This is a genomic window from Nonomuraea sp. NPDC049684 (assembly GCF_044465345.1).
Classification (GTDB): domain Bacteria; phylum Actinomycetota; class Actinomycetes; order Streptosporangiales; family Streptosporangiaceae; genus Nonomuraea.
Genome location: NZ_JBITLO010000007.1, coordinates 55,096 through 112,766, shown reverse-complemented (window position 1 = coordinate 112,766; position 57,671 = coordinate 55,096). Strand labels below are relative to the sequence as shown.

Genomic DNA, 57,671 nt, shown 5'->3' with positions numbered 1-57,671 from the left:
CTGCGAGTCGTACTGCAGGCTCGTCACCATGCACCACACCGGCGAGGACAGCATGGTCTTCCCGAAGCTGCGCCGCGCCGAGCCGGGGCTCGCGCCCGTCCTGGACCGGCTGCAGGAGGAGCACGAGGCGATCCACAAGATCATCGAGCGGGTGGACCGGACGCTGGTCGCCTTCGTCGGCGAGCCCGGCGGCGGACTGGGCGACCTGCGCGCCGCCGTCGACCTGCTCAGCGACGCGCTGCTGTCCCACCTGTCGTACGAGGAGCGGGAGCTGGTGCCGCCGCTGTCGAGGCACGGCTTCTAGCGGCGCCCGCGCGGGCGGCCGGGCCTCCGGCACCCGCGCCGCCGTGCGCCGCGTCGCCGGGGGCCGGGCTTCCGGGGGCCGCGTCGCCGGGGGCGGGGAAGGCGTGGCGGCGGGCGGCGGCGACGACCGCTAGGGCGGCGAGCGCCACCGGGAGGGCGGTCCACGGCAGCGCGCCCGCCCCCGCGCCCTCCAGCACCAGCCCTCCGGCGAGCGACCCGGCCGCGATGCCCGCGTTGTAGACGGTCGTCTGCATCGACGTGGCCACGTCGGCGTTCTCCGGCCCCGAGGCGATGACCAGCGCGGTCTGCAGCAGCGTCGGCGCTCCCCCGAACGCCGCGCCCCACAACGCGACCGCGCCCAGCAGCACCCCGGCGGACCCGGCGTACAGGCCGAGGGCCGTCATGGACGCGGCCACCGCGGCCAGCACCGCGAGCAGGGTGGCCCGGGGGCGCCTGTCGATCACCGCGCCGACCACCCAGATGCCCGCCACCGTGGCCACGCCGAACACCAGCAGCACGGTCCCCGGCCGGCCGAACCCCGCCTGCTCGGCGAACAGCGCCAGGTACGTGTACATCGCCTGGTGCCCCAGCAGCACCAGCACCGTCACCGACAGCACGGTCCGGACGCCGGGCACGACCGCGACCCGCCGCAACGGCACCCGCCGCGCCGCCGGCTCGCCGGGGAAGGGCGGCACCTTCCACAGCACCCAGCCCACCAGGACCACCGCCACCGCCGACAGCGACCCGAACGCCGCCCGCCATCCGACCGCCGCCGCGAGCTGCGTCCCCGCCGGGATGCCCGCGCACAGCGCCACCGTGATCCCGGCCGAGACGATCGCGATGGCCCGCCCGCGGCGCTCGGCGGGGACCATGCGGGCGGCGTACCCGACGAGCATGGCCCACAGGATGCCGCCCATCGCCCCCGCGCCCACCCGCGCCGCGAACGTCACCGCGTACGACGACGAGACCGCCGTGACCGCGTTGAGCAGCGCGAACCCGAGCAGCGCGGCCACCAGCACCTGCCGCCTGGGCAGCCCGCGCAGCAACGCGGTGAGCGGGATCGCGGCCAGGAAGGAGGCGACCGCGTAGGCGGTCACGAGGAACCCGGCCGTCCCCTCCGGCACGCCGAGGGCGGCGGAGAGCTGCGGCAGCAGGCCCGCCGGGAGGAGTTCGGTCATGACGGCCGTGAACGCCGCCGTGAACAGCGCGAGCAGCCCCGCCCACGGGAGTTTCGCAGGAGACATGCCGCCTATGCTGGAACCTTCACATCAGTGTGAAGGCAAATCCTCCGAGGGAAGCATGAAGATCGGACAGTTGTCCCAGCGTACGGGCGTGCCGACGCGCATGCTGCGCTACTACGAGGAGCAGGATCTGCTGCATCCCGACCGCGCCGTCAACGGCTACCGGGACTATCCCGAGTCGGCGGTGTACCGGGTCCAGCAGATCCGCGGCCTGCTCGACTCCGGGCTCACCACGGAGATCATCCGCCGCATCCTGCCGTTCCTCAACAAACCGGACGAGATCCACCTGCATCCGGAGTGCCTGACGCCCGAACTGGCCGAGCTGCTGCGGGCCGAGGCGGGCCGCATCCAGCAGCGCATCGACTGCCTGTCCCGCAACCGGGACGCCATCCACGCCTACCTGGCCGCCGTACGGTCCGCCGCGGACGGAGGCGCGGCCTCGGCCTGATCGTTCCGCCGCGAATCCGGTCTGCTGGAATGAGGGCATGGAGACCTTGGCCGACCTTCTCTCGGACGCGGCGGCGGGCCGCCCGCCCGCCCCCGACGGCAGCGTGACCGTCCTCCCCCAGCCGTCGGAGCGCGACGCGGGGATCATCGCCTTCACCGCCCACACGGTGGTCTTCGCCGACGTCGATCCGGCTCGGGTGCACGCCCTGCTGCCCGCCGGCGACCTGTCGGCGCCGCTCATGCCGGCGTTCCTGACGGCGATGGAGGCCGCGACCGGCAGGCGTACCGGCAACCTCGACCTGCTCGCGCTGGCCGCCCCCGCCCCCGGGCCGCCCCCGCTCCCGCTGGAGGAGCTCACCGCGGGCGACCACCCGCGCGTCGTCCGGGCCCGCCGCTACCGGGACGCCGTGCGCGTGTGGATCACCGGCGACGGCGCCGGCCTGGTCACGCTGGGCCGCGGCGTGGCGGGCCGCTGGGAGGCGGCCGTCGAGGTGGAGCCCGAGCACCGCGGGCGCGGGCTCGGCAGGTCGCTGGCCGCGGCGGCCAGGCACCTGACGCCCGGCCCGCTGTGGGCGCAGATCGCGCCGGGCAACGCCGCGAGCGTACGGGCGTTCCTGGCCGCCGGTTACCTGCCTATGGGGGCCGAGGTGCTGCTCGTCCCGGAGGACGGAGGGCTCTGAGGCGGCCCGCGCCCGGGGTCCGCTCGGGCCGGAACGCCGTGCGGAAGGCCCGTGCGCCCTTGCCAGGCCGGGGTCGCCGGTGTCCGGGAGTTTGCTGGTAGGGGGCCCGCTGTTGGGGGAAACCGGGTGTGGCGCTGCGGAGGGCGTCCAAGATCGCTACGTATAGTGATGGCCGATGTCACTTCGTGATTACAGGGGGAGCTCATGAGAGGTAACCTCATCGCCGCCGGCGGTGCACTGCTCGTCGCGGCCGCGGTGTTCAGCATGGCCGGCGTGGCCGCCGCGGACGCCTGGTCCGACGAGAGGCACTGGCACCCGGACAACTGCAGCCTCGGAACGAACGACGACTCCACGTACCACCACGTCACGAAGTACGGCCGGTTCGCCGGCACCCGTGACGCCGACGCCTGCAAGGGCGGCGAGCACGGGCACGACTCCGACGACGGCTGGGGCTGGAAGAACGACCACGGCCGCCACAACTGGCCGGGCAGCGGCAACGGCAACTGGATCGGCCACGGCTACGGCCCCGGCGCGGGCGTGGGGGTCGGCGGCTAGGGCCGCGCCCTCACCCACCTCGATCCCGGCGCCCCAGCGAGGCGCCGGGATCGACGCATGCCCCGCCCCTCCCGGCTCTCGCCACCGCGGCGGGAGCCGCCGCCTCCGCTGATATCTTCTGCCGTAAAGAGATCCGGGGGCAGAGGAGAGTCGTACTGTGGTCGTCTTCGCCGGGCAGGGGGACGCGCGCCGTTCGATGGCGTTGCTGTGGCGGACCGAGGAGCCGGGCGAGTCGCGTCCCGGCCCCAAGCCGGGCCTGAGCGTGGACCTGATCGTCGACGCCGCCATCGCCGTCGCCGACGCCGAGGGCATGGCCGCGCTGTCCATGCGCAAGGTCGGCGAACGGCTCGGCCGCACCGGCATGGCCCTCTACACCTACGTCCCCAGCAAGGGCGAGCTGGTGGACCTCATGTACGACAAGGCCTTGGGCGAGCTGCCCACCGTCCACGACCTGGCCGGGGGCTGGCGGGCGGCGGTCACCGCGTGGGCCGGGCACCTGTGGCACTTCTACCAGCGCCACCCCTGGGTGCTCCAGGTGTCGCAGGCCCGTCCGGTGCTCGGCCCCAACGAGTTCGCGCTGCTGGAGAGCCTGGTCGCGATCCTGCGCGAGACCGGCCTGCGCCCGCCCGCGCTGCGCGGCGTGGTGTCGTTGCTGTTCGACTTCGTCCGCGGCGCGGCCCGGACGGTCGCCGAGTCGCGGCAGGCCCCGTCGGCCACCGGCGTGTCGGACGAGGAGTGGTGGCACACCCGTTCCCGCCTGCTGGAGGAGGTCGCGCCGGGCTTCGCGGCCCGCTTCCCCATGGTGGCCTGGATCGAGAGCGAGCCCAGCGTCCCCGGCGAGGACGAGCCGTACCTGGAGCATCAGGTGAACGAGGCGTTCACGGTCGGGCTCACCGTGCTGCTCGACGGCGTGCAGGCCGCCGTCGAGCGGACCGGTCCGCACGCCGGGCCGGTCAGCGCCCCTTGAGGAAGGCCGCCCAGGCTTCCAGGCCCGGTTCGGGGTCGGCGCGGCCCACGCCGAGGCGGAACCGGTCGTCCGGCGTGGACGTGAGCTCCGAGCGGTAGACGCCCGCGGGCAGCAGCAGCACGCCGGCCTGTTCGACCAGCTCGGCGCAGAACGCCTCGACGCCGTCCGGCCCCAGGTAGCGGGGGAAGGTGACGCAGCCGCCGTCGGGCGCCCGCCACTCGAACAGGTCGCCGAACTCGCCGAAGAACGCCTCGAAGCGCGGCAGGTTGGCGGCGATGATCCCGCGGTTGCGCGCCAGGATGCGGTCCCGCGCCCTGATCGCGATGCGGGCGAGCAGCTCGCTGGGCGCGGAGTTGCAGATGGTCGTGTAGTGCTTGGCGCGTTCGAGGCGGGCGCGCAGCTCGCGGTCGCGGCAGGCGATCCAGCCGATGCGCAGGCCGGGCAGGCCGAGGGACTTGGAGGTGACGTTCAGCGAGAGCGCCGCCGGCGACAGGTCGGCGGCCTGCGGCAGCGTGCGGGCGGGGTCGAGCTCCAGGCCGCGGTAGACCTCGTCGCTGAACAGGTGGATGCCGCGCTCCTCGCACAGCGCGGCCAGCCGGGCGAGGTCGGCCGCGCCGATGACCTTGCCCGTCGGGTTGTTGGGGAAGTTGACCGACACCACGCGGGTGTTCGGCCGGATCGCGGCCGCCACGGCGTCGAGGTCGAGCGCCCAGTCGCGGGCGGGGTCCAGCGCGACGCCGGTGACCTCGCACAACGCCATCGGCACCGTCTCGGCGGACTGGTAGCACGGCGTGACCACCACGGCGTGGTCGCCGGGGCCGAGCAGCACCCGCATGGCCAGGTACAGGGCTTCCTGGGCGCCCGCGAAGACGAGCACGTCGTCCGCGCCGACGTGCTCGTAGGTGTCCGCGACGGCCTGGCGCAGCCCCGGGTCGCCGAAGGTCTCGGTGTAGCCGAGCGACAGCGTCTCCCAGGCGTGCCTGTCGTCGTCGCCGGCCAGGGCGAGCAGCTCGGCCATGGTCATGGTCTGCGCGTCGGAGGCGGCCAGGTGGTGGCGGGCGGTGAACTCCCAGCGGGAGAAGTAGACCTCCAGCCGGAAGTCGGGAAGCGGGGTCACGGTCGGCTCCTCCTGAGCTCGGCGAGCAGGGCGTAGAGGGTGGAACGGGACGTCCGCAACGCCCCGGCGACGACGGACGGCGCCCGCCGGACGGTGAAGACCCCGGCCTGGTCCAGCTCGGCCAGCACGGCGAGGCGGTCCTCGCGGGTCAGCCGGTCCACCGGCCGGCCGTGCTCGCGGACGTAGGCGCCGACGATCTGCTGCACGCGCTCGGTCCAGTCCTGCTCGAACAGCGCCTCGGGCCGGGGCGCGGACGGCGCGGCGAACGCGGCCAGCAGCGCCGCGGCCTGCTCCAGCGGGGTGCGGTCGAGGTTCACGCAGAGCACGGCGGACGGCTCGCCGCCGGGGTCGCGCAGCACGGCGCTCACCGACGACAGCCGCCGCCCGTCGGCCAGCAGCTTCTCGTAGGGGCCGTAGACGCCGCCGGGCGAGGGGTCGAGCCGGTCGAGCTCGCCGAGCAGCGACGGCGCGCCGGGGCCGCGCCCGGACATCGGGTTCCACACTCCGAGGACCTGGTCGCCGCGGACGTCGTGCAGGACCACCTCGGCGTACGGGGCCAGCAGCGCGGCCACCGCCTCGCACACCGGCGACCACAGCCGCACGCGCTCATCCGTGTTCGTCACGCCCGGATGCTATGTCCAGTTCGGACGCTTTGTCCAGCCAGCTCCGCCGGTCCGGACGCTCAGGCGTGCGCGCCCACGGTGACCGGGCCGAGGGTCAGGCGCGGCCTGCCCTCCAGGATCTCCGCCACCCGTTCGACCTGCTCGTCCAGCTCGGCGCGCTGGGCGGCGGTCAGGCCGGACAGCAGTTCGACCGTGACGTCGATCCGGCCGCCGGAGCGCCGCTGGTGCCAGACCCCGCGCACCTCGCCGTCCACGAGCAGCACGGGGAAGTTGCCCGCCTGCCCGCCGGACAACGCCCGCTGCCAGGCCGGGCCCGGGTAGAGCAGCTCGCGCGGCCGGCCCGCGATCAGGTAGGCGTCGAAGTACGGCAGCAGGCGCACGCCGCGCGGCGGCCCGTCCGGCACCGCCGTGTCCCCCGGCAGCACCCGTGCCGGACGCCCGTCGAACGACACCTCCTCGGTCTCCACCGACGCGAACGCCTCCGCCGCCCACCGCACCGGCGCCCCGATCCACTGGGCGAACTGGGCCGGGGTGGCCGGTCCGTACGCGGCCAGGTAGGCCCTGACCAGGCCGGCCCGCCCGTCCGGCGGCACAGACCCGGCCGGCGCGGCGCGGTAGGTGACCTTGCGCCCCTCTGACCGGCCCGAACACGAACGCCCCGCGGTGCGCCGCGGTGGCCATCGCCTGCCGCCAGCGCGGCCACATGCCCTGGAACGCGGGCATGACCAGGTCGCCCGCCCACGGCCCGGTGGCCGCGACGACCGCGTCGCTCAGCTCGTCGATCGTCAGGTCGGCCCCGGCCAGCACGTCGCGGACGGCCTGGACGACCTGGTCGGTCTGCTCCGCCGTCAACCGGACGCCCTCCGCCCCGCCGGGCCCGGCGGGCAGCGACGACAGGGCGCCCAGCCACATGGGCAGGTCGGCCGCGGGCAGCAGGTGCACGGTTCCGCGCGGCCCGTACGTCTTGACCAGGGTCCCCTCGTCCCACAACGCCTCGCGCACGTGGGCGCGGGTGACACCGTCGAGCCGCAGGCCGATCGAGAGCTCGGCCGCCGACATGACCTGGGCGTGCGCCCCGCACATGGCGGCCACGACGGCGGCCTGGCCCTTGTCGGCGGCGGGTGCGGCCAGGTGCGCCCGCTCCAGACGCCGCGCGCTGACCTGCGGCCACGACAGTTCGATCACGAATTCCTCCTCGGTGCGTTCCCCTCACCGTAGAAGGACAGGCGGACAGGTTCGTTCCGCTCAGCCGAGGTCGCCGGCCCTGCCGAGCAGGTAACGCCGCTCGACCTGGTTCGCGGTCAGGCCGGCTGCCCGGCGGTAGAGCGCGGCGGCCCGCGTGGTGTCGCCGGTCATCTGGAGCAGGTGGGCGCGGACCGCGTGCTCCCGTTGCCTGGTGAGCGGGTGCCGGTCCAGGTGGTGGCGGCGGTTGAGGTCGTCCAGGAGCGCCAGGCCGCGGGCCGGTCCGTAGGCGTGGGCCACCGCCACCACCCGGCTGAGCTGGACCGGCGCCGTGGGGGTGAGCCGTTCGAGCCACACGTACAGCATGGCGATCTGGGGCCAGTCGGTCCGCTCGGGCGCGGCGGCCGCGGAGTGCACGGCGGCGATCGCGGCCTGGAGCTGGTAGGGGCCCGCCGGGCCGCGGTTCCAGACGCCGTCGATGAGGGCGGTGCCCTCGTCGATGAGGTCGCGGTCCCACCGGGTGCGGTCCTGCTCGTCCAGGGGGACCAGGTCGCCGCCGTCCGTACGGGCGGCGCGCCTGGACTCGGTGAGCAGCATCAGCGCCAGCAGGCCGGTCACCTCGGCGTCGTCGGCGAGCGTGGCGTGCAGCATGCGGGTCAGCCGGATGGCCTCGCGGGTCAGGTCGACCCGGGCGAGCCGGTCGCCCGCGGTGGCGGTGTAGCCCTCGTTGAAGATCAGGTAGAGCACCCGCATCACGGCAGTCATCCGGCTGTCGCGGTCGGCGTCGGTGGGCGGTGTGAAGCGGGCTCCGGCGCGGGCCAGCCGTTGTTTGGCGCGGCTGATCCGGGCGCCCATGGTGGGCTCGGTCGTGCCGTGGGCGTGCGCGATCTCGGCGGTGGTCAGGCCGCCGACCGCGCGCAGCGTGAGCGCCACCTGGGAGGCGGGGTCGAGCGCGGGATGGCAGCACAGCAGCAGCAGGGTCAGGCTGTCGTCGCTCCCGGCCGCGGGGTGTGCCCGGCGTCCGGGTTCCTGCATGGCCAGGTCGGCCACCCCGGCCCGCAGCTCGCGGCGGTGGCGGGCCTGGTCGGAGCGGAGCAGGTCCACCATGCGCCGGTACCCGACGCGGATCAGCCAGCTGCGCGGGTTGTCCGGGACGCCCTCGATCGGCCAGGCACGGCCGGCGGTCAGCAGCGCCTCCTGCACCGCGTCCTCGGCGATGTCGAAGCGGCCGAAGCGGCGGACCAGCGCGCCGAGCACCTGCGGCGCCTCGGTGCGCAGCAGGTGCTCAAGCTCGCCGTTCACGCCCCGAAGTCCGCACCCATGATCGGGCGGATCTCGATCGGCTCGCCGAGCGCCTCGACGATGCGCGCGGCGATCTCCACGGCCCGCTCCTTGCCGGCCACGTCGATCACGGCGAAGCTGGCCAGGACCTCCTTGAGCTCGGCGAAGGGCCCGTCGGTGGCGACCACCTCGTCACCGACGCGGTGGACGGTGGTGCTGACCGCCGGGTGTCCCAGGCCCTCGCTGCTGACGAACTCGCCGGAGGCGATCAGCTCCCGCTCCAGCTTCTGGTAGGCCGCGAAGGCGGCCAGCGCCTCCTCGGAGGGGACGTCGGCGGCGGCCGCGTCCCACGCGGCGGCCGGGGTGTAGCCGAGCAGCAGGTATTTCATGGTCAATCCCTTGATCGTCGTAGCCGATGTTACGTTCCCCTCAGGCGGCGCGCCGCAGCGACACCGCGAGGACGGTCGTCCACGTGAAGGCGACCAGCCCGTTCACCGCGATCTGGACGCTCATGCGGTCGGGCGACATCGGCACCAGCAGCACCAGCGCGGCGACGGCGCTCAGCACGGCGCTCGCCACCGCCCGGCGGCGGGCGCACCGGACGCTCATCACGGCGGCCGCGGCGGCCAGCGCGGTGAAGGCCACGGCGGCGGCGGCCGAGTGCGCGACGCCGTGCCAGGACATCTGCGCGACCGGCCCGTCAGGCGTGCCCGCCGGGAAGCCCTTCTCGGGGTCCATGGTGAAGATCCCGGCCGCCACCAGCCCGGCGCCGAAGACGCCCACCAGGATCGGCAGCGCCCGCCGCCCGATCCCTTCGGTGAGCGTGCGCGCGATGCCGGCGGCCAGCGCCAGCGCCCCCGTCCCCGCGAGGACGAAGGTGAGGATCTGGATCCACCCCAGGTCGCCGGTGGCCAACTGGCTGATGGGGTGGCGGGTGAGGTCGAAGCCCTCACGGGTGAGCATCTGCGCGGTCGCCGAGGCGAAGAAGATCGGCCCGGCCAGCGCCCCGGCCAGCAGCAGGCGTCCGGACGTCCGGGCGCTTCTGCGGACGGGAACGCCGGTTGCGGTGGTGGCGGTCATGAACGTCCTCCCTTGTCGGTGGGTTTCCCGCTCGTTACCTCGGACCCGGATCGGGGTTCTTGACGCCGGTGGAGTGTGATTCACATCACAGCGACTCCCCGTCAAAGCCCGGCAGACGCCTCCGAGGTACCGGTGAAGCACCCACGAAGGAGGACAACATGATCGAGACCCAGCAGCCCAGCCCCGAGTTGAAGGCCCTGGACCGGCTGGTCGGCACCTGGAAGGTCACCGGCGGCGCCGAGGGGACCGTGCGCTACGAGTGGCTGCCCGGACGGTTCTTCCTCGTCCAGCACGTCGAGCTCACCCAGTTCGGCGAGCCGGTCACCGGCATCGAGGTCATCGGCAACCTGCGTCCGTTCGGCGAGCCGACCGGGGCGGACGTGGTGTCCCGCTACTACGACTCGGCGGGCAACACCTTCGACTACGTCTACGAGCTGGACGGCGACCGGCTGACCATCTGGGCCGGGGCCAAGGGCGGCCCGGCCTACTACCAGGGCGTCTTCGACGCCGACGGCGCCACGCTCACCGGCGAGTGGGTCTACCCCGGCGGCGGCGGGTACGCCTCCACCTCGACGCGCGTCTGACGCCTGACCGGGGGAACCCGCGGTGGCGGCGAGCCGTTCGAGACGGCCCGCCGCCACCGGCCCAGGGCGAGCCGTTCCGGCCTCACCACACAATGCGCGCCCGTACGGCCCTCGCCGGAACAGACGCCCACACCGGTCCGGCGGCATCCGAAGAGATCCGATCACCTGGAGGACAAATCATCATTTCCGTCGCAATATAAGCCAGCAAGAGTGAATTGATCGGATGAAACGTGACCTTGGCGTGATCGCCTTCGTCTGAGGGGTTGGCCACAATGAGGGCCATCCCCCGACTGGAGGCCCTTGTGCGCCATGGCAAGCCCTGGCGGCTGCTCCTCGCGGCGGCTCTCGCCGCGACCGGACTGACCGCTCTCACCCCCGCCTCCGCCCAGGCGGCCGGCACCGTCTTCCACGTCTCCCCCGACGGCGACGACGGCGCCGCCGGCACCGAGGCGGCGCCGTTCCGTACGATCGAGCGCGCCCAGCGCGCGGTGCGCGCGGTGCTGCCCACCGCGCCCGAGCCGCCCCGGGTACGGGTCCGCGGCGGCGTCTACCACCTCGCCGAGCCCCTCACCTTCACCCCCGCCGACTCCGGGGCCGTCTACGAGGCCGCCGCCGGCGAGCAGGTCGTGCTCAGCGGCGGACGCCGGCTGACCCCCGCCTGGACCCCGTACCAGGGCGCGACCCTGGTGGCCGACATCGGCGCGGGCCTCGACTTCGACGAGCTCTTCCTCGACGGCGCCCGGCAGGTCCTGGCCCGCTACCCCAACGCCGATCCCCAGGAGGCCGTGCTCGACGGGTACGCCGCCGACGCGATCTCGCCCGAACGGGTGGCCCGCTGGAAGAACCCCACGACCGCGCTGGTCCGCGGGCTGCACCAGGGCGAATGGGGTGGGAACTCGTTCAAGGTGACCGGCGTCGGCGCCGGCGGCGTCCCGATCCTGAAGTGGGTCGGCGACAACAACCGGGGCGACGGCCTGCATCCGCAGAAGCGCATGGTGGAGAACGTCCTGGAGGAGCTGGACGCTCCCGGCGAGTGGTTCTACGACAAGGACGCCGGCCGCCTCTACCTCCAGCCGCCCGCGGGCCTGGACCCGGCCAAGGCCCGCGTCGAGACCGCCGAGCGCGAGGAGCTCGTGCGGGTCGTCGGCGACTCGCCGTCCGCGCCGGTGCGCGACCTCACCTTCACCGGGTTCACCTTCACCCAGACCCACCGCACGCTGTTCAGCCGCCCGTACGAGAGACTGCAGCTCGGCGACTGGGCCATCGTCCGCGCCGGCGCGGTCTACCTGCGCAACACCCAGCGGGTCGCCATCCGCGACGCGCGGTTCGACCAGGTCGGCGGCAACGCCGTCTTCATGGACGGCTACGCCGACGGCAACGTCGTCTCCGGCGGCGAGTTCCGCGAGTCGGGGGCCAGCGACGTGGCGGTCGTCGGCTCGCCGGCGGCCGTCCGCGAGCCGTCCACCTGGGACGACATGCGGCGCACGATCACCGACACCACGCCGGGCCCGAAGACCGAGGACTACCCGCGCGACATCACCATCAGCGGCAACCACATGACCCGCAACGGCCGGTTCGAGAAGCAGAGCTCGGGCGTGCAGATCTCGATGAGCCGCCGGGTGACGGTGTCCGGCAACACCGTGCACGACGGCCCGCGCGCCTGCGTCGACGTCAACGACGGCACCTGGGGCGGCCACGTCATCGAGGACAACGACATCTTCGACTGCGTGAAGGAGACCTCCGACCACGGGCCGATCAACACCTGGGGCCGCGACCGCTTCTGGCCGCTGACCGCCGGGGACGCCCAGAAGAAGGCGTACGCCAAGCTCGACGCGATGGAGACGACGAAGATCCGGCACAACCGGATCCGGCACTCCTCCCACTGGGACGTCGACCTCGACGACGGCTCCTCCAACTACGAGGTCACCGGGAACCTGCTGCTCAACGGCGGGGTGAAGCTGCGCGAGGGCTTCTTCAGGACCGTGCGCGGCAACATCTTCGTCAACGGCGGCGGCCACTTCCACGTCTCCTACGCGAGCAACGGCGACGTCGTGGAGAAGAACATCTTCGTCACCGACGACCCCTACGACTTCATCCAGAGCGACCCGTCCACCTCCGGGACCGTCTACGACGACAACCTGTTCTGGAACAACGGCAAGCCGGTCGCCGACATCACCGCCGCCTGGCGGGCCCGCGGGCTGGACACCCGCTCGGTGGTCGCCGACCCGCTGTTCGAGGGGCAGAGCCCGTACGCCGACCCGGCCAAGCTCGACTACACGCTCAAGGCCGGCTCCCCCGCCCTCGCGCTGGGCTTCCAGCCGTTCCCGATGACCGGGTTCGGCAAGCCCGGCTCGCCCACGCCGCCGCCGCTCACCTGGCGCGAGCCCGAGACCGGCATGACGATCGGCAACCTGGCCGAGCCGCTCATGGGCGCGACGGCGACCGAGGTCCACAGCGACGAGGTGAAGTCCTCGGTCGGGCTCACCGACTACGACGGCCTGTTCCTGGCCGCCGTCCCGGCCGGGTCCCACGCCCACGGGCAGGGGCTGCGCACCGGCGACGTGATCAGGGAGATCGCGGGGACCAAGGTCACCGGCCGCGACAGCTTCTGGAAGGTCTACAACCGCACGCCCGCCGGGCGTCCGGTGCCGCTGAAGGTCTGGCGCGCGCAGGCGCTGACCGACCTGAGCCTGACCAAGGCGTACGGCGTGGAGACCATCGACAACGTCTCCGGCGTCACCTACACCGGCGAGGGCTGGGACTGGAAGAACGACCGGCGCGGCGGCGGCGGCTCGACCCTCGACGACCTGCACGCCACCCAGACCGACGGCGACTCCTTCGAGCTGGCCTTCCACGGCACCGGCGTGGAGTACATCGCCCAGGTCAACTCCGACGAGGGCAAGGTCGACCTCTACCTGGACGGCAAGCTCGACGCCACCATCGACAACGGCAACCCGACCCGGGAGTACCAGAAGGTCGTCTACACCAGGACCGGGCTGGCGCCCGGCCCGCACACGCTCAAGGGCGTCAAGAAGGACGGCTCGTACTTCATCGTGGACGGCTTCAAGATCCACTCCGCTCCCGCGAACGAGGACGGCGAGCCGCCGGTGACCACCGCGTCCGGTGTGCCCGCCGGCTGGTCGGACGGGCCCGTGGAGGTCGTCCTGACCGCCGCGGACGCGGGCTCCGGCGTGGCGCGCACCGAGTACCGGCTCGGCGAGGGCTCCTGGCAGCCCTACACGGCCCCGGTCCGGGTGGACCGCGAAGGGGAGAGCGTGCTGGCCTTCCGCAGCGCCGACCAGGCGGGCAACGTCGAGGAGCCGAAGTCGGTCACCGTCCGGATCGACGCGACGGCCCCCACCCTGACCGTCACGCCGGACCCCGCCCGGCTGTGGCCGCCGAACCGCAGGCTGGCGCCGGTGAAGGTGGCGCTGAAGGCGTCCGACGCCGGGCCCGTCACCGTCACCCTGGTCTCGATCACCAGCTCCCAGGGCGATGCCCGGGACGACGTGCGCGAGGCCGCAACCGGCACCGCCGACACGTCCTTCGCCCTGCGCGCCGAGCGGGACGGCGGCCAGGACCGGATCTACACGATCACCTACCGGGCGGTGGACCGCGCGGGCAACGCCACCGAGACCCGCGCCCAGGTCACCGTGGGACGCGCCGGCTAGGAAAGCGGACGGACCGGCTCCTTCGAGCTGGTCTGTCCGACTTCCGCCGTCATGCGCATGGCGGGCTTCCTGTCAGGGCAGGACCCCGCCATGACGTCTGCGCGAGGCTTCGGCGGCGGGTCCGGGATATTCCGCCGCAAACCGGTAGAACAGATCGCCACCGAGCACGAGGGCGAGCTCAACCGCGTGCTCGGGCTCTGGCAGCTCACCGCGATCGGGGTGGGCGGCATCATCGGCGCCGGCATCTTCGCGCTGGCCGGCGCCGTCGCCAACCAGACCGCCGGGCCCGCCGTCGTGATCTCGTTCCTGATCGCCGGCATCGCCAGCGCCGCCGCCGCGTTCTCCTACGCCGAGTTCACCGGCATGATCCCGAAGGCCGGATCGGCGTACACGTACGGCTACGCGGTGCTCGGCGAGATCGTCGGCTGGTTCATCGGCTGGGACCTGCTGCTGGAGTACACCGCCATCGTCGCGGTCGTGGCGATCGGCATCTCGGGGTACTTCGGCTTCCTCGTCGGCCAGCTCGGCATCGACCTGCCCGCCTGGATGCTCGGCGCGCCGGGCACCGGGCCGGGACACGTCGTGGACCTGTTCGCCGGGATCCTGTGCCTGTTCATCGCGTTCCTGCTCAACCTCGGCATGCGGTCGGCCGCCCGGTTCGAGACGTTCGTCGTCGCGATCAAGGTCGCGGTGGTGCTGCTGGTGATCGTGGTCGGCTTCTTCTACATCAAGACCGCCAACTACACGCCGTTCTTCCCCTACGGGTTCGGCGGGGCGGTGACCGGCGCGGCCACCGTGTTCTTCGCCGTCTTCGGCTACGACGCCATGAGCACGGCGGCCGAGGAGTCGAAGGACGCCCAGCGGCACATGCCCAAGGCCATCCTCTACTCCCTGGCCATCTCGATGGTCCTGTACGTGCTGGCCTGCCTCGTGCTCACCGGCATGCAGAACTACCAGGACATCGACCCCGAGAGCGGCTTCTCCTCGGCGTTCGCCTCCGTCGGGCTGACCGGGCTGGCCAGCGTCATCGCGGTGGGCGCCATCGTCGGCATCCTGACCGTCATGTTCACGTTCATGCTGGGCGTCACCCGCGTGTGGTTCGCGATGAGCCGGGACGGGCTGCTGCCGTCCTGGTTCGCCAAGCTCCACCCCGTACGGCACGTGCCGTCCAGGGTGACCTGGATCGTCGGGGTCGGCTCCGCGCTCATCGCCGGGTTCCTGCCGATCAGGGAGGCGGCGGAGCTGACCAACATCGGCATCCTGCTGGCCTTCGTGGTGGTCTGCGCGGCGGTGATCGTGCTCCGCTACCGGCGTCCCGACCTGCCGCGCGGCTTCCGCATGCCGGGCATGCCGGTGGTGCCGGCGATCGGGGTGCTCTTCTCCCTGTGGCTGATCACGTTCCTGGAGCCGCTGACCTGGCTCAGGTTCGTCGTGTGGTTCGTGATCGGGCTGGTGATCTACTTCGCCTACGGGCGCCGCCACTCGGCGCTGAACCGCCGCGACTGACGTCCAGCGGCGGGTTCAGTTCGTGTCCTGGTAGACCTTGGGGCCGATCGCCTTGTACGCGGCCTTGGAGGCGTCCTTGAGCCACGGCCGGGTGCTGGTGGAGTTGGCGCGGTTGGTGTAGACGGCCATGGTGTGCAGCAGGTAGCGGTGGGTGTAGCCGACCCATCCCCAGGTCTGGGCCCTGCTCCAGCTCGTCGAGTGGCACAGCCCGGAGCCGGGGCCCTTCCTGGGGCAGACGATCCCCCAGGCGTCGGCGTAGGCGTCGTCGAGCCGGGCGTACGCGGTGTCGGCCCGGCCGTCGTTCTTCAGCGGCACGACCCACACCGAGACCATGATGCGCTTGTTCCCCGGGGCTCCGGGGTTGACGTACGAGCCCTTGACCATCTTGGAGCAGCGCGCCTTGCGCAGGACCGAGCGGACGTTGGCCGCGTGGTAGGCGTCCGGGCACTTGTCCACGCCGCTCGACCGGAGGGTGTAGCGCACGCCCTTGGCCGTGGTGAAGGAGCCGGGCAGCAGGGCGCTCGGGGTGATCGGGGTCGGGTCGGTGTCCTGGCGGTCGAGGTCCCCCGGGTCGAACGGCTCCTCGGTGGGCGGCTCAAGCGTGGGCGTGACGGTGGGCTCTTCGCTCTGCCCCGGATCGGCCGATGACGGCGACGGCGACGGCGTGGGGACGACCGCGTCCGGCGAGCCGGAGGACGCCACGGTCAGCCCGCTGCCCCCGCGCCCCGCGCCGAGATCCTTCACCACGGAGACCACGAACACCGCAGCCGCCACAGCAAGCACCACCCCGACCACTCCCACACCGGCCCCGAGCCCGACCTTCATCCCCGTACTGAGACCAGCACCGGACGGGCGCGGCCCCCCAGCCCCGGAAAACGGCGGCCCCAAAGGCCCCTGCGGCGGCGGCAGCGGCGAGGACGGCGGCACAAGCGGCGGCCCCTGCGGCGGTACCGGCGGCAGGACTGAGGGTGAGGGCGGCGGCAGAAGCGGCGTCCCCTCCGATGGCGCCGATGACAGCAGCGAAGGTGACGGCGGCGGCAGAAGCGGTGGGCCCTGCGGCGGTGCCGGTGACAACCACGAAGGGGACGACGGCGGGGATGACGGCGGAGGCGCCAGTGGAGGTGACGGCGGAGGCGCCAGTGGAGGTGGCGGCGGAGGTGGCGGTGGTAGGTGCGGGGGTCGTGGGGGCGGTGCTTGGGCGGGCGCGGTCGTGGCCGACGAGGCGGCCTGCCGCAGTTCCTCCGCCCACCGCTCCGGACGCGGCCGCTCGTCCGCTGGCCCGTGAAAGGCCGCTGCCGCGAGATCCGCCGCCCCGGGGGCGACGGCGGCCAGCCGGCCGGGGTCCGTGGAGGTCCGGTCGCGGGCCAGGAGCCGTACGGCCAGCAGCGCGAACCTGTAGGCGTCAGCCTGCGGCGTGCCCTCGGGCTCGTCGGCGGGGATCTCCCAGCCGGGCGTCTCCACCTCGGGTAATGCCGTAGCCCCGGCGAGCCGCAGCGCGTCGCAGCCGATGAGGAAGCACTCCGGGGAGCCCTCCGTGGCGAACAGCAGGTGCTCGGGCGACAGGTCGCCGACGACGATGCCCATCGTGTGCAGGCGGGCGAGCGTGTCAGCCAGATCGGCCAACAACAGCAGGCGGTCACGGTCACCAACCCGCCGACCGATGCCACCGCCGTGAGCGCCGTCATGGGCGCCGTCATGGGCGCCGGTGTAGGCGGGGTCGTCAGCGCCTACGTGCGCAGGGCCGTCGGCGCCGACGTGGGCAGGGCCGTCGGCGCCGACGTGGGCAGGGCCGTCGGCGCCGACGTGGGCAGGGCCGTGAGCAGGGCCGTCGGCGCTGACGTGGGCAGGGTCGTGGGCGTCGTCGAGCAGGAGCTGCATCGTGGCTGGTCGGCGCTCGGTTCCCGATGGCGTGCGCAGGTCGAAGGAGAACCGGTGGGGCGCCGAGCGCATGAGGAAGCCGCGGACCGCGCCGTCGGACACGACGATCTCGGCGGGCCAGGCGGCCTTGTCGCACAACCAGGCCGCGTCCCATCCGGGTAGCCGCCCGATCAGTCCGGCCATCTCGGTGAGGACGTCCGCGTCGAGTCCGGGCAGGATGGCGGGGTCGTACTCCTTGTAGACGACCTCGAACTGGCCGTTGATCCGGCGGCCGGGCACCTCATGGACCGTGCCCCTGCTGCCCTGCGCGAGACGCCGTCCGAGGACGAGATCCGCCCGGTCAGTGCCGCTCGGGGGGCCGTTCGCCGGGCCGTTCGCCGGGCCGTTCGCCGGGCCGTTCGCCGGGCGGTCGTTTGTCGAGTCGCTCATCGGGCCGCGTCCCTCGGCCACGGGGCCAGCGGCGTGCGGTCACCGTCGAACGCCTCCCCGGAGAAGCCGGGCAGGTGCGCCAGCCGCAGCGGGGACGGCGGCTCGGCCAGATGCTCGGCGAACAGCGCACCGACCCGGACGTCCCCGTCGCCCAGCGGATCACCGAAGCCGTCGGTGCCCACCAGCAGGACCTGGCCGGACGTCAGCGTGCCGGACCACCGCTCGGGCTGCTCGGGCACCCCCGGCAGCGCGCCCACCGATACGGAGACCGCCGCAGGGGCCGATGCGGTGGCCGGTGCAGCAACCGGTGGTGCAGCCGGTGGTGGAGCGGCCGAAACCGACGTCATGGCGGGGGCCGAGGCGAGGTTCGACGCGAGGTCCGAAGCAGGGTCCGAAGTGAGGGCCGGGGCGGGAGCAGGGGCGGCGGTCGAAGCGGGGGCCGGTGTAAGGGCGGCGTCGGCTTCCGGTTTCGGGCGTAGCGGCTCGGTTTCCGGGTCCGGGGCGTTGAGGGCGATCCGCTTCCAGGCGTGGATCCGGTCTGCCGTCTCCGGTGCGTGCCGCACGTGTGCTCACCGCCCTTCAAGCCCCGCCCTTTTTTCGGAGGATATCAGCGTCTATTTGCTGAAGATCAAGGATTTCTGGAGCCGGATCTGCCGGTGCCCCCGGCATACCGTGGCGTTATGGAAATTTGTGAGCTGTTCGCCTGACCTCCCTGGGTGACAGCTTTAATCAAGCCCCAGCCAAAGGGCTCCTTCGATCCCCACACCCCCGGGGACATGTGAGAGGAGTCACCCAGAGTGAACAGCACGTTCAAGTCGGGCGCCATCGCCGTATTGGCGGCGGCGGCCCTTACCGCCTCGATGACAGGCGCCGCCGGCGCCACCTCGCAGGCGCACTTATCCACCGCGGCGACCACCGTCGCCAAGGCAGAACCCCCGGCGTTCGCGCCGGCGGACGCCAAATCGCGCGACCGCGCGAAAGTGAACGCCGACGCGGCACTCGCTGCCGGAGCCGAACGCCTGCACAAGGGCTCCGGCGACGCCTTCACTCTCTCGTCCAACGTCGCCGGAACCTACGGCCTGCAATATCTGACCTACGAACGCACCTACAAGGGCCTGCCCGTCTACGGCGGCGAGGTCGTCGTGGGCACCGACCGGGCCGGCCAGGTGATCCAGCAGGTGGTCACCGGCCAGACCGCGAAGATCAAGGTCGGCACCGAGGCCTCGGTCACGGCCAGGCAGGCGGCGGCCACCGCCAGAGCCCTCCTGCCGCAGGTGGACGAGGTCACCACGGCGAAGCTGGTCGTGCACGCCACCACCGCCACCCCCAAGCTGGCCTGGCGGGTCCAGGTCACCGGGCGGACGGCCACCGGCAGGCCCAGCATCCTCGACGTGTTCGTGGACGCGCGCTCCGGCTCGCTGATCGACAAGTTCGACAAGGTGCACGAGGGCACCGGCCGCGGCTTCTACGACGGCACGGTGACGATCGACACCAGCGGCTCGGCCGGCTCGTACCGGATGGTGGACACCACCAGGCCGGGCCTGCAGTGCGGCGGCCAGAACGGGTCGGCCTACACCAAGAGCAGCGACTCGTGGGGCAACGGCTCGGGCACCGACCTGGAGACGGCCTGCGTGGACGCGCTGTACGCCGCCCAGATGGAATGGAACATGCTGCGCGACTGGCTGGGCCGCAACGGCCACAGCGGGACGGGCCGCTCGTTCCCCATCCGGGTCGGGCTGAACGACGTCAACGCGTTCTGGAACGGCTCGTACACCACCTTCGGTCACAACCAGGCCGGCAACCAGCAGGCCACCCCGATGGACGTCGTCGGCCACGAGTTCGGCCACTCGGTCTTCACCAACACCCCCGGCGGCGACACCGGCAACAACGAGGTCGGCGGCCTGAACGAGTCCACGGGCGACATCTTCGGCGCGCTGACCGAGGCGTACGCCAACAACCCGAACGACCCGCCGGACTACCAGGTGGGCGAAGAGGTCAACCTCGTCGGTAACGGCCCGATCCGGTACATGTACAACCCGTCGCAGGTCGGCGACCCCAACTGCTACAGCACCGCCCTCCCCACCACCGAGGTGCACGCGGCGGCCGGGCCCCAGAACCACTGGTTCTACCTGCTGGCCGAGGGCAACAACCCCGGCGGAGGCAAGCCCAGCAGCCCGATCTGCTCCGGCGGACCGTCCTCGGTGACCGGCATCGGCATCCAGAAGGCCGGCAAGATCTTCATGGGCACGCTGCAGGCCAAGACGCAGCCGTGGACCCACGCCAAGGCGCGGGTGGCCTCGCTCAACGCCGCCAAGGCGCTGTTCCCGAACAGCTGCGTGGAGTTCAACGCGGTCAAGTCGGCCTGGGACGCCGTGAGCGTCCGGGGCACCAGCGACCCGACCTGCGTGGCCAACCCGGACACCTTCTCGCTGCAGGTGAGCCCCGGCTCCGGCGCGGCCGACCCGGGCGGCTCGGCCGCCACGACCCTGAGCACGGTGACGACCGGCGGCAACGCCCAGCAGATCCAGCTCAGAACGGGCCCCCTCCCGGCGGGCGTGACCGCCCAGTTCAACCCGGCCACGATCCAGTCGGGCCAGTCGTCCACGCTGACCCTCAACGTGGCGGCGAACGCGACCCCCGGGACGTACACCGTCCAGGTGACCGCGCAGGGCACGGCCCAGACGCAGACGCAGAACTACTCGCTCACCGTCAACCGGCCGATCCCCGACCAGTTCTCGCTGGCGCTCAGCCCCACGTCGGGGTCCGTGGACGCGGGCGGCAGCACCGCCTCGACGCTGACCACCACGACCACGAGCGGCAACGCCCAGCAGATCCAGCTCAGGACGGGCACCCTCCCGGCGGGCGTGACCGCCCAGTTCAACCCGGCCACGATCCAGTCGGGCCAGTCGTCGGCGCTGACGCTCGCGACGGCGTCCTCCGTGCCGGCCGGGACGTACACCGTCCAGGTGATCGCCCAGGGCACGGCCCAGACGCAGACGCAGAACTACACGCTGACCGTCTCCCGGCCCGGTGACCCGGACGCGTTCTCCGTCCGGCTCGACCCGGAGGCGGGCACCGCGACGGCCGGGGGCACCGCGGCCACCACCGTGAACACGGCGACGACCGGCGGGCAGCCCCAGCAGGTCATGCTGTCGGCGGCCAAGCTGCCGAACGGCGTCACCGCGGCCTTCGACCCGGCCACGATCCAGTCGGGCCAGTCGTCCAGGCTGACCTTCACGGTGGCCGCGACGGCGAAGAACGGCACGTACCCGATCACCGTGACGGCCACCGGCACGGCCCAGACGCAGACGGCGAGCTACGCGCTCACGGTCACCGGCGGCACGCCGGCGGGCGACTTCACCGTCGCCGCCGACCCGTCGTCGGCCACCGTCACGGCGGGCGCGACGGCGACCACCACGCTGAGCACGCAGGTCACCACCGGGCGGCCGATCCCGCTCACGCTGGCGGCCGACGGCGTGCCGCCGGGCGCGACCGTGACCTTCAGCCCGTCGTCCATCAACTCGGGCGAGTCGTCCACGGTGACGGTGACCACGTCGTCGAGCACGCCGGCGCAGACGTACACGATCACCCTCAACGCGAACGGCTCCGCCAGCCACGGCACGTCGTTCTCGCTGACGGTGAACGGCGGCGGCGGCGGTGACACCTGGCAGGAATGGCACTCCTACAACGCCGGCGACGAGGTCACCTACCAGGGTGTCCGCTACCGCTGCGTGATCGCCCACACCTCGCAGCCGGACTGGACGCCCGACGTCGTCCCGGCTCTGTGGCAGCGGATCGGATGACGGTCCGCCCGGCGCCCCACGTACCCGGGGGGTGACTGAGGGCCGGAGCGGAGGGGGTCCCACCGGACCCCCTCCGTTCTGGTTTCCGGACGCTCCGGCACTGTTTGATCAAGTTCGGGCCCCTTCAGTAGGGTGGGCGCCCCGTTCCCCTGTTCTGGGTGGAGTGCCCGTGCGCCGCTACCGTTTCGGCCTGGTCGCGATGCCCTTCGCGGTGGCCTACGTGGTCCTCGTCGGCGGCCTCGGGGTCTTCGCGCTGGTCACCGGCGAGGTGTCCCTGCTCTGGTTCGCCGTCGCCGGCTGGTGGGGGCCGAGCCCGGACGTCTCCTCGTGGCTGGCGCCGCTGCTGGTGCTGGTCGGTTGATCGCCCTGCCGATCGTCCAGGGGGCGATGGTCTGGCTGTTCTCCCGGGCGGTGGGCGGCGCTCTTCCGGCCTGGGCGCGGTGGCTCATGCTCGCCCTGGGAGCGGCGGGCGTGCTCGCCGGCCTCGGTCTCACCCTCTCCCAGGCCCTGCTGTTCCAGCCTGGCATGATCTTCTTCGACGTCGCCCTGCTGCACGGCGTGCCGGGGATGGCGTGGCTGGCGCTGCTGCTGACGGCCCAGGCGCGGGATCCGCGCTGGAGCCGGACGACCGTGGCGTTGGGCGTCCTGTCGCTGGCCACGTCGTTCGTCCAGCCGGCGTCGTTCGCGTCCTCCGACGCCGTGCCGCTCGCGGTGCTGACCTTCTGGGGGCTCCGCGCGCTCGGCGTCGTCGGCCTGGCGTGGCAGGCGCGCTCGGCGCACGAGCTGGCCGGGTTGCCCGCGTCGCCGTTCGGGCCCCGGCGTCCGCCCGCGCGGATCCCGGCCCGGCCGTGGTGGCTGATCGCACCGGCGGTGGTGCTACCGCTGGTCCCGGCGGCCGTCAACCTCGCGGGCGGGATGCCGTTCTGGATCGGCCCCAGGGGCGCGGTCGAGCAGGTGGTCGCCGAGGGCGCCGTCAGCGTGCCGGCGGCGCTGGCGTGGCTGGGGTTCGACCTGCTCGCGGGGGTGGGCGGGGTCGCGCTGCTCGTGCTGGTGACCGTCCTGCGCGGCACCGTCCGCCCGGTGCGGGCGACCGTGGCGGCGCTGACGGTGGTTCAGCGCCGCCTTCCTCGCCTCCGCCGTCGTCCTGACGCTGCTGGACGGACGAGTTGACGGCCGGGCGTAACTTTCACCGCGGTTCCTGCGTCGAACACCACATGAGACGCTTCACCACCGCCACGCTCGTGGCCGGGCTGCTGCTGGCGGGCGGGGCCGCGCCGGCGCTGGCCGGCGAGTCCGCCCCCGTCCGCCGCTGCTCGGCCGCCCAGCTCCAGGTGCGCCTGGGCGCGATCGACGCCGGCGCGGGCAACAGGAACGCGCCGCTGGTGTTCACCAACGGCTCACGCACTCCCTGCACCCTGTACGGCCACCCCGGCCTGATCATGATCGACAAGCAGGGCGACACCCTGCGCACCCGCGTCCGCCGCACCGCCGGCCCCAAGCACCGGGTGACGGTCAAGCCGGGCGGCAGCGCCCGCGCCACGCTGCACTGGACGGCCGTCGAGACCGGCGCCGAGACCGCCTGCCCGGCCCCCGCCCGCCTGCTGGTCATCCCGCCCGACGAACAGTCGTACCTGAACGTGCCCTTCGACGCCGGCCAGGTGTGCGACGCCGGACGGCTCGACGTCACCCCGCTGGCCTGACGCCCGCACGGGGGCCGGTCAGCGCAGCAGCCAGTTGACGACGACCGTGAGGACGGCCGACAGCAGCAGCGAGATCAGGATCATCGCCAGGCAGCCCGGCCAGCCGCCCAGCGGTCGCACTTCCCAGTTCCCGAACCTCATGCCCGGCCCCTACCCGGGGCGGCCGGGGTCGTACCGGGGCCTGGGCAGGGGTCAGAGGCCGGCGACGAAGTCGAGGGCGACCGCCCAGGCGCGCTCGGCGGCCGGGGCGTCGTAGTCGGGCAGGCCGGGGTCGGTGAACAGGTGGCCGACCCCCGGGTAGCGGAAGACCTCGACGTCGGCCCGCGCCCGGCGCATCTGGAGGTACCAGGCGTTGAGCCAGTCGACCGGCTCGTAGAAGTCGGGGTCGGCGACGTGCAGCTGCACCGGCAGGTCGTCGGCGGCGGCGCCCTCGGCCATGTCGGAGGTGCCGTGCATGAGCAGCAGCCCCTGGGCGCGCTCGTCGCCCAGCGCGAGGTTCTGCGCGATGGCCGCGCCGAGGGAGAAACCGGCGTAGACCAGGCCGTCGCCGGACAGCGGGGCCGCCGCCGTGATGGCCCGCTTCAGCAGCTCCTCGCTGCCGATCTCCTCCTTGATCGCGATGCCCTCCTCGGGCGTGTCGACGACGCGACCGTCGTAGAGGTCGGGGACGTGCACCTCGTGCCCCGCCCCCCGGAGCCTGTCGGCGGCCTGGTGGACGGCGGGCCGCAGGCCGTACATCGAGTGCAGGAGGAGAATCCGCGCCATACGCGCAGCTTAGCGGCCCTGGGCGAGCAGGCCCGGCCCCGGTGGCGGCGGGTCAGCCGTGGTCGGCGGGCAGGTCGTGGGCGGTGAACATGTCGATCAGCAGGCGGACGGGCAGCCCGGCCTCGGTCGGGTAGCGGAACTGCCGGTCGAGATCGAGGCTGTAGCGGTTGCGCCGGCCGATCCGCTCGCGGGTCAGGTAGCCGGCCTGGTAGAGGTCGGAGACGATGTTCTGGACCGTGCGTTCGGTGACGCCGATGCGGGCGGCGATGTCGCGCAGCCGGGCGTCGGGGTCACGGGCGATCTCCACCAGCACGCGGGCGTGATGGGTCAGGAACGTCCACGTCGCCGGATGGTCTTCAGGGTCGGGCACAGCCTCTGACGCTTTCTGCCTGGACGTCCCGGATCCGCGGGGCGGACGGAAATGCTTACCTGAAGATCTTATGACGAAAGCTCTTTCCTGCAACCCTCTTCGCCCCTAACCTTGGGTCGTGGGGCGGCTCCGACGCCGTCCCGACCGGCCAGGCCCACTTGGGGAACAACAGATGTCCGCCACCCAGACGTACCTCGCCGTCGCGCCGAGCGCCGCCACCAGGCCGCCATGTCAGTGCTCAGCATGAACTGCCGGCCGGTTCCGGCCGGCGCGCTGGTCACGGTTTCCGGTGAGCTCGACGCCACCAACGCCGAAAGCCTGGAGTCCGCCATCCGCGACGCCCATCGCCCCGGCCGGTCCGTGATCCTCGACCTGGGCGAGCTGACCTTCATGGACAGCAGCGGCCTGCACGTGCTGCTGCGGGCGCACGACGACGTCCACGACGCGGGCGGGAGCCTGCGCCTGGCCGCCGTACGCGACATCCCGGCCCGCATCCTGCAGATCACCGGGGTGTGGGACACGCTGCACATCCACGCCTGCGTGGAGGAGGCCGTCGGCGCGGCCGCGGACGCCCGGCCTGACCGGCTGCCGGATGATGTGGAGCGCTTGTGATGCACCTGGCCAGCAGCTACCTGCCGGGGATCACCGTGATCACGGTGGCCGGCGAGGTCGACGCCACCGCCTCCGGCCACCTGGAGACCTACCTCGACCAGGTGCGCCGCAGCCTGGACGAGCACCTGATCATCGACGCCCACCGGCTGACGTTCCTCGACAGCTCCGGCCTGTCCGTGCTGCTCGCCGCCGCCACGCTGGCCCGCGCGCACGGCGTCGACGTGCACCTGGCCGGCCTCCACCCCACGGTGTCCCGGCTGCTGGAGATCACCGGCACCGTCGAGCTCGTGACGATCCACGACCGCCTCTCCCAGGCCGTCACCGTGGTGGAGGCGCTCCGGGACGCGGGGCCCGGCGAGCCGGACGAGCCCGCCGAGCCTTCCGAGGCCGTCTGACCGTCGCGTGGCCGCCGGTCGTCATCGACGGCCGCCGAAGACGGGTGCTGCCCCACCACCTGCTCGACGACATTCGCCGTCGCTAGCAGGAAGTGCACTCGGTGTCCAGGCCCAGCCGGCCGTGCCCTCCCCTCCAGGTGGACGGCGGCTTCGTTCATGTGCATGAGTGCCGAAATCATCTCCGGTACGGAGTTTTTGCGCGCTGCGCCTCCCTAGCGTGGCGGTCATGAATCACGCACTTCTCCGACGGGGTCTGGCCGCCGCGGTGACGGTCGGCCTCCTGCTCACCGGACCCGCCGTACAGGCCAGGTCGAAGCCCGTCACCGTGACCCTGCCGCAGCCGACGGGCCCACGCGAGATCGGCACTGTCACACTGCACCTGCGTGACGGCTCCAGGGCCGACCCGTGGATCAAGGCCCATGACCGGCGTGAGCTGATGGTCAGCCTGTGGTACCCCACGCGCCGTCCGGACGGCCACCCCGCCGCACCCTGGCTGCCACCTCGCGCCGCCGAGGCCTTCTACCGCGGCAACGGCCTGTCGCCCGCGGCTGTCGGCCTGCCCCTGACCCATGGCCGCGAAGGGGCCCGCGTGGCCGGCCGGGGGCTGCCCGTCGTCCTGTTCTCGCCCGGCAACGGCGCCGACCGTTCCATGAACACCACCACGGTCGAGGAACTGGCCAGCTGGGGCTACATGGTGGTCACCATCGACCATCCGGGCGACGCCGGCGAGGTGGAGTTCCCCGACGGCACGGTCACCGGCCGCGTGCTGAAGCCGGTCCCGGTGAGCCGGCTGGCGGAGAAGGCAGAAGAGATCAAGGTGCGGGTGGCCGACGCGCGCTTCGTGCTGGACCGGCTCAAGGAGCTGAACAAGGGGCAGAACCCCGACGCTGAACGCCGGACGCTGCCCGAGGGGCTGCGGGGCGCGTTCGACCTGGGCAGAGTCGGGATGTTCGGCCATTCCGCCGGAGGAGCGACGGCCGCCGCGACGATGCTGGAGGACCGGCGGATCAAGGCGGTGCTGAACCTGGACGGACCCGCCCTCGGCAAGGTGGCCGCCAAGGGGTTGGCCAAGCCGTACATGCTCATGGAGGCCGAGATCTTCGACAAGCCCATCCGGGGGCAGAAGGCCTTCTGGTCCCGGCTGAAGGGCTGGCGGCTGCACGTGCGGACCAACGGCGCCAAGCACAATTCCTATACCGACCTGCCAGTGGTGTACGAGCAGGCGGCCGCGGCGATGGGCCTGTCGAAGGAGCAGTTGCGAGCGGTGAACGGGACGCTTTCTGCGGCGCGTTCCGTGGCCGTCACCCGCGCCTACACCAGGGCCTTCTTCGATCTGCATCTTCGACGCGAAGGCACCTTGCTCGGCAAGCCGTCCTCACGGTTCCCCGAGGTGCAGGTGATCGCCCGCTGAGTTCCCTGGCCTGACCTCGTGACGTCCGAGCCGGCGCTGCCGCCGGCCGGAACCCCGCCATGAGCCCTGGGCACGGGCTTGACCCCGAGGAGCGGTCGGCATAGCTTGATCAAGCAAAAGTGATCGATCACTCTTGGCCCCTCTCCGCGCGGCGTCGTGGCGCGGCCGGCGGGAGACCGGGAGCGGCGGTCCGGCCACGCACCGGCCATGCACTTCCCCGGCGGCGGCCACGCTCCGCCCGCCGCCGCCCTCCGCCCCCAGCAGAAGGACCCGCCCATGCCCGACACCACGCTCGCCATCCGCGAAGAGGACGACGCCCTGGCCATCACCGCCGGAGCCGTGCGGATCGCCCGGTACGTCCACCAGCCGGACGCTCCCGACGCCGAGTCACCCAAGCCCTACCTCCACCCCATCCGCAGCCTGTCCGGCGCGCCCATGTCGGTCTACCGACCGCACGACCACCGCTGGCACAAGGGCCTGCAGATGACGTGGGCGCACCTGTCGGGGCAGAACTTCTGGGGCGGCCCGACCTTCTCGGCGGAGCGGGACTACCACTGGCAGGACAACCACGGCCACATCAACCACCTCGCCTTCACCGACGTCACCTCCGACGGCAAGCGGGTCGTGGTCGAGGAGAGCCTGCACTGGCTCTCGGCCCGGGGCGAGCACTGGATCACCGAGCAGCGCCGCCAGGTCTTCCACGGCGTGGACCGCGCGCGCGGCCTCTGGGCCCTGGACTTCACCACGTCGCTGCACAACGTCCGCGGCGCCACGCTCGACTTCGGCAGCCCCACCACGCACGGCCGGCCGATGGCCGGGTACGCGGGCTACTTCTGGCGCGGCCCCAGGTCCTGGACCGGTGGCACGATCATCGGGGCCGACGGTCTGGGCGGCGAGGAGATGATGGGCGTCGAGGCGCCATGGCTGGCCGTGGTCGGGCAGCACGACGGGATCGACGGCGGCGGGACCGTGCTGGCCGTCGCCGGGCACTCCAGCGCGCCGGCGCCGATCAAGTGGTTCGTCCGCAGCGAGGCGTTCGCCGTGATCAGCCCCTCCCCCTCCTTCGACGAGGAGATCGCTCTGGCCGACGGCGACACCCTCGAACTCGCGCACCGTTACGTCTTCATCGACCACATGTGCGACCGGGCCGAGCTCGACGAACTCGGCACGGAGTTCGCGCTGTGACCCCGCTGTTCCCCGGCGGCACCTCGGTCAGTGATCTGGCGGTCTACGACTGGGAGTGCGCCGACGGTGTGCACGGCGGCACGCCGCACCTGCACACGGTCTCGACCGAGGCGTACGTCGTGACCGCCGGCCGCGGGGAGGTGCACACCCTCAGCGCCGCCGGCTTCGCCCGCGACCGGCTCGAAGCGGGCACGGTCCTGTGGTTCTCGCCCGGGACGATTCACCGCCTGGTCAACGAGGACGGGCTCCGGCTGCTGGTGATCATGCAGAACGCGGGCCTGCCCGAGGCCGGGGACGCCGTGCTCACCTTCCCCGCCGACGTCCTGCGCGACCGCGACGCCTATCTCGCCGCGGCGACGCTGCCGGTGGGTTGTTCGGAGGACGAACGGGCGGCGGCCGCGCGGGCCCGCAGGGACCTGGCGGTCACCGGGTTCCGGCGGCTGGTGGCGGACGCCGAGGAGCGCGGCGGGCAGGCGCTGGCGGACTTCCATCGGCTGGCGGCGGCGATCGTGCGTCCCCGGGTGGCGTCCTGGAAGGAGTTGTGGGACGAGACCGTCGCCGCCGAGACCGAGCGCACGGCGTCACAGCTCGACGCGATCGCTGGTGGTGATCCCGCCCATCTCGGGCAGGCCGCCGTGGTGCGGACCACGCCCGCGCCGGGCCCTCGCGCCTTCGGCATGTGCGGCCGGCTGCGCACGTGGGCGCCACTCCCCTGATCGGGCGGCCGGCGGGTCCTGCGGCTGGCTCGGCGCCGGCGTGCGGGCCGGTGCTCAGGCGGGCGCCGGACCGGCCGTCTCGCGGACGATGACCCGGTTGATCGACCGGTCGGGCGGCGGCGGCGCGGGCTCGCCGCGCACCGCCGCGATGAGCCGGGCCATCGCCTCCCGCCCCTGCACCTCCCTGTCCACCGCCACGGTGGACAAGGAGGGGGTGGCGAACCGTCCCAGTTCCTCGTCGTCCCAGCCGAACACGCTGACGTCGCCCGGGATCCGCCAGCCCCGTGACAGCGCCGCGCGTACGGCTCCCATCGCCACGTGGTCGTTCACGGCCACGATGGCGGTCACGCCACAGCCGTCGGGCAGACCGCGAACGGCGTCGTAGCCGGACCGGGAGCTCCAGTCACCGAGCGCGACGCCGTACGAGACGAGCCCGCGGCGCGCGATCGTCTGCTCGAAGACGAGCTTGCGGTTGCGGGCCGAGGCCCAGCTCTGCGCGCCCGCGATGTGGAAGAAGACCCGATGGCCGAGCGAGGCGAGATAGTCGATGATCTCCTCGACCGGGGAGGCGTCCGCCAGCTCGTTCGTCCCGCGCAGGTGGTCGTCGTAGTCGCCCGTGACGACGACGGGCACCGGCGAGGCGGCCGGGTCGATCTCCAGCGGCGTCAGCGACAGGACGCCCTCGACCTGCCCGGAGCCGGCCAGCTCCAGCACCCGCTCCGCCCTGGCCGACGGATCTCCCTCGACACTGAGCACCTCCAGCTGGAAGCCCTCGGCGTGCGCCGCGGCCGCGGCGGCGCGGAGCATGCGCGCCGGCCACAGGTAGTCGGAGGCGGGCAGGGTGACCGCCAGCCGGTTCGTGTGCCGCGTGCGCATGGAACGCGCGACGAGGTTCGGCCGGTAGTTGAGCTCCTGCACGACCAGCTCGATCCTGGCGCGGGTCGCCGGTCGCAGGGTCTCGTTCTTCCTGAAGTACCGGGAGACCGTCTGGTGCGACACGCCCGCGCGCCGGGCCACCTCGTGGATCGTGAGGCGCGGCGTCTCAGCCTCGTCCAAGGGCCCCCTCTCCTCGCGCTGCGCGTCACAGCCTAGCCGGTCGCCCGCGCGCCGCACGACGACGAAGTGATCGATCACCTTGCCGTCGCCCCGGCCCTTGTGGAGCCCTCAGGAGCCGGACGACCCCTGGAGGCCGCTGGTGAGTCGTACGGGGAAGTGCCGGCCGGTGTCCTTGCTGTGGCCGATGCCGGACGACCACTCCAGATAGCCTTTCCTGCCGGGGCCGTCGTCGTCGTTGACCAGCAGGGACAGCGCGAACACCCCGGCCGGAGGTCCGTTGAGCCCCAGGCTCTGCCAGGGCAGGACGACGTCGTAGGCGGTGGTGACGCCGGTCCTGGTCACCGCGAGCCGTTCCGTCGGGGTCGGGCCGGTGATCGCGATGCCGAAGGCGGCGAAGGTGTAGGCGGCCGGCCCGCCGGGCGTCAGCGCCAGGCCGATCTCGGTGCGTTCGGTGGAGGCGCCGGGGAGCGCGGGCGACAGGGAGAGCTGGATGGAGTCGCCGTTGTACAGGTTGCCCGCCAGGTTCTTCTGGGTGAACACGTCGTCCTGGACCATGGCCTGGAGGCGCAGCCCCGTCGCCGTCTGCGTGATCCGGACGGGGCCGCCGAGGTCGGCGGCACCGCCCCAGTCGGCGGTGTAGCGGAACCAGGTCGCGTCGGCCGCCAGGTCGATCGGCGCAACCGTGGTGGCCGTGTCGGGCTCGATCGGTCCCGCGCCGACGGACTGCCGCAGCTGGAGCGCCGGACGGCCGCGCAGCCTGACGGACACGTCGAGGTAGCCCTGCTCCCACACGCGCAGCGACGGGAGCGGGACGGCGTGCGAGACCTGCTTGCCGGGCTGCAGCGTGGTGGTGTCGTCGATCGTGCCCGACTCCTTGCCGAGCGTCCAGGTGATGCCGTCGAGCGTCACGGGGGTCCTGCGGGAGGTGTTGGACAGGGAGACGGACGCCTGCGCCCGGTAGCCGCCGTCGCGGACGAGGTCGACCCCGATGGCGGCGACCACGGGGGTGGTGACCCTGATCGTCGGCGTCGCGAGTCGTGCCACCTTCTCGTTCCCGGTCGTGGCCCAGCCGGTGACCCAGCTCGCCTTGCCGCCCGCGGGAGCGGGGAGGTCGAAGACGGTCTCGGCGGTGCCGCAGCCCTTGACCTTGACGTCGTGGCGCCGCCCGTCCAGGGTGATCGTCACCTTGGCGGGGACGGCGCGGCAGTTGCGGCCGGTGCGGTCGACGACCGCGCGCACCTCGATGCCCTCGCCGTCGGCGACGGTCGGCGACGTCTTCAGCGTGATCGCGGGCGCGGGGTCGAGGACGAGGGAGTCGACCTGGCCCCTGACGTAGACCGGGTGCTCGGTCAGGGTCACCTGGACGGCCCCGGCGTGCGGGCTCAGGCTGGCGGGCACGCCGTACTGGTCGGTGAGGGTGAGCGGCTGGGCGGTGCGCAGCGTCACGGTCCGCGGGCCGTCCGACGCCCACATGACGCGGACGAGGTCGCCCGCGGCGCTCCTGAAGGGGAAGGAGTACGTGGTCGCGTCCAGCGTGTCCCGCTCGGTGATCGTGCGTCCGGCGAGTTCGGCCGCCATCACCGCCTGCGCGACCGCGGCCGGCTTGGGCTCGGCGGCGTAGCGGGCCGTCGCGCGCCGGACCTCGAAGACGCCGAAGTTGTGCTCCTGGTTGTTCGGATCGGTTCCGTCGTCGCGGGCGTCGTACCAGTAGAGGCGGTCGGCGCCGCCGGCCAGGGAGAGCACCGCCGAGCGCACCAGGTAGTCGGCCTGCATGGCGTCGGTCGTGCCGCCCGCGGTGTGGGTCGGCCAGCCGTACTCGGTCAGCCACAGCGGGAGCGAGCGGCCGGCGGCGGCGTCGATGGCCTGGCTCAGCGACGCCATCTGCGTGTCCATGCCTTCGGGCGGCGTGGGGTGGCGGTAGGGGTGGACGGACACCGCGTCCAGCGCCTGCGCACCGCCCTGTTCGAGCACCTGGCGCACGTAGTCGGCCGAGGCGCCGGAGATCGCCGGGCCCACCAGCCGGGCTCCTTGCGGCTTGGCGTCGGCGGCGGCCTGGAGGAGCTGCGCGTAACAGGCGGGGGTCCGGCCGCACAGGCCGTCGTTGAAGTTGATGTTGAACTCGTTGTAGACCTCGGTCGCCCGGGTGTAGCTCGCGAAGTGCTGGTTGACGGCGGCCGTGAAGCGTCCGTAGGCGGCCAGTCCCTCGGGCGAGCTGGGCGTGCGGTTGCCGTCGTAGAGCGGGTTGCGGTAGGCCGAGATCGGCAGCGGCTCGATCCCGGCGGCGTGCAGGGCGGCGAATCCGGCGTCGTAGCGGTCGAAGGTGTAGACGCCCGCCTGCTTCTCGACCGCCGACCAGCCCACGTCGTTGCGTGAGTGGGTGTAGCCGATGCGCGCGATGCCGTCGATGAGCTCCTGCTCGTACCCGTGCAGGCCGACCCCGAACGGCGAGCCGGCCGCTTCGGCGGGCATCGGCGGCACGATGCCGAAGCTCGTGCTCAGCGTCCCGGAGGTGAAGGTGTAGAAGCCGTTGGGCAGCGAGGCCAGGTCCACGACGCTGTTCCCGCCGGTGAAGGCGGCCGTGCCGCTCGCGACCTGCGCCCCCCGGGCGTCCTGTACGGCCCAGGGGGCGGGGGCCGGGTTCTGGGCGTCGGTGAACAGTTCCAGGGCGGCCTTGCCGGGATCGAAGAGCAGGGAGTCGTTCATGACCCCGAAGTAGGTGGAGTGTTCCTCGAAGCCGGGGTTGGCCAGCAGGTTCCGGCCGCTGCCGTCCTCGGTCATGGTCAGGTCGTCCAGCCGTACGCCGGGGGTCACGTCCTGGGAGACGATGCGCAGGGAGAAGCTGGTCTGGGTGGCCGGGGTGGTGTAGGTCCAGGAGACCTGGCGCCAGTCGTAGGCGCCCATCGGGAAGTTGAAGCGCTGGGTGCTGTCCGGGCTCAGCACCGCCTGCAGCGCGGCCGCCTTCGACAGCCCTTCCGAGGCCACCCAGGCGGTGAACCGGTAGAGCGTGCCCGGCTTGACCGGCACGGTCTGGGCGAGCTGCCCGTAGGTGTTCGGGCTGCTCGGCGTCTGGTTGACGATGCGCACCGCCGACCCGGTGTGGCCCTGCGCGGTGGCGGTGAAGGCGACCTCGGCCGAGCCGCTCCTGCTGATGGCCCACGGGTCGAAGGTGTTGGAGTACGGGAGTTTCGGGGCGGCTAACGCGGTGGTGACGAGGAGGAGCGCTGACAGTGTTTTCATCGGGTCACCCCTTGACGGCGCCGGCGCGGCCGGCGCTTCGTAGGAACTGCTTCTGGAACAGCAGGAAGAAGACCAGCGGGAGGATCACGGCGATGAACATGGCGGCGATGAGCGTGCTGGTCTCCGCGGTGGCCGAGATCTTGTAGAGGACGACGGACAGCGGCTGCAGATCGGGCGAGGGCAGCACGAGGAGCGGCCACAGGAACTCCTTCCAGGCCGACACCAGCGTGAGCAGCGAGACGACGGCGATGATCGGCCGCGACATCGGCAGCACGATGCGCCGGAACACCTCGAAGGAGTTGGCGCCGTCGACCTTGGCCGCCTCGAAGACCTCCTTCGGCAGCTCGGCGAAGAAGTTCTTCACCAGCAGCACGTTGAAGGCGTGCGCGGCGGCGGGCAGCCACACGGCCCAGTAGCTGTCGATCAGGTTGGCCCCGACGCCCGGCACGTCGATCACGGTCAGGTACAGCGACACCAGGGAGACGACTCCCGGGATGAACAGGGTGGCCATCACCGCGGCCGAGACGACCCCGGCGTACCTCGGCCGCAGGATGGCGAGGGAGTAGCCACCGGTCAGAGCGACCAGCAGGCCGAAGAACCAGTTGCCGGCCGCGATCCAGACCGTGTTGGCCAGGGCCCGGCCGATGTCCATACCGTTCCACGCCCTGGCCAGGTTGTCCCACCGGATGCCGCTCGGCCACCAGCCGAACGGGTCGCGCAGGATGTCCTGCGAGGTCGACACCGCCGACTTGGCCAGCCAGAGGATCGGCCCGGCCGCGACGATCGCGAGGCAGGCGAGCACGGCCACGATCAGCCCGGTGAACACCACGCGGGTCGCCGGCCTGCGCCGCTCGCCGCTGGACAGGATGCCACGCTCGTTCATGAGTGCTTCCACCCCCTCGTCGCGCGCAGGTACACCGCCGACAGGGCGGTGAGGAAGACGGCGAGCATCAGGCTCAGCGCCGTCGCCTTGCCGAAGTCGCCGGCGACGAAGGCGTACTTGAAGATCAGCATGAGCAGCGTGACCGTGCTGTTGTCCGGCCCGCCGCCGGTCATGACGTAGGGCTCGGTGAACACCTGGAAGGTGCCGATGACCTGGAGGATCAGCATGAGCAGGATGACCGGGCGCAGCTGGGGCAGCGTGATGTGCCACACCCGGCGCAGCACCCCGGCGCCGTCGAGCTCGGCCGCCTCGTAGAGCTCGGGCGGCACCGACATCAGCGCGGCGACGTAGATGATCGTCGTCGTGCCGAAGCCCGCCCAGGTCGCCTGGACGACGATGCTGGGCATCGCCGTCTCGGCGCTCTGCAGCCAGGGGAACGGTCCCAGCCCGGCCCAGCCTGCCACGGTGTTGAGCAGGCCGTGCTCGCTCGGGTCGTACAGCTGCTTCCACAGCAGCACCGCCACGACCGGCGGGATGATGATCGGCACGTAGACGAGCACGCTGGCGATCGTCCGCGTCCGGCGCAGCTCCCCGATGAACACGGCGAGCAGCACCGGCACAGGGAAGCCGACGACCAGGGCCAGCGCGGTGAACCAGACGGTGTTCCAGGCGGCGGTGGCGAGCAGCGGGTCGGCGAGCACCCTGCTGAAGTTGCGCAGCCCGACCCAGGTGGGGTCGGTGACCAGGTTGGTGCGCTGGAAGCTGAGGACCAGGCTGCGCAGGATCGGCCACCACGAGAACAGCCCGAACACGATGAGCATGGGCGCGGTGAACAGGAGTTTCCCGAGGCCGCCGCGCTGGGTCCACCTACTGAGCGGCGGCATCGATCAGCGCCTGCGCGTCCGTCCGGGCCTGGGTGAGCGCCGCAGGGATGTCGGCGTCCTGCTTGGTGAGGACCTGCTGGGTGACGGCGTCGAGGAGCGCGTAGGTCTCCTGCGCGGCCACGGGCGGCTCGCCGAGGATGGGCAGTCTGCCCAGGCTGTCGAAGTAGGCCCGGTAGTTGTCTCGCTTGACGTTGACGTAGCCGGAGACCCAGGTCAGGTAGCGGTCGTAGATCTCCGGCGAGAACAGCGGCACCTCGGGCGCGCCCACGGGCAGGCCGCCCGCCTTGGAGGTCTCGGCCCACTCGACGGCGGCCTGCTGGTCGAGGAAGCGGTTCAGGTACCGGAACTTCACCCACTCCAGGGCGGCGGCCGCCTCGCTCGGGGCGGCCTTGGGGCTGACGACGGCGATGTCGCCGCCGCCCAGCGTGCCGATGCCGGCGGCCGACTGCGGGAGCGGCGCGATGCCCAGGTCGTCGCCGGGCATGTCGCGGTTGCCGACGAGGTCGCGGTAGAGGTCGGCGCCGAGGACGGTCTGCCCGATCCGCCCGGCGGCGATGGAGTTGCGCATGTCGTCCTGGCTCAGCAGGAAGTTCTTGCCCGCGGCCTGGTCGGTCCACCGGACGTCGTGCAGGAACGTCAGCGCGTCCTGCACGCCGGCCGCGTCGATCGTGGACGTGACGGTGTCGCCCTGGCGCTGCTGGATCATGCTGCCGTTGGCGTAGGCCATCGTGGTGAGGATCCAGCCGCCGGAGTTGGTCGTCGTCGCGATCGTGAAGCCGGCCGCGTCGCTCGACCTGCTGATCGCCTTGGCGTTGGCGCGCACCTCGTCCCAGGTCTTCGGCGGGGTGTCGGGGTCGAGGCCCGCCTTCTCGTACAGCGCCCGGTTGTAGATGAAGGCCATCGTGTACGCGGCCGAGACGACGCCGAAGGTGTGGCCCTCCGCGTTCTGCGTCTGCTTGGCGACGGCCGGGTTGAGCCTGGAGAGCACCGCGTCGCCCTTGACCAGGTCGGTGATGTCGCGTACCTGGCCGTTGAGGGCGAGCTGCTGGATGTTGGTGTACGGCACCTGCATCGTGGTGGGCATCGAGCCGCCGGCGACGAGGGCGGCGAACGTCTGCGGGTCGAACTTGGTCTCCTCGCCCACCACCGTGATGTTCGGGTGGAGCTTCTGGAAGGCCGTGACCTGCTTGGTGAACAGAGCGAGATTGTCGGCGTTGTCCTTGGTGGGCATGTTGCCGACGTGGATCGTCACCTTGGCGTCCGGGTCCGTCCCGGCGTCGGGACGTCCGGACGAACACGCGGTGAGAGCTATGATTCCGGTCATCGCGATACCGGCGAGCCGCCAGTTTTTGTGATAAAGCATGACGAATCCCTCTTTGCGGGCATGGTGGCGATCGAGCTCGGCGGTGTCGTGACCGCTGGGGGCTCACGCGGGCAGCAGTGGCGTGCCGGCGGATTTGGTGGCGATGGTCAACCGGTTGACCATCGCCATGGTCGTGCTGATCCTGGTACTTTGTCAAGAGTCCGGAGAAACGTGGACGTCACCTGTTGTCACCGGGAGGACAGGAACTGATGGCGCGCAAGGCCGCTACCCTCGCGGACGTCGCCGCGGCCGCCGGCGTCTCGGTGTCGCTGGTGTCGAAGGTGCTCAACAACACCGGACGCGCCTCCGAGGAGACCCGCAGGCGCATCCACGACGCCGTGGAACGCCTCGACTTCCGGCCCAACGCCCTGGCCAAGTCCTTCGCCAGAGGGCGGAGCGAGCTGGTCGGGATCATCATCGAGGACGCCTCGGAGATCTTCAGCAGCATGGTGCTGCGCGGCGCGGAACGCAGGCTGGCCGCGGCCGGGCTGGCCACGCTCGTGTGCGACGCCGCCGAGAGCGACCAGCGGCGTGCCCAGTTCGTCCGGGCGCTCGAAGCCCGTCACGTCGACGCCGTGCTGGTCATCGGGTCGGGGCCGTCGGGCCTCTACCCGTCCGTCTCCGACCGGCTGTCATGCCCCGTCGCCTACGCCTTCTGCGAGTCCGACGACCCGGCCGACGTCTCGTTCCTGCCCGACGACCACGGCGCGGGGCGGATCGCCGCCGAGCACCTGCTGTCGCTCGGCAGGACGAAGATCGCGCACATCGGCGAGGGCAGCGAGCGGGGCGCCGAGCTGCGCACGCGCGGGTTCGTGGAGACCCTGGCCGCCGCCGGGCACGCGGTGGAGCCCATCGTCGGCGACTGGTCCAAGGCGTGGGGCCTGCAGGCCGTCAACCGGCTGATCGAGGCGGGCACCGAGGTCGACGCCATCTTCTGCGCCAACGACTTCATCGCCTACGGCGCCTACGTCGGCCTGCGCGCCCACGGCCTGCGGATCCCGGAGGACGTGGCGCTGGTCGGCCACGACCACTTCTCGATGGATCCGCCGCAGCGCAGGTCGGGGTTCCTGACGACCATCGACCCCAACCTGCCCGCGCTCGGCGACGCGGCGGCGCGGCACCTGATCGCGCCGGGCACGGCGGCCGACTTCGCGCCGAAGCTCGTCGTCGGCCGCACCACCGCGGGCGGTCAGGCCGCCGGCGACCTCGCCACCCTGCTGGAGTTCATCGACCAGCTGCTGTGAAGCGCAGCGTGACCAGCTGGAACGGGCGCAGCGTCAGCGACACGGCCCCCGGCTCGAACCGCGCGTCCGCGGGCGGCTCGACGTCGCGTTCGACCAGGTCCACGAAGCGGGCGTCCCCGACTCCCTCGACGCGCACGGGCGCCCTGGTCCCCTCCGACTCGTACAGGCGCACGATCACGTCGCCGCTGCGGTCCTCGGCGAGCTTGACCGCCTCCACGATCACGGCCGGGTGCGAGACCCGCACCAGCGGCTCGACCTCCCGCCCCCCGCGCACGGCACGCGCCGGCACGTTCGCGCGGTACCCCTCGGCGACGGCCTCGCGGATGCCGGCGTTCGGCCTGATCGAGTAGGCGATCGTGTGCCTGCCCAGGTCGGATCCGGGATCGGGGAACATCGGCCCGCGCAGCATGGACAGGCCGACGGTCGTGGTCGTGCCGCCGTCCTGGCGGGTGTCGCGCACCACGTCGTGGCCGTACGTCGACTCGTTGGCGATGGCCACGCCGTACCCGGGCTCGCCGACGTGGATCCAGCGGTGCGCGCACACCTCGAAGCGGGCGGCGTCCCAGGAGGTGTTGGTGTGCGTGGGCCGGTACACGTGTCCGAACTGGGTCTCGGCGGCGAACCTGTCGGCGTGCACGTCCAGCGGGAAGACGAGCTTGAGCAAGGCGTGGCGCTCGTGCCAGTCCACCTCGGCGACCAGGTCGAGCGCGGCCGATCCCGGGCGCAGCCGCAGCGTCTGCCTGATCGTCGAGTCGCCGAAGCGGCGGGTCACGACGACCTCCCCGTCGCCGGTCTCCAGGCTCTCGACCTCGTCGACGTCGCGGGCGACGCGCCGGTAGTGCTCGTCGATGTCCCAGGCGTCCCACTCGTTGGGGATGTCGCGGTGCAGCACCAGGCGGTGGCCGGCCGCGCCCGGCGCGATCGCCTCGCGGCCGGTCCCGGCGTCGCGCAGCGACACCAGGTGACCCCGGCGGTCGATCACCGCCCGCACGAGCCCGTTGTCGAGCACGAACCCCGCGTCCTCCGCGGTGAGTGAGACCCCCGCCGGGTGCGTGGCGCGCTCGCGGATGCCGAGCCCGTCCGTGGCGAGCTCCAGGTCGCCGTCGCCGACGAGGACGCGTACGCTTTCGTCGATCACCCGGTCCAGCCGCTCCAGCAGGTCGGCGTTGTTCTGCTCGACCTCGTCGTGCACCCAGGCGATCGAGGTGCCGGGCAGCACGTCGTGGAACTGCTGCAGCAGCACGGTGTGCCAGCTGTCGGTCAGCTCGTCGTAGGGGTAGGCGGCGCCCTCGCGGACGGCGGCGGTCGCGGCCCACAGCTCGGCCTCGCGCAGCAGGTGCTCGTTGCGGCGGTTGCCCTGCTTGGTCAGGTGCTGGCTGGTCAGGGTCCCGCGGTGCAGTTCGAGATAGAGCTCGCCCGACCACACCGGCGGGTTCTCGTACTCGGCCTCGGCGCGTTCGAAGAAGGCCTGGGGCGAGTCGATCGTCACCGCCGGCGAGCCTTCCAGTGACCTGAGCCGCTCGGCGGCGGCGAGCATCTCGCGGGTCGGGCCGCCGCCGCCGTCGCCCCAGCCGAACGGCACGAGCGAGGTCCCGGCCACGCCCTTCTCCTTGTAGCTGCGCGCGGCGTGGGCGAGCTCGGCGCCGGACAGCTCGGAGATGTAGGTGTCGGCGGGCGGGAAGTGGGTGAAGATCCGGGTGCCGTCGATGCCCTCCCACAGGAAGGTGCTGTGCGGGATCTGGTTGACCTGGTTCCAGGAGATCTTCTGGGTGAGGAACCAGCGGCTGCCCGAGGCGGCGATGATCTGCGGCAGCGCGGCCGAGTAGCCGAAGGTGTCCGGCACCCAGGCCTCCAGCGTGTCCACGCCGAACTCCTTCAGGAAGAACTGCTTGCCGTACAGGAACTGGCGGGCCAGCGACTCGCCGCCGGGCATGTTGATGTCGGGTTCGACCCACATGCCGCCGACCGGGATGAACTGCCCGGCGGCCACCTTCTTCCTGATGCGCTCGAACAGCGCCGGGTAGTGCTGCTTCACCCAGGCCAGCTGCTGGGCGGAGGAGCAGGCGAAGCGGTACTCGGGGTGCTCGTCCATGAGGGTCACCGCGCTGGCGAACGTGCGCGCGCACTTGCGGATCGTCTCGCGCACCGGCCACAGCCAGGCCGTGTCGATGTGGGCGTGCCCGACGGCGACGATCCGGTGGCTGCTGGCCGCGGCGGGGCTGGCCAGCACGTCGGCCAGCGCCGCGCGTCCCGCCGCCGCGGTCGCCGACACGGCGGCGGGGTCGACGGCGTCGAGCATCCGCTCCAGCGCCCGCAGGATCTCCCACCGGCGCGCCGACTCGGGGCTCAGCTCGCGCATCAGCCCGTCCAGCGTCCAGATGTCCTGCGCCAGCTCCCACACCCCGATGTCCAGCAGCGCCACGTCGAACGCTCTGGCGGTGTACAACGGCCCGCCGCCCGCCGTCGCCCGGTCGCCCAGCGTCGTCGGCTCGTAGGTGTTCTCGCCGGCGAGCTCCGGGTTCGCCGCCGCCTCGACGTACAGGTCGACGTACGGCTCGGCCGGGTCCCACGGCAGGTGGGAGCTGCGCGGCGCCACGGCCTTGATGAGCGTGCCGTCGGGCAGGTAGCCGAGCCCTTCGGCCTGGAACCCGGGACGCGGCCCGGAGAAGCCCAGGTCGACGACGATCTCCAGCCGGGTGCCCGGGGGAATCTCCTCCGGCGTCCGGCCGGTCACGTGGAACCAGGTCGTGCCCCACGGGTCGCCCCACCGGTGCGGCAGCGTGACCGGCTGGTAGCCGGCCGCGAACGCCGCCTGGGCGGGCACCGGCTCGCCGGGCACGTTCCACGCCTCCACGGTGAGGGGCCGTCGTTCCCGGTAGAGGGCGCCGGGCAGGAACTGCTGGACGAAACGCGCCAGCCGTCCCTCGACGATCAAACGGTTGTCATGCACGATGCACTCTCTCCAAAGTCAGGTTTCGAAGACCCGCACGGCGACGATCATGGCTCGCTCGTCGCCGTTGGTCGCCGTGACGACGACCCGCAGGGCGCCCGCCCGCGTGGCGGGGTCAAGCACGTGGACCCGGCGGCGCATGCGGTTGCCGGTGACGGACACGGCCGTCTCCCAGCCGCCCGTACGCGCCACCTCGATCCGGTAGTCCTTCACCAGTTCCGGCATGACGAGGTACGGCGTGCGATGGTGATGCAGGTTGACCAGGTCCTCGTCGACGTCGTCGTTGAAGATCAGCTCCACCCGGCCGATCGCCCGCTCCCCGCTCCAGCGCAGCTCGACGTGCTGCTCGCCGCCGCCTTCGGAGACCCACAGGTTCGGCCCGTCGTAGGGCCTGGCGAGCCCGCCGGCGACCTGCTCGGGCCGGTAGGCCGCGGTCGCGGGCTCGACCTCGAACCGCGGCGTGCGCCTGCGCAGCTCGAAGGCCGACCACGCGTTGCTCTGCGGCTTGCCGGTGTCGAGCGCCGGTTCCCTGCTGAGCAGCCCGAGGACGCCGTACGGCGGGCGGTCCGCGCCGACCAGGACGGCGAGGTCGGCGTTCCGCCGGACGACCACGACCACCTCGCCCCCGTCGAAGGGCACGTCGTCGAAGCGGGCCTCCAGCCGGCCGCGCCCGGCCTCCACCCGGACCTCGCGCCGGGCGAGCGGTTCCACGGGGATGTGGTTCAGCCCGCCGCCCGTGCCCCACAGCTCGACCGTCGCGGTGGTGGCGCGGGCGGCGTCGACGCCGATCCGCACGACGTCGATCCGCGGGTCGGCGGGCAGCAGCAGCCCGAAGTCGGCCTCGCCGATCGGGAGCGGTTCCGGCTCGCCGCCTCCGTCGCCCGCCAGGCGGGTGAGCGTGGACGACGCCGTCACCGTGGCCTTGAGCGCCAGGTCGGACGGGTCCTGCCAGGGCACGCCCAGCAGGGAGGCGTCCTGCCGCAGGAGCATCGACTGCAACTCGCCCAGGTGCGAGGTCGCGATCTCGCGCGGCGTCACGCCCCTGCGCACGGCGAGCGCGGCCCCCGCGCCCGCGGCCTCCCCCACGACGGCGCAGGTGGCCATCACGCGGGTGCTGCCGAAGGCGACGTGGCTGGCCGAGATGTCGCGGCCCGCCAGCATCAGGTTGCGGACGTTGGCGGAGTACAGGCAGCGGAACGGGATGTCGTACAGGCCGGGGCCGAACAGGTGCTTGGAGGGGCTGTCGGCGGCGTAGATGCCGCCCGGCGGGTGCAGGTCGATGGACCAGCCGCCGAAGCCGACCGAGTCGGGGAAGCGGGTCTGGCCGACGATGTCCTGCTGGGTCAGGACGTGGTCGCCGAGGAAGCGGCGGTACTCGCGCTTGCCCGGCAGGCTGCCCACCCACTCCAGCGTCAGGTTGTCGGCCTCGAAGCGGCCGGAGTTCTTGATGTGGTGCCAGATGCCGAAGACGATGCCCCACAGCTCGTCGCGGATGCGCTCGTTGTCGGCGACCGCGTCGAGCTCGCCGCCCCACTCGATCCACCAGTAGTCGCAGCCGTTCATGCCGGGGTCGATGTGGCGGCGCAGCGGCAGGTCGAACGCCTCGACGTCCTTGGTGATGCCCGGCGGGACGAAACGGACCGGGCGGCCGGTGTCCTTGGTGTAGAAGAGGATCGTGCTGCCGAGCATGTTGTCGTCGGCGACGTCGGGGGCCCAATCCTCGCCGTACACGCTGCGGTCCTCCCGGCCGGTGGCGAACCTGGCGCCGGCGAGCAGGCCGACCAGGCCGTCCCCCGTGCAGTCGAGGAAGAGCGGCGACTCGAATGTGATCAGCTTCTCCGAGCCGGACTGCCAGCCGGTGACCGAGCGGATCACCCGGTCCTTCTCCTCGCCGTCCGCCTCGACCTCGCGGACCTCGGTGTTGAGGAAGAGGGTGATGTTCGGCTCGGCGCGCACCAGGTCGAGGACGACGTGGTCCCACAGGATCGGGTTGCCCTCCGGGTTGCGCCACTGGTTCTCCGCGAACAGCTCGCCCATCAGGCCGGTCTCGCGGGCGAACTTCTGCGCGCCGTGCGCGGTGGCGCCCACCACCCACACCCGGATCTCGCTGCTGGAGTTGCCGCCCAGCACTCCCCTGTTGTTGATCAGGGCCACTTTCGCGCCGTTGCGGGCGGCGCTCACGGCGGCCGTGACACCGGCCAGGCCGCCGCCGACCACGGTGACATCGGCGGTGTGTGCGATCTGCATCATGATTGCCGACTTTCTTGGTCGAATCGAGCAACGCGGATCTACAATATTTCCGACGTCTTGAATAAGTCAACGACGGGTTGGCTAAGGTAGGCGCAGAGCGCGACGACGGCGAGGGGAACGGGGACCAGTGGCAGCAGCCAGGCGGGAGTCGACCACGGTCGGGAAGGCAGCCAGGCGCGAGGGCGGGCCGCCGGCCCGATCCTCGGGGCTCCGGCGCGGCTCCAATCTCGAACACGTCGCGGACTTCAACGACTCGGTCGTCCTCGACGCGATCAGGCGGGCGCGGACCGGGAGCTCGCGCGCGGAGCTGGTCGTCGAGACGGGCCTGGCCGCGCAGACCGTGTCGGACGTCTGCCAGCGGCTGCTCGACCAGGGGCTCATCGCGGAGACCGGCACGTCCACGACCGGGTTCGGCCGGCCGCGCCGCACCCTTGAGCTGGTGCCTGCCAGCCGCTACGCGCTCGGCGTGCACATCGACCCGGCCACGATCACGTACGTGCTGCTCGACCTCGGCGGCAACCTTGTGGCCCACTTCAGCAGGCAGACCGCCAGCCCCCAGGACGCCGACGCCATCATGACCGGCATGGCCGCGGCCCTCGACGTCCTGCTCGCCGGATCCGGCGTCGAGCGCGACCGGGTGCTCGGCCTCGGCATCGCGGCGCCCGGCCCCCTCGACATCGCGGGCGGGGCCATGGTCGACCCGCCGCACCTGCCCGGCTGGCACCGCGTCGAGCTCGTCGACCGGCTGCACCGGGCGACCGGGCTGCCCATCGTGCTCGACAAGGACGTCACCGCCGCCGCGGTGGCCGAGCGCTGGGCCGGCGGCGCGACGGGCAACAGCGACTTCGTCTTCCTCTACCTGGGCACCGGCGTCGGGGTGGGGCTGGTCAGCGGCGACATCGTGATACGCGGCCGGTCCAGCAACGCCGGCGACATCGGCCACCTGATCGTCGACGCCGACGGGCCGCCCTGCGAATGCGGGCAGCGCGGCTGCCTGGGCACCGCGTGCTCGCCGCTGTTCCTCATCCAGGAGGCCGTCGCGGCGGGCGTCCTGCCCGCCACGCCGGAGGACGGTCAGCTCGTCCAGGCGGTCAGGCGGCTCGGCGCGCTGTGCCGGGCGGCCGACGACGGCGACGCGCGGGCGGTGGAGATCCTGCGCCGGTCCGGGCGGCGGCTCGCCCGCGCGATCCTCACCATCGGCAACCTGCTCGACACCGAGCTCGTGGTGTGCGGCGGGCCCGCGTGGGCGCCGGCCGCACACCACTACCTGCCGCTGCTCAGATCGGCGGTGACCGAGCGGTTCGTGATGCGGGAGATCCACGACCTCGGCGTCATGGGGACCGCGCTGGGCGCCGACGTGGCCGCGATCGGCGCCGCCTGCCTGATCCTCGACGAACGCTTCTCGGCCCGCCCCTAGGTCCGCTCGGGAAGCAGGCGGGCCACGAAGCCGCCGCCCGGGGGCATGGCGGGCACCCGGAACGCCTCGCCCGCCGCGACGTCGGAGACCGCCACCGCGTCGCGGTCCGCGCCGTCGCCGACCAGGCGCCAGGTGCCGCTCAGCGGCCCGAGGCGCCCAAGGCCGAGGGTGGCCGCCGGGCGCGCGACCGGGCCGTTGATGCCCGCCAGCCACCAGGTCCCTCCCGTACGGCGGGCCAGCACGACGTGGTCGCCCGGCTCCCCCGCCAGCCCGACCGTGTCGTCCCAGGCGGCCGGCACGGCCCGCAGCACCTCGCGCACCTCCGCCGGCTGCGCCCGGTAGGACTCGGGCGAGTCCGCGAAGTGCAGCAGCCCCGACTCGTAGACCACCGCGAGCGCCAGCTCGTGGGCCGCCGTGGTCCTGCGGGGCCGCAGCGCGTCGCCGAAGGTCACCGGCGTGTAGTCCATCGGGCCGATCACGTTGCGGGTGAACGGCAGCACGGTGTTGTGCCACACGGCCTCCTCCGCGAACGCCGGCCCGAACAGGTACCACTCGGCCCCGCGTACGGCCTCCAGCGTCATCAGGTGCGGCCACGTCCGCTCCCAGCCGCGCGGGATGGTGCTGCCGTGGAAGTTGACCATCAGCCCGGCCTCGGCCGCGTCCCGCAGGATGCCGAGGTAGTGCGCGATCCCGGCCTGCTTGTCGGAGTGGAAGAAGTCGACCTTGATCCCGGCGATCCCCCAGCCCGCGATCCTGGCCAGCTCCGCCCGCCGCGTCTCGGGCAGGTGCATGAGGTCGCGCGGCCCCTCGGTCGAGTCGTTGTTCGGCCCGGCGGAGTTGTACCAGAGGAACAGGCGCACGTCCCGTTCCGCGGCGTAGCGGACCAGGTCGCGGATCTCCTGCTCGGTGTGGACGGTCCAGTTCGCGTCGACGAGCGAGTACTCCCAGCCCATCTCGCCCGCCAGGTCCACGAAACGCCGCAGCGCGGCCAGGTCGCGCGGGCTGGCGTTTTCCGACCACCAGCTCCACGACACGCGTCCCGGCCTGATCCACGAGGTGTCGGTGATCGCGGCGGGCTCGGCCAGGTGCCACACGGTCGTGGACCCGATCAGCCCGGCCGCGGTGTCCGCGATCGCGACGAACCGCCACGGGAGCGTCCACGGCAACGCCGAGGTGGCCAGGACGTCGCCGTGCCCGAGGCCCTCGTCCGGGTCGGGGCCCAGCACGCCGTACTCCCGGCCGGCCGGGACGGGGGCCAGCCGGGTGCCGTGGAAGGTCTCGTCCAGCCCGGCCTCGGAGACGAGCAGCCACTGCCCGTTCACCTCGAACGTGGCCGGCAGGTCGTAGGAGCGCGCGCCGGTCGGGGTGCCGATGGGCACGCCGTTGGTGTAGAGGTTCTCGTGGGCGGGTCCGCCGCCGTCGGAGGGCGAGGTCGGCTGCGCCCAGGCCCGCCCTTCCGCCGCGAACGCGAAGGTCGTCAGCTCCCTGGTGACCGTGGCCGTGCCGGAGCTCTCGGGGAAGCGGTAGCGGAACGCGACGGCGTCGTCCAGGACGCGGAGGTCGAGGTCGAGGCGCGCGCCGTTGCGTCCGCGCACCGACAGCGTCGCCGCCGTGGACCGCTCGCGCAGCACGGCGCGCTTGCCGTGCGCCGCGGCGTGACCGTCCTCCCGCACCTCGGCCACGGGTTCGGCGACCAGCGTGAGCCCGTCGTGGAACGACGCGTCCCGCCGCTCTACGCCGAGCCTGGACCGCCGCAGGAGTACGACGCCGCGCCGCCGCACGTCGTAGAAGAGCCGGCCCCGGTCGTCCAGTGAGACGTCGAGCTCGACCGCGCCCTCGGGCGACTTCACGGTCCACAACACGTTGGGTTTCCTTTAGTCCGATGGGTGGAATGAAAAGCGGCATTACCGCAGGGTCAGGAGGCGCGGCGTCAGCGGGGCCAGCTCCGTCCGCGACCGGTCGAGCCGTTCCCCGGTGAGCAGGTCCTGGAGCTCGCGCGGCCCGCGGCCGTGGAGCCTGATCGTCACCACTTCCGGCCGCTTGCCGTAGTTCGTCACGCCGACCAGCCAGCGCCTGCCGTCGTGCACCGGCCGCCACTCGACGTCGGCGGGCGTGCCGCCGGACGTCCGCTCCAGCGTCACCACGTCGAGCCGGAGCCGCCGTGCCAGGCCGAGGACGGCGGCCCCGATGCCGGCCGGGCCGTCGGCCTGCAGGAGGGTCGCCTTCCTGAGCACCTGCGCGCGCTCACCGGCCGGAAGGGCCTGGTTCCGCTCGTCGCGCGTCAGGGCGTCGGCGCCCGCGACGACGAGCCGGGACTTGCCGGCCAGGTCCCGCAGCCCTGGCAGGCAGGCGGACGGCAGATGCGTCACCCCGGGTGCGATCACCGTCCTCACCCCCTCGGCGGCCTGCCGCCCGGACAGGCCGGACTCGGTGACGAAGTGCACGGGGATCCCGTTCATGGTCAGGGCCTTGTACACCTCGCGCACCGCGGCCAGGTGCTGCGCGGAGTACACCGACGAGGTGCGCGAGTACAGGATGCCGACCCCGGCCCCGGCGCCCTGCAGCAGGGCCACCTCGGCGGCGAACCGGTTCAGGTCCAGGCTGGTCCGGCCCGCCGCGGCGATCACGTCCGGCCGGTGCAGCATGCTGCCCGCCAGCGTGGACGCCGCCTCGGTGGTCCGCGCCCACACCCAGAAGGCGGTGGCGGAACGGCCGTGCAGGGCGCCCTGCCACAGGTCCGCCGCGACGTGCGCCGCCTCCACCTTCGAGTACGACGTGCTGCGGTCGGGGATCACGTGGTCCTCGGAGTCGAACACCGGGGTCCGCGCGATGCCGGCCTGGAGGTCGTAGAACGCGAACTTGCCCAGGAAGCCGTCGGCGCCCTGTCCCGGGTAGTTCGACGCGTCGTTGCCCGACAGCTGGGAGAAGGTGGCCCACTGCTCGGGATCGGGGCCCCACAGCAGGTAGTTGCGGTCCTTCAGGGTGCTGCCCACCATCTTGGAGTGCACCGGGACGTCCGGGGCGATGTCGTGGACCACCTCGGCCATCCACGCGTGCCACGCGGCGAACGCCCTGGTGTTGAAGGTGATCCAGTCGTGACACCGCACGGTCGGCTCGACCGCCCGCACGCCGGGGGCGGGCACCTCTTCGAAGGTCCGGTGGACGGTGCCGTACACCTTGTTGAGCTCGGCGATGTCGCGGTACTCCGCGGTGAGGAAGCGCGCCCAGCCGAGCCTGGTCGACGGGCTCGCCGTGTCGACGTAGCGGGGCTCGTTGCTGAGGATCAGGCTGTGCAGCGCCGGCGACTTCGCGATCCTGGGGACGATCGCACGCAGGAACGCCTCGATCACCTCCCGCGCCAGCGGGTGGTGGACGTCGTATCCCTCGGCCAGTTTGAGCTCGGGGTGCCTGACCGTCAGGAAGGCCGGGAAGTACTGCGGCGCCAGCAGCAGGCTCAGGGCGACGTTCGCCTCGGCCGCCGCCGCGAGCCAGCGGACCGGGCCCCGGTCGATCTCGTACGGCGACACCGCGTACTCGCCGCTCGCCGCGACCGTCACCGCTTCGTCGAACCCGCCGTTGCCCGCGATGTTCTCCGGACCCGCCCCGTCGGCGCGCGTGATGGTCAGGTCGTCGATCCACAGCGCCCCGACCTGGCCCTCGCAGATGATCGAGAAGCGGTAGGACGACACGTTGCCGGGGGTGAGGGTGAACTCGACCTGCTGCCAGTCGTAGCTGCCCTCCGGCGGGTAGTAGCGGGTGGCCCAGGTGGCGGTGGGGATCGACACCGCGCGAAGGGTGACGTCCTGCCCCTTGATCCACGCGCGGACCCGGTAGGCGGCCCCCGGCTCCACGGTCAGCAGCTGGGAGAACTGGCGGTAGTTGTTCGGCCTTCTCGGACCGGCGAACGACACGCGCAGGGACGCGGCGGAGCCGTGGGAGACCGACGCGTCGCGGGCGAAGGTCACCGCGGCGTCGCCGACGCCCGTCGTGCCCCAGCCCGGGATCGCGTCCGGCGGGACGATCGCGCTCTGCGGCCCCATCTCCAGGGCGCAGGCGTTGAAGCCGAGATCGGCCAGCCTGGGGATGTCGGCGACCACCTCGGCCCATCCCATCGGGCCGCTGAACACGACCGGGCGGCCCTTCCTGGTCGTCGTGCCGTCGGAGACCGTGCCGGTGAACATCCAGTCGTCGCGGCCGATCGGCCCGGTGATGTAGCGCGGCACCCGCGTCCCCTGGGCCTTCCCGGCGGCCAGGGATCGCAGGCGGGTGAGAAGGTGGTCGGCCATCGCCGTCATGGTGACCGTGTTGTAGGTGGCGCGCCACCTCTGACCTGCCGTGACGTCGTCGCGGGTGTAGCCGGTGAACTTCTCCAAGGTGGTCGCGTCGACGCGTTCGTAGGAGGTGGGGATACCCCGCTCCTCGCACTGTGCCAGCAGGTCCCCGGCCGTCCTGACGGATGCGGCGATCCCGGCGAGGTCCCGCGCGATCGCCTCCGCCGACATCGTGACCCGGCCGGTCGCCGCCAGATCGGTGGTCGCGCCGCCGGTCAGGTCCTGCACCGAGGCGGTGATCGCGAGCTCGCCCGCAGTCGTCGCGGTGATCGGGATCGTGAGCCGCAGGGTGGTGCGAGCCGGGATCGTCGCGGGGGTCGCGGCGCCGTCCGGGCCGGTCACCTCGACGCGGCGGTCGGCGTCGTCCCAGTTCAGGACGTAGATCGCCGCCTCGATCGTGGACCCCGCCTCGACCTCGTCCTCGTCGAGGGTGATCCAGGCCTGGCACGCGCCCGACTCGGGCAGGGCCGCCAGCCGCACGAACTCCTGCGCGGACTTGCCGGTGGCGATGCCGGGACGCCACTGGATCCAGCCCCGCCGGTGCGCGCCGTCGTTGTCGTTGACGATCGCGTTGAACAGCACCGAGCCGCCGGGAGCCGGGGCGTCGACGCCGGTCGAGGCCCACGGGAACGCCGCCAGGTAGTGCGTCTTCGTCCCCTCGCGCCGGGCGGTCAGGGTGACGTCGCCGACCGGCGAGGTGACCGGGCCGTCGCTGAACCGGTAGACCTCGGGGCCGCCGTCGAGCAGCGCGAGGCCGTACTCCGGGCCGTATCCGCCGCCGCTGTCGCCGAAGGCGATCTGGAGCCCGTCGCCCTGCCACTGGTTGGTGCCGCCGATCGGGTGGTGGACGTCGTCGGTCACCGTCGCGGCGACGTACAGCCGTTCGGCGTCGTAGCCGAGCGCGAGGTCGGCCGACAGGTCATCCGCGCCGGCCCACCCCGTGATGGACACCTGGTCGTCGCGGCTCGGCAGGCGGGCGCCGAACGCGCCGCCGAGGTCCCCCGCCGCGGCGAGCCTCACGAGCGGGAGGTGCGCGCCCCGTCCGAGCAGCGCCGTCAGCTGTTCGCGGGTCAGCAGGGCGGAGCGCGGGTCGGCGGCCGCCCACTGGGCGGTGACGGCGGGGAGCACGGCGGCGGTGGCGGAGACGCCGACGCCGCGCAGGAATGTACGGCGGGAGATTGTCACAAGGAGACCTCGAGATAGCAGGTGCGGATGCTGGAAGCGGCGTTGCAGGAGGCGGCGGCCGACCCCGGCGCGTCGGCCAGCGGCACGGTGACCGTGTCGCCGGTGAGGGTCAGTGGCGTGCGCTGACCGGTCAGGTCCACGCGGGCCGCGACGGCCGTGGGCGGCGGCGAGGCCAGGGTGAAGGTCACGTGCGTGCCCGCCCAACCGGCCGGGGTGTGGACGGCGATCACGATCCTGCTGCCGCCGACCAGGAACCCTTCGACGGAACCGGAAGCCCAGTCCCGGGCCGTCGTGAGCCCGGCGTCGTTGGTGTGGGTGTCGTAGGTCTCGGGCACCACGCCGTCGAAGAGGTCGGCGACGGTGCCGAGGCAGACGCCGTGGGAGGTCGGCGTCCCGTCGGCCTTGCGCAGGTAGCGGCCGGCGTCGGCGGCGGACGCCGAGGCGGGCGCCTGCCAGGCGTACCAGAGCAGCTTGAAGCCGTCCGGCCGCTGCGCGAGGCCGCGCGTGATCGCCCAGTGCAGCAGTCCCGGGTATACCAGGGCGGCCGCCGCGGGGCTGGCCGAGTAGCCGATCTCGGTCTGCCAGATCGGCAGCGACGTCCCCAGCGCGGCGACGCACGCGACCCGCAGCGACTCCAGGTCGGACGGCTTGTAGTAGTGCACGTCGAGCACGTCGATGCTGGACCAGGCGCCTGTCTCGGTCAGCAGGGCGGTGAAGCGGGCGATCGCCGCCACCGACGGCCAGCCGCCGTAGACAACCTTGCCGCCGTGGCCGCGGATCACCGCCGACGCGGGCTTGTGGATCTGGTCGACGTACTCGTACGGGCTGCCGTACCAGAACCCCGCCGACCAGTACGCCTCGTTCCACACCTGGAAGTACTCGACCCCGTAGGTGCCGCGCAGGATCCCCACGACATGGTCGACGAACGCGCTCCACCTCGCCGGGTCCGCCGGCGGCGTCCTGTCCTTGGGCAGCACGACGACCTCGTCCTGGAGGATTTCGCCGGTGCTGATCCGGGTCCTGGTCACCCGGCGTGACCAGCCCGAGCCGGTGTTCGCCTGGGCGGCGCCGACCTCGTACCGCACGTCCCAGTGCGTCCAGCCGTACGCCGTCGTCCGGGCGGCCCACGGGGCGGAGTAGGCCAGGACCGGGAGCAGGGTGACGCCGTTCAGCGCGGCGGCGGCGAACCGGGCGCCGAAGGCGTGGACGGCGGTGTCATCGTACGTCCCCTGGGCCGGTTCGACGGCGGCCCACAGGACGTCGGCGCGATCCCACGACATCCCGGCCAGGGCGCCGATGCCGGGACCGGCCCCGGCGGCGTGGTTGGTGCCGAGCAGCGCCCCCAGCGGCACGGGCGTCGCGGCGGCGTTCGCCGGCCCGGGGAGCCCGAGCACGGCGGCGGCCGTGCCGAGACCCGCGCCCGCGAGGACGGCACGGCGGGAGAGGGCACGAGGAACGTCGGGCGGATCGGCTGCGGTCACGGGTTCTCCTTCGCGAACGGCGACTAAATCCATACCCCGGATTAAGTGGAGACTAGAGATCCGGACCACCTCCCGTCAACGGACGCGTACGAGTGACGTGTACGCCTTCAAGTTGACGCGTTAACACGTTAGGATCACCGCCATGAGCGGCATCCTGCTGATGACCTTCGACGACTTCTTCGTCCCCGAATGGAGCGCGGTGCGCGGCCTGTTCAGGGAGTACGGCGCGCGGGTGACGTTCTTCGTCAGCGAGCCGTACAGGATCGACGACGACGGCTGGAAACGGCTGCGCGAGCTGGCGGACGACGGGCACACCGTGGGGGCGCACGGCTACCGGCACCTGTGGGCGCCCGACCGGATCGCGGCCCTCGGCGGCGACGGCTACCTGGCCGAGGACGTCACCCCGTGCCTGGCGGCGCTGCGCGCGCACGGGTTCGAGGCCGCCTGCTTCGCCTATCCGGTGAGCCGCCGCGACGAACGATCGGACGCGGTGCTGGGCGGGGTGTTCCCCCGGTTGCGCGGCGGCGCCCGGCATCCGGCCGAGGGCGGCCTGGACACCGTGGACGAGATCTTCACCCCGGTCGCCGAGCTCGCCGGGCGCCGCGTGCTGATCGGGGCCGGGATCGACACGGGCAAGCTGTTCAAGCCCGCCGGGGTCGACGACGCCTCGGTGCGTTCGGCCCTGGTGCGCGCGGCCGGGCGGCAGGAGGCGGTGACGTTCTACGCGCACGCGGTCGCCGACTCGCACGAGTGCAACCACGTGTCACCGGCGCGGCTGGAGACGGTGCTGGCCCAGGCCGCCGAGCTGGGACTCGACGTCCTGGGCTTCGACGACCTGGACCGGTCCGCTCAGACGAGCTGGGCGGAGCGGAACAGCGCCGGGTTCTTCGGCGCGCTGCCGACGCCGCTCCCCCATTCGAGGTAACCGTCGCGGGCGTCGCCGCCCGTTCCGCCGTCGGCGTCGTTGACGAGGAACGAGATCCCGATCACGCCGGTCGGCGGCTGGTCGTAGCCGAGCGACGCCCACGGCACGGCCAGCCGGTACGTGGTGGTCTTGGCCGTCTCGTCCCTGGTGATGGCGACGTCGGCGCCCGGGGTCGGCCCGGCCGGGCCGGTCCAGGTGTAGGCGGCGGGCCCCGACGGCAGCAGGGCCGCGCCGATCTCGACGCGGTCGCCGGTGAGCTCGCCCGGGAAGGCCGAGTACAGGCTGAACTGCACGGAGTCGACCTGCCAGGTCAGCGACGGGTCGGTGCGGGCGGCGTTGTGCACGTCGTCCTTGATGACCGCGTCCAGGATCAGCGCGTCCGGGCTGTGCGTGAACCGGATGGTCCCGGACAGGTCGTCGGGGCCGGTCCGGGTGCCGCCGCGCAGGCCCACCCAGCGGCCGAGGCCGTTCAGGTCGATCGGGTCCAGGGTGGTCGCCCCGGCCTTCTCGATCGGGCTGAAGCTGAGCGACCCGGTGTCGCTCGCGTTCCCGGCCGTGACCGCGTAGCTGTAGTTCACGTACGGCAGGGCGTCCGGCACCGGCACCTCCACCGAGGCCGAGCCCAGCGCGGGCACCTCGGCCGGATCGGCGACCACCCCGCGCCACGAGCCCACCTGCCAGCCGACTGAGCGCAGCTTGACCGGCGTGGACGGGCTGTTGTTGGTCACGGTGACCCGGAGCTTCCTCCCGTCGACGACCGGCCGCCCGTTGACCGTGTACGGCCTGACCACCTGGGTTCCCGAGCGCAGCCGGGCGATGGGGCCGAAGTCGTCGGCGGCCGTCACGGTGACCGGCCTGCGGCCGGTCACCGGAGTGGCGGGCAGCTCCAGCGTGACCGACGTCTTCCTGCCCTTGCGGGTGACCAGGTCGGCCTTGACGCCGCCGGCGGCCACGGCCAGCCTGCCCGGCAGCTTCGCGCCGCCGGTGCGGTCGGCGGTGACGGTCACGGCCAGCTTCTCGCCGGTGACCGACTGCCCGGGGGCGCTGACCGACAGCGGCGAGGCGCCGGCCTCGACCGAGGAGACGGGGCCGGAGACGAAGACGGGGCTGCCGTCCAGGTCGAGCCGCACCTTGCCGGCCTGCGGCCGGAGCGTGCTGACCGCGCCGAACTGGTCGGTCAGCGTGACGTCGCCGAGCGCGGAGAGCGTGACCGAGCGGGGCTGGACGGCCCACAGCAGCCGGGTGCCGCCGCTGATCGGGTAGGAGTGGACGTCGGCGTCGCCGGTGTCCTGGCGGGCGCCGAGCGTACGGCCGGCGAGCTTGCGGATCAGCACGGCCTGCGAGATCGCGGCCGGCTTGGGCGAGGGGGCGGCGACGCCGGAGACCGGGCGGCGGAACAGGCCGAAGCGGTGCTCGCGCTCGCCGGCGTTGTCGCCGTCGTCGATGAGGTCGTACCAGAAGTACTTGTCCGCGCCCGCGCTCCTGGCCAGCGTCTGCGCCCTGATCAGGTAGTCGGCCTGCTGGGCCTCGGTGGAGCCGGCGGTGTGGGTGGGCCAGCCGTTCTCGCTGATCCAGATCGGCATGTTCTTCCTGGCCTTGACCTTCGCCACGAGCTGCGGGAACTCGGTCGTCATCACGGTCCGCTCGGGCGGCGTGCCGGCCCCGGCGTCGGCGTAGCCGTAGAAGTTGACGCTCAGCGTGTCGAGGTAGTCCAGGCCGCCGAGGGCGAGGAACTGGTCGTGCCAGGCGAGCTGGGTGCCGGCCGAGGTCGGGCCGACCACGTTGGCCGCGGGCACCGCCTGGTGGATGGCCGGGTAGAGGGCCCTGACGACGTCGAGGTAGCACTGCGGGGTGATGCCGCAGGCGCCGTCGTTGAAGCCGGTGGAGTTGTACTCGTTGTAGACCGAGACGTCCTTGGTGAAGGAGGCGTAGTTGGCCGTCACGGCCGCGCCGAAGCGGCCGAACGCGGCCAGCCCGGCGGGGGTGCTGGGCGTCTTGCCGCCGTCGTACAGCGGGTTGCGGTAGCCGAGGATGGGCATCGTGGTGATGCCGTTCTCATGCGCCTTGCGCAGGCCGGTGTCGAGGGCGCCGGTGAAGTCGTAGACGCCCGCCTGCTTCTCGATGCCCGACCAGTTGGCGTCGGAGCGCACCTCGGTCCACCCGATCTGCGCGGCCGTCCTGAGCAGCTGTTCCTCGATGCCCGGCTGCCAGCCGTAGTGGATGGCGGCGGCGAAGTACGGATCCTTCGTGGCGAACGGGGTGACGACCCCGAACGAGGTGGAACGGGTGGTGACCCCGGTCGAGACGGTCAGCCGGTAGTAACCCGGGCCGAGATCGGAAATGTCGATCTTCGTGGTGCCCCCGGTCACCGCCCGCGTGCCCGACCGCAGCGGGACGCCGCTCGGGTCGCCGATCGTCCACTCGACCTGGTCGGCCGCCGCGGCGACGTCGATCGTGTTCGTCCCCTGGGTGAAGACCAGCGACGGGTTGGTGATCGTGAGCTGCGACGGGTCGGTGAAGTGCACCTCGACCCTGCTGAAGCAGACGGCGGGCATCGAGGCGGCGTCGGCCTTGACGTTGAGCCGGAAGTCGGCGCCGTTGGCCCGGTTCTTGAAGTTGATGTCGCTGAGCCCGATGACCGAGCTCTTCCACGTGCCGGCGCCGGTCAGCGCCACGTTGGCGCTGCCGGTGAAGGCGCCGGCCTTGCCGTCGTAGTGCACGTCGAGGCCGACCGGTCCGGCGTCGAAGTAGCGGACCACGACCCAGGCGCGGGTCGCCCCGGCGGGGATCGCGGCGTCGGCCACGTCCACGTAGACGTAGCGGTTGTACGGCGTGCCGGACATCTGCCAGCACGACTCGCCGCCGCGCTCGCTGACGGCGTGGGCCGGGTCCTTGTCGCCGTCGCCCGGCCACGCCTTGACGACGCCGGTGTAGACGGGGTCGGCGCCGAGCACGGCCGTGGCCGCCGCCGCGGCGCTCGCGCTCTGCGCGGGCAGGGCCGTGAGCAGGGCCGTCAGCAGCCCGGCCGCCAGGGTGGCCGCGCAGGCGGCGGCCACCCTCCTTGAGGTGATCTTCATCAGCGGGATTCTCCTTGCCGTCCGTAGCGCTCTCCGGCCGCGCGGGCGAAGTCCTCGCCCGCCGCGCCGAGGTCGGCGATCACCTGCTCGTGGGAGCGGCCCGCCGCCTGCGCGGCGGGGATGACGGTGCCGCACTCGTTGGCGTCCATGAAGGCCGCCGCTTCCAGCAGCCCGTCCTCGTCCTCGGCCGGGATCGCCAGGAACCCGTGCTGGTCGGCGTGCACGAGCTGCCCCGGCTCGACGACCTGCCCGAACACCTCGACCGGCACGCCCCAGCGCACCGGGCGGACATGGGCGTGCCCGACGCACAGCCGCCTGGCGAGGGCTTTGAACCCGGCGCCGGTCATCTCGTCCAGGTCACGGATCGCGCCGTCGGTGATGGTGCCGACGCAGCCCAGCGCGCGGTGCGCGCCGCTGTTGACCTCGCCCCAGAACGAGCCGACGGTCCTGGGCTTGTCGAGGTCCTGGACGACGACGATCTTCGGCCCGTCGACCGAGGCCACGTAGCGCCGGTAGTCGTCCCACACGTCAGCGGGGTGCTCCGGGTTGCCCGGCTCGATGACGACGGTGACCGCCCGGCCGACCATGGGGCCCATCTGGGGCATGAAGTCGCGCGATTCCTCCTGGTGGAAGGCGATGTCGCGCTGGGTGATCTGTTCCCAGCCGTTGTAGACGGTGGGGGTGTTCCAGCGTTTCAGCCGATGCATGCCACTCCTAGGTGACGCTCGTGATCGGGCCCCGCGCGAAGACCGGTGCGGGTCCCGGCGGGCAGGGTGAGGTGCAGGGCAAGGGGGTTTCGGCTACTGCCCGATGAAGCGGGCGGGGCGGAAGAGGGCGGGGTTCTTCGTCCCGGCGATGCCGGAACCCCATTCGATCCAGCCCTCGCGGCCGGTCCCGTCGTTGTCGTTGGCGACGACGGACAGGCTGAACAGGCCGTCCTGCGGGGTGAGGGGGGCGAGTGCCGCCCAGGGCAGCGACAACTCGTAGACGGTCTCCTCGGCCGTCTCGTCCCGGGTGACGGCGACCTTGGCCTCGGGTTCCGGTCCGTCGCCGAGCCAGCGGTGGAACTGCGGGCCCTGGGCGGTCAGCGCGAGGCCGAGCTCGGACCAGGTGCGCGTCTCGCCGGGCAGTCCGGCGGCGACGGCGAACTGCAGGCAGTCGCCCTGCCAGATGTCGGCTCCGGTGCTGGTCTGGGTGTGGACGTCGTCGTGGATCCTGGCGCTGAGGTAGAAGCGGTCGGCGTCCCAGGTGACGTGGAGGGTGCCGCTGAGGTCGTCCGGCCCGCCGTACGAGGGGATCTTGACGGTGCCGTCGGCGAGGTCGACGGCCGGGCGGCCGGTCAGGTCGTCGGGCACGCCGTCGACGGTGATCGTGGCGCGGTCGGCCCGGTTGAGCGCGCCGTCGGCGACGCGGGCCACCCGGCCGGTGACGCCGACGCCCGCGACGGCGTCCAGCCGCAGCTCGTACGGCCCGGCGGGCAGGTCGGCCAGCGGAAGGCGCTCGGTGCGCGAGCCGCCCGCGGGCACGGTCCCGGCGATCGGCAGCGTGCCGGTGCGAGCGCCGAAGGTCCAGCCCAGGTCGCCGGGGGCGAGTTCCCTGGCCGACAGGTTGCGCACGGTGATCGCCAGGTCGTCCGGCAGCACGTGCCTGGCGCTGATCGCGAACGGCTGCGTCACCTCGACCCGCGAGCCGAGCCTGGCGACCGGCCTCCCGTGGATCTTCAGGCGGCCGACCAGGTCGAGCTGGCCGGTGCGGGTCACTGCGGGCAGCGACACCGGGATCTCCGCCCTGCGCCCGCCGCGCACCGACACCGGCACCTCGACGTCGCCGACGGCGAAGCTGCCGCGTACGGCGGGGCCGCGCGTGGCGTCCACGGCCAGCTTCAGCTCGATCCCCTCGCCGACCACGGCGCCGCCGCCGGTGACCGTGTAGCGGGCGGCGTCCTCCAGCACGGCGTCACCGCGCACGTAGATCGGGTCGCTAGACAGCGAGAGCGTGACGCGGCCGGCGAGCGGGCGCAGCACCTCGCTCGCGCCGGCCAGGTCTGTGACGGTGAGCGGGGCGTCGGTGCGCAGCGAGACGGTCGCGGGCTGGGCCGACCACAGGACGCGCAGGTCGTGGCCGTCCTTACGGAAGAGCTGGCGGCCCTCGGCCTCCTGCCTGACATGGGCGGCCCCGGTGAGCTGCCTGGTCATGGCGGCGTAGGCGACGTAGCCGGGTTTGGGCGTCCACCGGCCGGAGGCGTCGGCGGTGTTGCGCACCAGGCCGAAGTTGTCCTCGTTGAGCGCCGGGTCGGTGCCGTCGTTCATGAAGTCGTACCAGAAGAACCGCTGCACGCCCTTGGCCAGCGCCGTCACGTGGGCGCGGACCACGTAGGCGGCCTGGACGGCCTCGGTGACGCCGCGCGCGTCGGTGTGGGTGGGCCAGCCCTGCTCGGTGATCCAGATGGGCTTGGACCGGCCGTTGTTGTACTTCCTGACCAGCGCGTCGAGGTCGTCGATGCTCTTGGCGGCCGACTCGGGCGTGCCCGGATAGACGTAGGGGTGGATGGAGACGGCATCGAGGTACTTCAGGGCGCCGAGCTTGAACAGCTCCTCCAGCCAGGCGAGCGGCACGCCGGCGGAGGCCGGGCCGACGACCGTGACCTGCGGGTGGCCGGCCTTGACCTTTTCGTAGGTGGCCTTCAGCAGCGGGAAGTAGTAGTCGGCGCGCGAGTCGGCCGGGCCGTTGCCGCGGTCGCCGAAGCCGATGTTGAACTCGTTGTAGACCTCGATCCACGGCAGGTCGTACCTGCCGATCAACGCCGAGGCGTACGCGGCGTAGGCGGCGCGGCCCGCGTCGGTGTACGGCGTGGCGTTCCCGTCGTGGTGGGGATTGGTGTAGGCGG

At 72.5% G+C, this 57,671-nt stretch carries 44 protein-coding genes and 1 pseudogene (2 of these 45 only partly in view); 20 read left to right on the top strand and 25 right to left on the bottom strand.

All coding sequences use genetic code 11. From position 1 onward, the window contains the following. Positions 1 to 304, top strand: partial view of an LLM class flavin-dependent oxidoreductase gene (locus ACIBST_RS23145; RefSeq protein ID WP_397174407.1) — the 3' end only. 1,163 nt of this gene lie to the left of the window's left edge; only the last 304 of its 1,467 coding nucleotides appear in the window; its start codon lies off the left edge, out of view; it ends in the stop codon at positions 302 to 304. Here ACIBST_RS23145 and ACIBST_RS23140 read toward each other — a convergent pair. Then, positions 228 to 1,547 (bottom strand): MFS transporter, encoded by a 1,320-nt coding sequence (locus ACIBST_RS23140; RefSeq protein WP_397174405.1) that lies wholly within the window; start codon positions 1,545 to 1,547, stop codon positions 228 to 230. The genes ACIBST_RS23145 and ACIBST_RS23140 overlap by 77 nt on opposite strands. A gap of 55 nt (positions 1,548 to 1,602) precedes the next feature. Between ACIBST_RS23140 and ACIBST_RS23135 the strand changes: the two genes are divergently transcribed. From ACIBST_RS23135 to ACIBST_RS23120, 4 genes are all read left to right on the top strand, one after another. Beyond that, complete coding sequence (locus tag ACIBST_RS23135) at positions 1,603 to 1,992, top strand: MerR family transcriptional regulator (protein WP_397174403.1); 390 nt, start codon at positions 1,603 to 1,605, stop codon at positions 1,990 to 1,992. A 37-nt stretch (positions 1,993 to 2,029) separates the two neighbouring features. Continuing rightward, the gene (locus ACIBST_RS23130; protein WP_397174401.1) at positions 2,030 to 2,671 is read left to right on the top strand and encodes a GNAT family N-acetyltransferase; all 642 of its coding nucleotides are present in this window, start codon (positions 2,030 to 2,032) and stop codon (positions 2,669 to 2,671) included. Between the two features lie 204 nt (positions 2,672 to 2,875). Then, on the top strand, positions 2,876 to 3,226 hold the full coding sequence (locus ACIBST_RS23125; RefSeq protein ID WP_397174400.1) for a hypothetical protein: 351 nt from the start codon (positions 2,876 to 2,878) through the stop codon (positions 3,224 to 3,226). 157 nt (positions 3,227 to 3,383) lie between these two features. Then, positions 3,384 to 4,193: a TetR/AcrR family transcriptional regulator C-terminal domain-containing protein gene (locus tag ACIBST_RS23120; RefSeq protein ID WP_397174399.1), complete on the top strand. Its 810-nt coding sequence runs from the start codon at positions 3,384 to 3,386 to the stop codon at positions 4,191 to 4,193. Here ACIBST_RS23120 and ACIBST_RS23115 read toward each other — a convergent pair. From ACIBST_RS23115 to ACIBST_RS23090, 6 genes and pseudogenes are all read right to left on the bottom strand, one after another. Continuing rightward, positions 4,180 to 5,310, bottom strand: a complete 1,131-nt coding sequence (locus ACIBST_RS23115; RefSeq protein ID WP_397174397.1) for an aminotransferase class I/II-fold pyridoxal phosphate-dependent enzyme — start codon at positions 5,308 to 5,310, stop codon at positions 4,180 to 4,182. The two genes, ACIBST_RS23120 and ACIBST_RS23115, sit on opposite strands and share 14 nt — an antisense overlap. Continuing rightward, complete coding sequence (locus ACIBST_RS23110) at positions 5,307 to 5,933, bottom strand: transcriptional regulator (RefSeq protein WP_397174396.1); 627 nt, start codon at positions 5,931 to 5,933, stop codon at positions 5,307 to 5,309. The genes ACIBST_RS23115 and ACIBST_RS23110 overlap by 4 nt, the downstream gene beginning before the upstream one ends. Before the next feature lie 59 nt (positions 5,934 to 5,992). Continuing rightward, a pseudogene (locus ACIBST_RS23105) lies at positions 5,993 to 6,992 on the bottom strand (winged helix DNA-binding domain-containing protein). Between the two features lie 186 nt (positions 6,993 to 7,178). Beyond that, complete coding sequence (locus tag ACIBST_RS23100) at positions 7,179 to 8,417, bottom strand: RNA polymerase sigma factor (protein ID WP_397174394.1); 1,239 nt, start codon at positions 8,415 to 8,417, stop codon at positions 7,179 to 7,181. Further along, the gene (locus tag ACIBST_RS23095) at positions 8,414 to 8,785 is read right to left on the bottom strand and encodes a YciI family protein (RefSeq protein ID WP_397174393.1); all 372 of its coding nucleotides are present in this window, start codon (positions 8,783 to 8,785) and stop codon (positions 8,414 to 8,416) included. Before ACIBST_RS23095 ends, ACIBST_RS23100 begins: the two co-directional genes overlap by 4 nt. Before the next feature lie 40 nt (positions 8,786 to 8,825). Next, on the bottom strand, positions 8,826 to 9,476 hold the full coding sequence (locus ACIBST_RS23090; RefSeq protein ID WP_397174391.1) for a DUF998 domain-containing protein: 651 nt from the start codon (positions 9,474 to 9,476) through the stop codon (positions 8,826 to 8,828). Between the two features lie 158 nt (positions 9,477 to 9,634). Here ACIBST_RS23090 and ACIBST_RS23085 point away from each other — a divergent pair, with 158 nt between their 5' ends. From ACIBST_RS23085 to ACIBST_RS23075, 3 genes are all read left to right on the top strand, one after another. Further along, positions 9,635 to 10,060, top strand: coding sequence for a hypothetical protein (locus tag ACIBST_RS23085; RefSeq protein WP_397174389.1), 426 nt, complete (start codon positions 9,635 to 9,637; stop codon positions 10,058 to 10,060). Between the two features lie 302 nt (positions 10,061 to 10,362). Then, positions 10,363 to 13,731, top strand: a complete 3,369-nt coding sequence (locus ACIBST_RS23080) for an OmpL47-type beta-barrel domain-containing protein (RefSeq protein WP_397174387.1) — start codon at positions 10,363 to 10,365, stop codon at positions 13,729 to 13,731. Between the two features lie 90 nt (positions 13,732 to 13,821). Then, on the top strand, positions 13,822 to 15,237 hold the full coding sequence (locus ACIBST_RS23075; protein WP_397174385.1) for an amino acid permease: 1,416 nt from the start codon (positions 13,822 to 13,824) through the stop codon (positions 15,235 to 15,237). 15 nt (positions 15,238 to 15,252) lie between these two features. Here the strand turns inward: ACIBST_RS23075 and ACIBST_RS23070 are convergent, their stop codons facing one another. Together ACIBST_RS23070 and ACIBST_RS23065 are read right to left on the bottom strand one after the other, a co-directional pair. Then, positions 15,253 to 17,544 (bottom strand): hypothetical protein, encoded by a 2,292-nt coding sequence (locus ACIBST_RS23070; protein WP_397174383.1) that lies wholly within the window; start codon positions 17,542 to 17,544, stop codon positions 15,253 to 15,255. Further along, the gene (locus ACIBST_RS23065; RefSeq protein WP_397174382.1) at positions 17,541 to 17,801 is read right to left on the bottom strand and encodes a hypothetical protein; all 261 of its coding nucleotides are present in this window, start codon (positions 17,799 to 17,801) and stop codon (positions 17,541 to 17,543) included. Before ACIBST_RS23065 ends, ACIBST_RS23070 begins: the two co-directional genes overlap by 4 nt. Before the next feature lie 540 nt (positions 17,802 to 18,341). On the opposite strand from ACIBST_RS23065, the gene ACIBST_RS23060 reads away from it, so the two are divergent. The 4 genes from ACIBST_RS23060 to ACIBST_RS23045 all read left to right on the top strand — a co-directional run bounded on the left by ACIBST_RS23060 (position 18,342) and on the right by ACIBST_RS23045 (position 23,047). After that, positions 18,342 to 21,347 carry a M4 family metallopeptidase gene (locus tag ACIBST_RS23060; protein WP_397174380.1) on the top strand — a complete coding sequence of 1,002 codons (3,006 nt, stop codon included), beginning with the start codon at positions 18,342 to 18,344 and terminating at the stop codon, positions 21,345 to 21,347. 169 nt (positions 21,348 to 21,516) lie between these two features. Beyond that, positions 21,517 to 21,708: a hypothetical protein gene (locus tag ACIBST_RS23055; RefSeq protein WP_397174378.1), complete on the top strand. Its 192-nt coding sequence runs from the start codon at positions 21,517 to 21,519 to the stop codon at positions 21,706 to 21,708. Continuing rightward, a complete protein-coding gene (locus tag ACIBST_RS23050) occupies positions 21,705 to 22,517 on the top strand; it encodes a hypothetical protein (protein ID WP_397174376.1) in 813 nt (270 codons plus the stop codon). Before ACIBST_RS23055 ends, ACIBST_RS23050 begins: the two co-directional genes overlap by 4 nt. A gap of 44 nt (positions 22,518 to 22,561) precedes the next feature. Beyond that, on the top strand, positions 22,562 to 23,047 hold the full coding sequence (locus ACIBST_RS23045; protein WP_397174375.1) for a DUF4232 domain-containing protein: 486 nt from the start codon (positions 22,562 to 22,564) through the stop codon (positions 23,045 to 23,047). An 18-nt stretch (positions 23,048 to 23,065) separates the two neighbouring features. Here ACIBST_RS23045 and ACIBST_RS23040 read toward each other — a convergent pair whose 3' ends face one another. Genes ACIBST_RS23040 through ACIBST_RS23030 form a run of 3 tightly spaced genes read right to left on the bottom strand, consistent with a single transcriptional unit; the run spans position 23,066 to position 24,182 of the window. After that, positions 23,066 to 23,188, bottom strand: a complete 123-nt coding sequence (locus tag ACIBST_RS23040) for a hypothetical protein (protein WP_358299463.1) — start codon at positions 23,186 to 23,188, stop codon at positions 23,066 to 23,068. A gap of 51 nt (positions 23,189 to 23,239) precedes the next feature. Continuing rightward, the gene (locus tag ACIBST_RS23035; RefSeq protein ID WP_397174373.1) at positions 23,240 to 23,812 is read right to left on the bottom strand and encodes a dienelactone hydrolase family protein; all 573 of its coding nucleotides are present in this window, start codon (positions 23,810 to 23,812) and stop codon (positions 23,240 to 23,242) included. Positions 23,813 to 23,864: 52 nt separating this feature from the next. Beyond that, positions 23,865 to 24,182, bottom strand: a complete 318-nt coding sequence (locus tag ACIBST_RS23030; RefSeq protein ID WP_397174372.1) for a helix-turn-helix transcriptional regulator — start codon at positions 24,180 to 24,182, stop codon at positions 23,865 to 23,867. A gap of 228 nt (positions 24,183 to 24,410) precedes the next feature. On the opposite strand from ACIBST_RS23030, the gene ACIBST_RS23025 reads away from it, so the two are divergent. From ACIBST_RS23025 to ACIBST_RS23005, 5 genes are all read left to right on the top strand, one after another. Further along, positions 24,411 to 24,794: an STAS domain-containing protein gene (locus ACIBST_RS23025; protein WP_397174370.1), complete on the top strand. Its 384-nt coding sequence runs from the start codon at positions 24,411 to 24,413 to the stop codon at positions 24,792 to 24,794. Continuing rightward, positions 24,794 to 25,189: an STAS domain-containing protein gene (locus tag ACIBST_RS23020; protein ID WP_397174368.1), complete on the top strand. Its 396-nt coding sequence runs from the start codon at positions 24,794 to 24,796 to the stop codon at positions 25,187 to 25,189. The genes ACIBST_RS23025 and ACIBST_RS23020 overlap by 1 nt, the downstream gene beginning before the upstream one ends. A 226-nt stretch (positions 25,190 to 25,415) precedes the next feature. Further along, entirely contained in the window at positions 25,416 to 26,600 is a 1,185-nt protein-coding gene (locus ACIBST_RS23015) for an alpha/beta hydrolase family protein (protein WP_397174366.1), read from the top strand. A gap of 276 nt (positions 26,601 to 26,876) precedes the next feature. Further along, positions 26,877 to 27,785 (top strand): PmoA family protein, encoded by a 909-nt coding sequence (locus ACIBST_RS23010; RefSeq protein ID WP_397174365.1) that lies wholly within the window; start codon positions 26,877 to 26,879, stop codon positions 27,783 to 27,785. Beyond that, positions 27,782 to 28,501, top strand: a complete 720-nt coding sequence (locus ACIBST_RS23005; RefSeq protein WP_397174364.1) for a cupin domain-containing protein — start codon at positions 27,782 to 27,784, stop codon at positions 28,499 to 28,501. The genes ACIBST_RS23010 and ACIBST_RS23005 overlap by 4 nt, the downstream gene beginning before the upstream one ends. A 54-nt stretch (positions 28,502 to 28,555) precedes the next feature. Here ACIBST_RS23005 and ACIBST_RS23000 read toward each other — a convergent pair whose 3' ends face one another. The 5 genes from ACIBST_RS23000 to ACIBST_RS22980 all read right to left on the bottom strand — a co-directional run bounded on the left by ACIBST_RS23000 (position 28,556) and on the right by ACIBST_RS22980 (position 35,885). Then, positions 28,556 to 29,557, bottom strand: coding sequence for a LacI family DNA-binding transcriptional regulator (locus ACIBST_RS23000; protein ID WP_397174362.1), 1,002 nt, complete (start codon positions 29,555 to 29,557; stop codon positions 28,556 to 28,558). Positions 29,558 to 29,665: 108 nt separating this feature from the next. Next, entirely contained in the window at positions 29,666 to 32,794 is a 3,129-nt protein-coding gene (locus ACIBST_RS22995) for a glycosyl hydrolase (RefSeq protein ID WP_397174361.1), read from the bottom strand. Positions 32,795 to 32,798: 4 nt separating this feature from the next. Continuing rightward, positions 32,799 to 33,677 (bottom strand): carbohydrate ABC transporter permease, encoded by an 879-nt coding sequence (locus ACIBST_RS22990; protein WP_358299433.1) that lies wholly within the window; start codon positions 33,675 to 33,677, stop codon positions 32,799 to 32,801. Further along, complete coding sequence (locus ACIBST_RS22985) at positions 33,674 to 34,561, bottom strand: carbohydrate ABC transporter permease (RefSeq protein WP_397158481.1); 888 nt, start codon at positions 34,559 to 34,561, stop codon at positions 33,674 to 33,676. The genes ACIBST_RS22990 and ACIBST_RS22985 overlap by 4 nt, the downstream gene beginning before the upstream one ends. Beyond that, a complete protein-coding gene (locus tag ACIBST_RS22980; RefSeq protein ID WP_397174359.1) occupies positions 34,545 to 35,885 on the bottom strand; it encodes an extracellular solute-binding protein in 1,341 nt (446 codons plus the stop codon). The genes ACIBST_RS22985 and ACIBST_RS22980 overlap by 17 nt, the downstream gene beginning before the upstream one ends. 248 nt (positions 35,886 to 36,133) lie before the next feature. Between ACIBST_RS22980 and ACIBST_RS22975 the strand changes: the two genes are divergently transcribed. Next, positions 36,134 to 37,168 (top strand): LacI family DNA-binding transcriptional regulator, encoded by a 1,035-nt coding sequence (locus ACIBST_RS22975; RefSeq protein ID WP_397174357.1) that lies wholly within the window; start codon positions 36,134 to 36,136, stop codon positions 37,166 to 37,168. On the opposite strand, the gene ACIBST_RS22970 is transcribed toward ACIBST_RS22975, so the two are convergent. Together ACIBST_RS22970 and ACIBST_RS22965 are read right to left on the bottom strand one after the other, a co-directional pair. After that, positions 37,149 to 40,118, bottom strand: a complete 2,970-nt coding sequence (locus tag ACIBST_RS22970; protein WP_397174356.1) for an alpha-mannosidase — start codon at positions 40,116 to 40,118, stop codon at positions 37,149 to 37,151. The two genes, ACIBST_RS22975 and ACIBST_RS22970, sit on opposite strands and share 20 nt — an antisense overlap. Before the next feature lie 18 nt (positions 40,119 to 40,136). Continuing rightward, positions 40,137 to 42,368: an FAD-dependent oxidoreductase gene (locus tag ACIBST_RS22965; RefSeq protein ID WP_397174354.1), complete on the bottom strand. Its 2,232-nt coding sequence runs from the start codon at positions 42,366 to 42,368 to the stop codon at positions 40,137 to 40,139. A 127-nt stretch (positions 42,369 to 42,495) separates the two neighbouring features. On the opposite strand from ACIBST_RS22965, the gene ACIBST_RS22960 reads away from it, so the two are divergent. Beyond that, a complete protein-coding gene (locus ACIBST_RS22960) occupies positions 42,496 to 43,785 on the top strand; it encodes an ROK family transcriptional regulator (RefSeq protein WP_397174353.1) in 1,290 nt (429 codons plus the stop codon). On the opposite strand, the gene ACIBST_RS22955 is transcribed toward ACIBST_RS22960, so the two are convergent. Genes ACIBST_RS22955 through ACIBST_RS22945 form a run of 3 tightly spaced genes read right to left on the bottom strand, consistent with a single transcriptional unit; the run spans position 43,782 to position 50,782 of the window. Next, entirely contained in the window at positions 43,782 to 45,647 is a 1,866-nt protein-coding gene (locus ACIBST_RS22955; RefSeq protein WP_397174352.1) for a glycoside hydrolase family 97 catalytic domain-containing protein, read from the bottom strand. The two genes, ACIBST_RS22960 and ACIBST_RS22955, sit on opposite strands and share 4 nt — an antisense overlap. 42 nt (positions 45,648 to 45,689) lie before the next feature. Then, the gene (locus ACIBST_RS22950) at positions 45,690 to 49,301 is read right to left on the bottom strand and encodes a beta-galactosidase (protein ID WP_397174350.1); all 3,612 of its coding nucleotides are present in this window, start codon (positions 49,299 to 49,301) and stop codon (positions 45,690 to 45,692) included. Next, positions 49,298 to 50,782, bottom strand: a complete 1,485-nt coding sequence (locus tag ACIBST_RS22945; protein ID WP_397174349.1) for a twin-arginine translocation signal domain-containing protein — start codon at positions 50,780 to 50,782, stop codon at positions 49,298 to 49,300. Before ACIBST_RS22945 ends, ACIBST_RS22950 begins: the two co-directional genes overlap by 4 nt. Before the next feature lie 142 nt (positions 50,783 to 50,924). On the opposite strand from ACIBST_RS22945, the gene ACIBST_RS22940 reads away from it, so the two are divergent. Beyond that, a complete protein-coding gene (locus tag ACIBST_RS22940) occupies positions 50,925 to 51,707 on the top strand; it encodes a polysaccharide deacetylase family protein (RefSeq protein ID WP_397174348.1) in 783 nt (260 codons plus the stop codon). Here the strand turns inward: ACIBST_RS22940 and ACIBST_RS22935 are convergent. The 3 genes from ACIBST_RS22935 to ACIBST_RS22925 all read right to left on the bottom strand — a co-directional run. After that, positions 51,632 to 54,784 (bottom strand): hypothetical protein, encoded by a 3,153-nt coding sequence (locus ACIBST_RS22935; protein ID WP_397174346.1) that lies wholly within the window; start codon positions 54,782 to 54,784, stop codon positions 51,632 to 51,634. The genes ACIBST_RS22940 and ACIBST_RS22935 overlap by 76 nt on opposite strands. Beyond that, a complete protein-coding gene (locus ACIBST_RS22930) occupies positions 54,784 to 55,491 on the bottom strand; it encodes an RraA family protein (RefSeq protein WP_397174345.1) in 708 nt (235 codons plus the stop codon). The genes ACIBST_RS22935 and ACIBST_RS22930 overlap by 1 nt, the downstream gene beginning before the upstream one ends. Positions 55,492 to 55,584: 93 nt before the next feature. Further along, a protein-coding gene (locus tag ACIBST_RS22925) for a sugar-binding protein (protein ID WP_397174344.1) crosses the window boundary here: on the bottom strand, positions 55,585 to 57,671 show its 3' portion. The gene runs 1,066 nt beyond the window's last position; 2,087 of the gene's 3,153 nt are visible here — the last part of the coding sequence; its start codon lies off the right edge, out of view; it ends in the stop codon at positions 55,585 to 55,587.

Coding starts and splice junctions, on each gene's coding strand:
- ACIBST_RS23140 (WP_397174405.1), bottom strand. CDS start 1,547: ATGTCTCCTGCGAAACTCCCGTGGGCGGGGCTGCTCGCGCTGTTCACG.
- ACIBST_RS23135 (WP_397174403.1), top strand. CDS start 1,603: ATGAAGATCGGACAGTTGTCCCAGCGTACGGGCGTGCCGACGCGCATG.
- ACIBST_RS23130 (WP_397174401.1), top strand. CDS start 2,030: ATGGAGACCTTGGCCGACCTTCTCTCGGACGCGGCGGCGGGCCGCCCG.
- ACIBST_RS23125 (WP_397174400.1), top strand. CDS start 2,876: ATGAGAGGTAACCTCATCGCCGCCGGCGGTGCACTGCTCGTCGCGGCC.
- ACIBST_RS23095 (WP_397174393.1), bottom strand. CDS start 8,785: ATGAAATACCTGCTGCTCGGCTACACCCCGGCCGCCGCGTGGGACGCG.
- ACIBST_RS23090 (WP_397174391.1), bottom strand. CDS start 9,476: ATGACCGCCACCACCGCAACCGGCGTTCCCGTCCGCAGAAGCGCCCGG.
- ACIBST_RS23085 (WP_397174389.1), top strand. CDS start 9,635: ATGATCGAGACCCAGCAGCCCAGCCCCGAGTTGAAGGCCCTGGACCGG.
- ACIBST_RS23075 (WP_397174385.1), top strand. CDS start 13,822: ATGACGTCTGCGCGAGGCTTCGGCGGCGGGTCCGGGATATTCCGCCGC.
- ACIBST_RS23070 (WP_397174383.1), bottom strand. CDS start 17,544: ATGAGCGACTCGACAAACGACCGCCCGGCGAACGGCCCGGCGAACGGC.
- ACIBST_RS23045 (WP_397174375.1), top strand. CDS start 22,562: ATGAGACGCTTCACCACCGCCACGCTCGTGGCCGGGCTGCTGCTGGCG.
- ACIBST_RS23040 (WP_358299463.1), bottom strand. CDS start 23,188: ATGAGGTTCGGGAACTGGGAAGTGCGACCGCTGGGCGGCTGGCCGGGC.
- ACIBST_RS23035 (WP_397174373.1), bottom strand. CDS start 23,812: ATGGCGCGGATTCTCCTCCTGCACTCGATGTACGGCCTGCGGCCCGCC.
- ACIBST_RS23025 (WP_397174370.1), top strand. CDS start 24,411: ATGTCAGTGCTCAGCATGAACTGCCGGCCGGTTCCGGCCGGCGCGCTG.
- ACIBST_RS23020 (WP_397174368.1), top strand. CDS start 24,794: ATGCACCTGGCCAGCAGCTACCTGCCGGGGATCACCGTGATCACGGTG.
- ACIBST_RS23015 (WP_397174366.1), top strand. CDS start 25,416: ATGAATCACGCACTTCTCCGACGGGGTCTGGCCGCCGCGGTGACGGTC.
- ACIBST_RS23010 (WP_397174365.1), top strand. CDS start 26,877: ATGCCCGACACCACGCTCGCCATCCGCGAAGAGGACGACGCCCTGGCC.
- ACIBST_RS22995 (WP_397174361.1), bottom strand. CDS start 32,794: ATGAAAACACTGTCAGCGCTCCTCCTCGTCACCACCGCGTTAGCCGCC.
- ACIBST_RS22990 (WP_358299433.1), bottom strand. CDS start 33,677: ATGAACGAGCGTGGCATCCTGTCCAGCGGCGAGCGGCGCAGGCCGGCG.
- ACIBST_RS22985 (WP_397158481.1), bottom strand. CDS start 34,561: ATGCCGCCGCTCAGTAGGTGGACCCAGCGCGGCGGCCTCGGGAAACTC.
- ACIBST_RS22980 (WP_397174359.1), bottom strand. CDS start 35,885: ATGACCGGAATCATAGCTCTCACCGCGTGTTCGTCCGGACGTCCCGAC.
- ACIBST_RS22975 (WP_397174357.1), top strand. CDS start 36,134: ATGGCGCGCAAGGCCGCTACCCTCGCGGACGTCGCCGCGGCCGCCGGC.
- ACIBST_RS22965 (WP_397174354.1), bottom strand. CDS start 42,368: ATGATGCAGATCGCACACACCGCCGATGTCACCGTGGTCGGCGGCGGC.
- ACIBST_RS22940 (WP_397174348.1), top strand. CDS start 50,925: ATGAGCGGCATCCTGCTGATGACCTTCGACGACTTCTTCGTCCCCGAA.
- ACIBST_RS22935 (WP_397174346.1), bottom strand. CDS start 54,784: ATGAAGATCACCTCAAGGAGGGTGGCCGCCGCCTGCGCGGCCACCCTG.
- ACIBST_RS22930 (WP_397174345.1), bottom strand. CDS start 55,491: ATGCATCGGCTGAAACGCTGGAACACCCCCACCGTCTACAACGGCTGG.